This window comes from Lysobacter sp. cf310 (assembly GCF_900114355.1).
In the GTDB taxonomy this organism is placed as follows: Bacteria; Pseudomonadota; Gammaproteobacteria; order Xanthomonadales; family Xanthomonadaceae; genus Lysobacter.
Genome location: NZ_FOSS01000001.1, coordinates 554,116 through 608,939, shown reverse-complemented (window position 1 = coordinate 608,939; position 54,824 = coordinate 554,116). Strand labels below are relative to the sequence as shown.

The 54,824-nt window shown below is 70.2% G+C and carries 52 protein-coding genes, 1 pseudogene and 1 riboswitch (2 of these 54 only partly in view); of the genes and pseudogenes, 20 read left to right on the top strand and 33 right to left on the bottom strand.

What is annotated here, in order from left to right; all coding sequences use genetic code 11:
• Positions 1-425, bottom strand: the 5' portion of a protein-coding gene (locus tag BMZ45_RS02680) for an arsenate reductase ArsC (RefSeq protein ID WP_091633986.1). It extends 76 nt beyond the left edge of the window; the window shows 425 of its 501 coding nt (coding positions 1-425); the start codon lies at positions 423-425; its stop codon lies off the left edge, out of view.
• A 115-nt stretch (positions 426-540) separates the two neighbouring features.
• On the opposite strand from BMZ45_RS02680, the gene BMZ45_RS02675 reads away from it, so the two are divergent.
• Positions 541-1,581 carry a glycosyltransferase family 2 protein gene (locus BMZ45_RS02675; protein ID WP_091632122.1) on the top strand — a complete coding sequence of 347 codons (1,041 nt, stop codon included), beginning with the start codon at positions 541-543 and terminating at the stop codon, positions 1,579-1,581.
• The gene (locus tag BMZ45_RS02670; RefSeq protein ID WP_091632119.1) at positions 1,541-1,969 is read left to right on the top strand and encodes a CBS domain-containing protein; all 429 of its coding nucleotides are present in this window, start codon (positions 1,541-1,543) and stop codon (positions 1,967-1,969) included. The genes BMZ45_RS02675 and BMZ45_RS02670 overlap by 41 nt, the downstream gene beginning before the upstream one ends.
• Before the next feature lie 105 nt (positions 1,970-2,074).
• On the opposite strand, the gene BMZ45_RS02665 is transcribed toward BMZ45_RS02670, so the two are convergent.
• A complete protein-coding gene (locus BMZ45_RS02665; protein WP_091632116.1) occupies positions 2,075-4,084 on the bottom strand; it encodes an AsmA family protein in 2,010 nt (669 codons plus the stop codon).
• A 167-nt stretch (positions 4,085-4,251) separates the two neighbouring features.
• Positions 4,252-4,944 (bottom strand): PAQR family membrane homeostasis protein TrhA, encoded by a 693-nt coding sequence (locus BMZ45_RS02660; RefSeq protein WP_091632114.1) that lies wholly within the window; start codon positions 4,942-4,944, stop codon positions 4,252-4,254.
• Between the two features lie 130 nt (positions 4,945-5,074).
• Here BMZ45_RS02660 and BMZ45_RS02655 point away from each other — a divergent pair, with 130 nt between their 5' ends.
• Positions 5,075-5,698: a sulfotransferase family 2 domain-containing protein gene (locus tag BMZ45_RS02655; protein ID WP_091632111.1), complete on the top strand. Its 624-nt coding sequence runs from the start codon at positions 5,075-5,077 to the stop codon at positions 5,696-5,698.
• A gap of 29 nt (positions 5,699-5,727) precedes the next feature.
• Positions 5,728-6,330: an aspartyl/asparaginyl beta-hydroxylase domain-containing protein gene (locus BMZ45_RS02650; RefSeq protein ID WP_056183183.1), complete on the top strand. Its 603-nt coding sequence runs from the start codon at positions 5,728-5,730 to the stop codon at positions 6,328-6,330.
• Between the two features lie 38 nt (positions 6,331-6,368).
• Here BMZ45_RS02650 and BMZ45_RS02645 read toward each other — a convergent pair whose 3' ends face one another.
• The 5 genes from BMZ45_RS02645 to BMZ45_RS02625 form a co-directional block, all read right to left on the bottom strand.
• Positions 6,369-6,614, bottom strand: coding sequence for a hypothetical protein (locus BMZ45_RS02645; protein WP_056182651.1), 246 nt, complete (start codon positions 6,612-6,614; stop codon positions 6,369-6,371).
• Positions 6,615-6,727: 113 nt separating this feature from the next.
• Positions 6,728-7,216 (bottom strand): hypothetical protein, encoded by a 489-nt coding sequence (locus tag BMZ45_RS02640; RefSeq protein ID WP_091632108.1) that lies wholly within the window; start codon positions 7,214-7,216, stop codon positions 6,728-6,730.
• Positions 7,216-8,820 (bottom strand): peptide chain release factor 3, encoded by a 1,605-nt coding sequence (locus BMZ45_RS02635; RefSeq protein ID WP_091633983.1) that lies wholly within the window; start codon positions 8,818-8,820, stop codon positions 7,216-7,218. Before BMZ45_RS02635 ends, BMZ45_RS02640 begins: the two co-directional genes overlap by 1 nt.
• Before the next feature lie 325 nt (positions 8,821-9,145).
• Positions 9,146-10,066, bottom strand: coding sequence for a M23 family metallopeptidase (locus BMZ45_RS02630; protein ID WP_091632105.1), 921 nt, complete (start codon positions 10,064-10,066; stop codon positions 9,146-9,148).
• A gap of 8 nt (positions 10,067-10,074) precedes the next feature.
• The gene (locus BMZ45_RS02625) at positions 10,075-11,163 is read right to left on the bottom strand and encodes a hypothetical protein (protein WP_091632101.1); all 1,089 of its coding nucleotides are present in this window, start codon (positions 11,161-11,163) and stop codon (positions 10,075-10,077) included.
• 118 nt (positions 11,164-11,281) lie between these two features.
• A riboswitch (SAM riboswitch) is annotated at positions 11,282-11,400 on the top strand.
• Here BMZ45_RS02625 and BMZ45_RS02620 point away from each other — a divergent pair.
• The 3 genes from BMZ45_RS02620 to BMZ45_RS02610 all read left to right on the top strand — a co-directional run bounded on the left by BMZ45_RS02620 (position 11,394) and on the right by BMZ45_RS02610 (position 14,859).
• On the top strand, positions 11,394-12,524 hold the full coding sequence (locus BMZ45_RS02620; protein WP_343124198.1) for a homoserine O-succinyltransferase MetX: 1,131 nt from the start codon (positions 11,394-11,396) through the stop codon (positions 12,522-12,524). It overlaps the preceding riboswitch by 7 nt.
• Positions 12,521-13,750 carry an O-succinylhomoserine (thiol)-lyase gene (locus BMZ45_RS02615; protein WP_091632095.1) on the top strand — a complete coding sequence of 410 codons (1,230 nt, stop codon included), beginning with the start codon at positions 12,521-12,523 and terminating at the stop codon, positions 13,748-13,750. Before BMZ45_RS02620 ends, BMZ45_RS02615 begins: the two co-directional genes overlap by 4 nt.
• Positions 13,747-14,859: a homoserine dehydrogenase gene (locus BMZ45_RS02610; protein ID WP_091632094.1), complete on the top strand. Its 1,113-nt coding sequence runs from the start codon at positions 13,747-13,749 to the stop codon at positions 14,857-14,859. The genes BMZ45_RS02615 and BMZ45_RS02610 overlap by 4 nt, the downstream gene beginning before the upstream one ends.
• Before the next feature lie 465 nt (positions 14,860-15,324).
• Here the strand turns inward: BMZ45_RS02610 and BMZ45_RS22190 are convergent, their stop codons facing one another.
• The 10 genes from BMZ45_RS22190 to BMZ45_RS02560 all read right to left on the bottom strand — a co-directional run bounded on the left by BMZ45_RS22190 (position 15,325) and on the right by BMZ45_RS02560 (position 27,391).
• Entirely contained in the window at positions 15,325-17,379 is a 2,055-nt protein-coding gene (locus BMZ45_RS22190; protein ID WP_091632091.1) for a glycosyl hydrolase family 18 protein, read from the bottom strand.
• Between the two features lie 673 nt (positions 17,380-18,052).
• Positions 18,053-19,321, bottom strand: coding sequence for a c-type cytochrome (locus BMZ45_RS02600; RefSeq protein WP_091632090.1), 1,269 nt, complete (start codon positions 19,319-19,321; stop codon positions 18,053-18,055).
• Positions 19,318-19,875 (bottom strand): (2Fe-2S)-binding protein, encoded by a 558-nt coding sequence (locus BMZ45_RS02595; protein WP_091632087.1) that lies wholly within the window; start codon positions 19,873-19,875, stop codon positions 19,318-19,320. Before BMZ45_RS02595 ends, BMZ45_RS02600 begins: the two co-directional genes overlap by 4 nt.
• Positions 19,872-22,727: a xanthine dehydrogenase family protein molybdopterin-binding subunit gene (locus tag BMZ45_RS02590; RefSeq protein WP_091632084.1), complete on the bottom strand. Its 2,856-nt coding sequence runs from the start codon at positions 22,725-22,727 to the stop codon at positions 19,872-19,874. Before BMZ45_RS02590 ends, BMZ45_RS02595 begins: the two co-directional genes overlap by 4 nt.
• 179 nt (positions 22,728-22,906) lie before the next feature.
• Positions 22,907-23,812: a DUF6708 domain-containing protein gene (locus BMZ45_RS02585; protein WP_139215366.1), complete on the bottom strand. Its 906-nt coding sequence runs from the start codon at positions 23,810-23,812 to the stop codon at positions 22,907-22,909.
• A 151-nt stretch (positions 23,813-23,963) separates the two neighbouring features.
• Positions 23,964-24,659 (bottom strand): alpha/beta fold hydrolase, encoded by a 696-nt coding sequence (locus BMZ45_RS02580; protein WP_091632080.1) that lies wholly within the window; start codon positions 24,657-24,659, stop codon positions 23,964-23,966.
• A gap of 2 nt (positions 24,660-24,661) precedes the next feature.
• Positions 24,662-25,069 (bottom strand): hypothetical protein, encoded by a 408-nt coding sequence (locus BMZ45_RS21895; RefSeq protein WP_254776510.1) that lies wholly within the window; start codon positions 25,067-25,069, stop codon positions 24,662-24,664.
• A 266-nt stretch (positions 25,070-25,335) separates the two neighbouring features.
• Positions 25,336-25,563 carry a hypothetical protein gene (locus BMZ45_RS02570; RefSeq protein WP_091632075.1) on the bottom strand — a complete coding sequence of 76 codons (228 nt, stop codon included), beginning with the start codon at positions 25,561-25,563 and terminating at the stop codon, positions 25,336-25,338.
• 22 nt (positions 25,564-25,585) lie between these two features.
• Positions 25,586-26,968 (bottom strand): L-serine ammonia-lyase, encoded by a 1,383-nt coding sequence (locus tag BMZ45_RS02565; RefSeq protein ID WP_091632072.1) that lies wholly within the window; start codon positions 26,966-26,968, stop codon positions 25,586-25,588.
• Positions 26,969-27,007: 39 nt separating this feature from the next.
• Complete coding sequence (locus tag BMZ45_RS02560) at positions 27,008-27,391, bottom strand: hypothetical protein (RefSeq protein WP_091632070.1); 384 nt, start codon at positions 27,389-27,391, stop codon at positions 27,008-27,010.
• 69 nt (positions 27,392-27,460) lie between these two features.
• Here BMZ45_RS02560 and BMZ45_RS02555 point away from each other — a divergent pair, with 69 nt between their 5' ends.
• A complete protein-coding gene (locus BMZ45_RS02555) occupies positions 27,461-27,688 on the top strand; it encodes a glutaredoxin family protein (RefSeq protein ID WP_091632067.1) in 228 nt (75 codons plus the stop codon).
• Positions 27,689-27,783: 95 nt separating this feature from the next.
• Here BMZ45_RS02555 and BMZ45_RS02550 read toward each other — a convergent pair whose 3' ends face one another.
• From BMZ45_RS02550 to BMZ45_RS02540, 3 genes and pseudogenes are all read right to left on the bottom strand, one after another.
• A complete protein-coding gene (locus BMZ45_RS02550) occupies positions 27,784-28,332 on the bottom strand; it encodes a YceI family protein (protein ID WP_091632065.1) in 549 nt (182 codons plus the stop codon).
• An 82-nt stretch (positions 28,333-28,414) separates the two neighbouring features.
• Positions 28,415-28,951 (bottom strand): annotated as a pseudogene (locus tag BMZ45_RS02545) (cytochrome b); the annotation flags it as partial.
• A complete protein-coding gene (locus BMZ45_RS02540; protein ID WP_254776553.1) occupies positions 28,948-29,619 on the bottom strand; it encodes a YceI family protein in 672 nt (223 codons plus the stop codon). The pseudogene BMZ45_RS02545 and the gene BMZ45_RS02540, both read right to left, overlap by 4 nt.
• Before the next feature lie 236 nt (positions 29,620-29,855).
• Between BMZ45_RS02540 and BMZ45_RS02535 the strand changes: the two genes are divergently transcribed.
• Positions 29,856-33,428 carry a sensor histidine kinase gene (locus tag BMZ45_RS02535; RefSeq protein ID WP_091632059.1) on the top strand — a complete coding sequence of 1,191 codons (3,573 nt, stop codon included), beginning with the start codon at positions 29,856-29,858 and terminating at the stop codon, positions 33,426-33,428.
• 159 nt (positions 33,429-33,587) lie between these two features.
• On the top strand, positions 33,588-34,553 hold the full coding sequence (locus tag BMZ45_RS02530; protein WP_139215365.1) for a hypothetical protein: 966 nt from the start codon (positions 33,588-33,590) through the stop codon (positions 34,551-34,553).
• A 73-nt stretch (positions 34,554-34,626) separates the two neighbouring features.
• Here BMZ45_RS02530 and hemE read toward each other — a convergent pair whose 3' ends face one another.
• The 3 genes from hemE to BMZ45_RS02515 all read right to left on the bottom strand — a co-directional run bounded on the left by hemE (position 34,627) and on the right by BMZ45_RS02515 (position 37,132).
• Entirely contained in the window at positions 34,627-35,709 is a 1,083-nt protein-coding gene (gene hemE, locus BMZ45_RS02525) for a uroporphyrinogen decarboxylase (RefSeq protein WP_091632053.1), read from the bottom strand.
• Positions 35,710-35,884: 175 nt separating this feature from the next.
• Positions 35,885-36,142: a WGR domain-containing protein gene (locus BMZ45_RS02520; protein WP_091632051.1), complete on the bottom strand. Its 258-nt coding sequence runs from the start codon at positions 36,140-36,142 to the stop codon at positions 35,885-35,887.
• Between the two features lie 36 nt (positions 36,143-36,178).
• A complete protein-coding gene (locus tag BMZ45_RS02515; protein WP_091632048.1) occupies positions 36,179-37,132 on the bottom strand; it encodes a GlxA family transcriptional regulator in 954 nt (317 codons plus the stop codon).
• A 103-nt stretch (positions 37,133-37,235) separates the two neighbouring features.
• On the opposite strand from BMZ45_RS02515, the gene BMZ45_RS02510 reads away from it, so the two are divergent.
• A complete protein-coding gene (locus BMZ45_RS02510) occupies positions 37,236-37,868 on the top strand; it encodes a cysteine hydrolase family protein (RefSeq protein WP_091632045.1) in 633 nt (210 codons plus the stop codon).
• A 146-nt stretch (positions 37,869-38,014) separates the two neighbouring features.
• On the opposite strand, the gene BMZ45_RS02505 is transcribed toward BMZ45_RS02510, so the two are convergent.
• From BMZ45_RS02505 to BMZ45_RS02495, 3 genes are all read right to left on the bottom strand, one after another.
• Positions 38,015-38,464, bottom strand: a complete 450-nt coding sequence (locus BMZ45_RS02505) for a hypothetical protein (RefSeq protein ID WP_091632043.1) — start codon at positions 38,462-38,464, stop codon at positions 38,015-38,017.
• Between the two features lie 114 nt (positions 38,465-38,578).
• The gene (aroB, locus tag BMZ45_RS02500) at positions 38,579-39,700 is read right to left on the bottom strand and encodes a 3-dehydroquinate synthase (protein ID WP_091632040.1); all 1,122 of its coding nucleotides are present in this window, start codon (positions 39,698-39,700) and stop codon (positions 38,579-38,581) included.
• Entirely contained in the window at positions 39,697-40,251 is a 555-nt protein-coding gene (locus BMZ45_RS02495) for a shikimate kinase (protein ID WP_091632038.1), read from the bottom strand. The genes aroB and BMZ45_RS02495 overlap by 4 nt, the downstream gene beginning before the upstream one ends.
• Positions 40,252-40,377: 126 nt before the next feature.
• Between BMZ45_RS02495 and BMZ45_RS02490 the strand changes: the two genes are divergently transcribed.
• Positions 40,378-40,581 (top strand): dodecin family protein, encoded by a 204-nt coding sequence (locus BMZ45_RS02490; protein WP_056182730.1) that lies wholly within the window; start codon positions 40,378-40,380, stop codon positions 40,579-40,581.
• A gap of 28 nt (positions 40,582-40,609) precedes the next feature.
• On the opposite strand, the gene BMZ45_RS02485 is transcribed toward BMZ45_RS02490, so the two are convergent.
• The gene (locus BMZ45_RS02485; RefSeq protein ID WP_091632036.1) at positions 40,610-41,422 is read right to left on the bottom strand and encodes a kinase; all 813 of its coding nucleotides are present in this window, start codon (positions 41,420-41,422) and stop codon (positions 40,610-40,612) included.
• A gap of 17 nt (positions 41,423-41,439) precedes the next feature.
• Between BMZ45_RS02485 and pdxH the strand changes: the two genes are divergently transcribed.
• Positions 41,440-42,042, top strand: a complete 603-nt coding sequence (gene pdxH / locus BMZ45_RS02480; protein WP_091632033.1) for a pyridoxamine 5'-phosphate oxidase — start codon at positions 41,440-41,442, stop codon at positions 42,040-42,042.
• Entirely contained in the window at positions 42,039-42,506 is a 468-nt protein-coding gene (gene aac(6') / locus BMZ45_RS02475) for an aminoglycoside 6'-N-acetyltransferase (protein ID WP_254776509.1), read from the top strand. Before pdxH ends, aac(6') begins: the two co-directional genes overlap by 4 nt.
• Positions 42,507-42,635: 129 nt before the next feature.
• On the opposite strand, the gene BMZ45_RS02470 is transcribed toward aac(6'), so the two are convergent.
• On the bottom strand, positions 42,636-43,049 hold the full coding sequence (locus BMZ45_RS02470; protein ID WP_091632028.1) for a GNAT family N-acetyltransferase: 414 nt from the start codon (positions 43,047-43,049) through the stop codon (positions 42,636-42,638).
• A 72-nt stretch (positions 43,050-43,121) separates the two neighbouring features.
• Between BMZ45_RS02470 and BMZ45_RS02465 the strand changes: the two genes are divergently transcribed.
• From BMZ45_RS02465 to BMZ45_RS02455, 3 genes are all read left to right on the top strand, one after another.
• The gene (locus tag BMZ45_RS02465) at positions 43,122-43,916 is read left to right on the top strand and encodes a cobalamin-binding protein (RefSeq protein WP_091632025.1); all 795 of its coding nucleotides are present in this window, start codon (positions 43,122-43,124) and stop codon (positions 43,914-43,916) included.
• 161 nt (positions 43,917-44,077) lie between these two features.
• Entirely contained in the window at positions 44,078-45,037 is a 960-nt protein-coding gene (locus tag BMZ45_RS02460; RefSeq protein ID WP_091632022.1) for a lipase family alpha/beta hydrolase, read from the top strand.
• 1 nt (position 45,038) lies between these two features.
• Complete coding sequence (locus BMZ45_RS02455) at positions 45,039-46,010, top strand: lipase secretion chaperone (RefSeq protein WP_091632021.1); 972 nt, start codon at positions 45,039-45,041, stop codon at positions 46,008-46,010.
• A 15-nt stretch (positions 46,011-46,025) separates the two neighbouring features.
• Here BMZ45_RS02455 and BMZ45_RS02450 read toward each other — a convergent pair whose 3' ends face one another.
• Genes BMZ45_RS02450 through BMZ45_RS02435 form a run of 4 tightly spaced genes read right to left on the bottom strand, consistent with a single transcriptional unit; the run spans position 46,026 to position 48,691 of the window.
• Complete coding sequence (locus tag BMZ45_RS02450) at positions 46,026-46,520, bottom strand: DUF4426 domain-containing protein (protein WP_091632018.1); 495 nt, start codon at positions 46,518-46,520, stop codon at positions 46,026-46,028.
• A gap of 23 nt (positions 46,521-46,543) precedes the next feature.
• Positions 46,544-47,389, bottom strand: a complete 846-nt coding sequence (proC, locus tag BMZ45_RS02445; RefSeq protein ID WP_091632015.1) for a pyrroline-5-carboxylate reductase — start codon at positions 47,387-47,389, stop codon at positions 46,544-46,546.
• A gap of 58 nt (positions 47,390-47,447) precedes the next feature.
• Complete coding sequence (locus BMZ45_RS02440) at positions 47,448-48,044, bottom strand: hypothetical protein (protein ID WP_091632013.1); 597 nt, start codon at positions 48,042-48,044, stop codon at positions 47,448-47,450.
• Complete coding sequence (locus BMZ45_RS02435; protein ID WP_091633978.1) at positions 48,041-48,691, bottom strand: YggS family pyridoxal phosphate-dependent enzyme; 651 nt, start codon at positions 48,689-48,691, stop codon at positions 48,041-48,043. The genes BMZ45_RS02440 and BMZ45_RS02435 overlap by 4 nt, the downstream gene beginning before the upstream one ends.
• A gap of 231 nt (positions 48,692-48,922) precedes the next feature.
• On the opposite strand from BMZ45_RS02435, the gene BMZ45_RS02430 reads away from it, so the two are divergent.
• From BMZ45_RS02430 to BMZ45_RS02420, 3 genes are all read left to right on the top strand, one after another.
• The gene (locus BMZ45_RS02430) at positions 48,923-49,960 is read left to right on the top strand and encodes a type IV pilus twitching motility protein PilT (protein WP_055903397.1); all 1,038 of its coding nucleotides are present in this window, start codon (positions 48,923-48,925) and stop codon (positions 49,958-49,960) included.
• A gap of 119 nt (positions 49,961-50,079) precedes the next feature.
• Entirely contained in the window at positions 50,080-51,210 is a 1,131-nt protein-coding gene (locus BMZ45_RS02425; RefSeq protein ID WP_091632010.1) for a PilT/PilU family type 4a pilus ATPase, read from the top strand.
• Between the two features lie 152 nt (positions 51,211-51,362).
• Positions 51,363-54,824, top strand: partial view of a hypothetical protein gene (locus BMZ45_RS02420; protein ID WP_091632006.1) — the 5' portion only. 432 nt of this gene lie beyond the right edge of the window; the window shows 3,462 of its 3,894 coding nt (coding positions 1-3,462); its start codon is at positions 51,363-51,365; its stop codon lies beyond the right edge, outside the window.

The window sequence follows — 54,824 nt, the reverse complement described above, 5'->3', positions numbered from 1 at the left end:
AGCAGTTCGACGCGCCGGCGCAGCAGCGCGAACGCGGCCACATAGGCCTGGCGGCGCGCGTCCTCGTCGCCGACCGCGGCGGCCGGATCCGCCACGCCCCAATGCGCGGTCGCGGCCTCGCCCAGGCGCACCGGGCATGACTCGCCGGCGGCGGCGTCGCAGACGGTGATCACCATGTCCATGCGCGGCGCGTCGGCGCCGGCGAACTCGTCCCAGTGCTTGCTGCGCAGGCGCGCCGGGTCGTAGCCCAGCTTGGCCGCGAGCTCGGCGGCCATGGGCTGGATGAAGCCGGCCGGACGGCTGCCCGCGCTCCAGGCGCGGAAGCGGTCGCCGCCCAGGGTGTTGAGCAGGGCCTCGGCCATCGCGCTGCGCGCGGAATTGCCGGTGCACAGGAACAGCACGTGGTAGCGGGCATCGGTGGGCATGATCGGCTCCATGACGGTGGCGGGTCGGCACCGCTCAGGGTGGCGCGGCCAGTTTTCAGCGACGTTGCGATGGCGTCGAAAACCGCCACCCGCGCCGCCGGCTATGATTGAAGGCATGAATCGCGATCTGCTGACCGTCGTCGTCGCCGCCTATAACGAGGCCGAGAGCCTGCCGCTGCTGCAGCCGCGCATCGCCGCGGCCCTGGATGCGATCGCCGCCGACGGCGTCGAGGGGCGCGTGCTGTACGTGGACGACGGCAGCCGCGACGCGACCTGGCGCGTGCTGGAAGGCCTGGCCGCGGCCGATCCGCGCATCGCCCTGCTGCGCCTGTCGCGCAATTTCGGCAAGGAACTGGCGCTGACCGCCGGCCTGGACCGGGTCGAGCGCGGCGCCGCCCTGATCCTGGACGCCGACGGCCAGGACCCGCCGGAGCTGATCGCCGCCTTCGTCGCCAAGTGGCGCGAGGGTTACGACGACGTCTACGGCACCCGCATCGAACGCGAGGGCGAAAGCTGGCTCAAGCGCAGCACCGCGCACGCCTTCTATCGGGTGATCGGGCGCCTGTCGAAGACCCCGATTCCGGCCGACACCGGCGATTTCCGCCTGCTGTCCGAGCGCGCCCTGACCGGGCTACGCCAGCTGCGCGAGCGCCACCGCTTCATGAAGGGCCTGTTCGGCTGGGTCGGCTACAACCGGGTCGCCTTGCCTTACCACCGCGAGGCGCGCGTGGCCGGCGCCAGCAAGTTCAATTTCTGGCGGCTGTGGAACCTGGCCCTGGAAGGCATCACCAGTTTCTCGACCGCGCCGCTGCGGCTGGCGACCTATATGGGCCTGGCGACCGCGCTGTTCGCGTTCGGCTTCGGCGTGTGGGTGGTGGCCAAGGCCCTGCTCTGGGGCGACCCGGTTGCGGGCTGGCCGACCATGATGGCGGTGATCCTGTTCCTGGGCGGCGTGCAGCTGATCGCGCTGGGCCTGATCGGCGAATACCTGGGCCGGCTGTACGAGGAATCCAAGCAGCGGCCGCTGTACCTCGTCGACACCTGGCAGCCGGCGGCAGGAGTATCCTCGGGCCAGGGCTCGCTGCCCCCCTCCCAGATCGCCGAAGGAGAAGGCCATGCGCACCGTGCGGCAACTGCTAGAAGCGAAAGCATCTGAAGTCTTCGCGATCGGCCCGGACGCGCCGGTGATCGACGCGATCCGGCTGATGGCGGAAAAACGCATAGGCGCGGTGCTGGTGATGGAAGGCCCGCGTCTGACCGGGATCCTGTCCGAGCGCGACTACGCGCGCAAAGTCGTACTCCAAGGGCGCTCCTCGGCCGACACCCCGGTGCGCGACATCATGACCGCCGAGGTGGTCAGCGTCGGCCTGGACGACAGCGCCGAGCGTTGCATGCAGATCGTCACCGACCGCCGCATCCGCCATCTGCCGGTGCTGCAGAGCGGGCAAGTGCTGGGCGTGGTGTCGATCGGCGATCTGGTCAAGGCGGTGATCGAGGACCAGCAGCTCGAGTTGGATCAGCTGCAGCGCTACATCGCGAGCTGAGCGGCCGCTCCCGTAGGATGCGGTGAGCGCCAGCGAACCGCATCGTCGTCTCGCCCGGACTCGCGCGCTGCTGCGGTCGTCACCGCGCCCGCAGGCCCGCACCGCTCAACGCGCGTACTTGCCGCCACACGCGGCATCCTTGCCCGGCCCCAGTTCTATCGTCGCCAGCAGCGCCGCCGGCGGCGCGATCGTGCCCAACGCCAGCGCGGCCGCGCCGCGCAGGCCCAGGCGCGCGTAGTCGGGCTTGGCCTTGGGGTGCTTGAACGTGCCCGAGACCTTCAGCGGCGAGCGCAGCGTAAACAGGCTGCGGTCCTTGGGGCGTGCGCGCAGGATCAGGTCCAGGGTTTCGTCGCCGAGGTCGATCTTGCCGTCGCCGACCAGCAAGGTATCGCTGGTGTCGAAGGCCAGCGCGCGGGTGCGCATCACGCCCTCGCGCACCTCGAAATCGCCGAACGCGCAGCGGATCGGAATCTGGCGGTCGTGACCGAGCTTGAACTTGATGATCTCGGCGATATCGATACCGGTGAACTCCATCAGCAGATTGCTGATCCGGCCCGGCCCCATGCCCAGCGCGATATCGCCGTCGCTGCTGCCGAGCATGTCGGCGATGGAATTGCCGCGTCCGTCCAGGGCTATCTGTCCGCCGACCTTGCCGACCGCGTCGCGCGCCAGCTCCACGCCCGGCAGCAGCTTGGCCAGGGTCAGCCCGCGCGCGTCGATCTGCGCATGGGTGGCGATGGTGGCTTGGCGCGCGTCCATGCGCACGGTCGAGCGGATGCGGCCGTCGGCGACGCCGAAGTCCAGCGGCTGCAGGCGCAGCACGCCGCCTTCCAGCAGCAGATGCGCGTCCATGTCGTCGATCGGCCAGCCCGGCGCGTTGATGCGCTGCGCCTTCCAGCGCACGTCGGCGTCCATCGCGCGCAGCTTGTCCAGGCGGTAGGGCGTATCCGGCAGCACCCGCATGCTCGCGCGTTCGCGCGCGGCCAGGGCGGCCAGTTCGGGATTGCTGGATTCGCCGCGCCCGGTTTGCGGCGCGGCGCCGACGAAGCCGCCGAGGTCGTCGAAGTCGAGCCGGCGCGAGCGCAGGTCGGCGCGCAGATAGGGGCGCGCGCCGCCGGTCTCGACGCTGGCGCGTCCGCTCAGGTCGCTGTCGCCGACCTTGCCGGTGAAATCGTCGTAGTGCCAGGTGGTGCGTGCGCCGGCGATGTCGCGGGTGAGACGTCCGTCCAGCGCGTAAGGCGGCGTCGGCGGCGTGGCCACGCCGATCAGCGGATACAGGTCGGCCAGATCCTGGCCCGACAGCGCCAGGCGCAGATCGAAGTCGCGCAATCGCAGCGGATCGACCAGGCTGCCACGCGCGTGCGCGCGGGTGGCGCCGGCGGTGGCGCGCAGATCCAGACGGTACGGGCGTTCGCGATCGCGCAGTTCCAGCGGCGACTCGGCGCGGCCCTGCAAGCTGAAGCGATTGCCCTTCCAGCGTCCGCCGCCGCGCGCGGCGATAGGCGCGGCGGCGTCGTTCGCGCCCGGCGCCAGGCTGGCGATCTCGAAACGCATGTCGCTGCGGCTGACCGGATCCACGAAGCTCAGCTCGCCCTGGTCGATCCAGACGCGATCGAAGCGCGGACCGGCGCCGCCGGTTTCGCCGAACACCCAGTTGCCGCCGCGCTTGGCGTCGTTTTCCAGGTGCAGACGCGGGCGTTGCAGGCGCAGATCGGGGATGCGCACTTCGCCGCGCAGCAGCGGCCAGATCTCGATATCGAACTGCAGACGGTCGGCGATCGCCATGTCTCGGCGTCGCGACCAAGCGGCGTCGCCGAAGCGCACGGCGTCGGCGCGCACGCGCGTGGTGCGGCCCAGCGCGATGTCCAGATCGCCGCCGATGTCGAAATCGCGGCCGGTGCGCGCCTGCACCTGGCGCTCGATCGGCCCGCGTAGCCAGTTCCAATCCCATAACGCGATCAGCGCCAGCAGCGCGATCGCCAGCAGCGCCGCGGCGCTGCGCCAGGGGTGGAGTCGCAGCGCCCGCGCGGCGCGCGCCGCCCCGTACGCGGGCTGGGCGTCGCCGCTGGGGCGGGTGGTCGGATCCGGGCTGGGGTGGGGCTCGCTCTCGCGCATACCGATCGGCGGGCTCCGGGCCGCCCGATCGGGCCGCACCCGGAAGGCGCACATCTAAGGCGCGCCAGCACCGCTGTCCTTCGTTAGGAGTGGCCTCACCATCCCCACACGTCGGTCAAGCGCAGGTGAACGCGTTGTGCGCCGTTCAGGCCGACGCCCGTGCGCGTTCAGCGCGCGGGGATCACCTGCGCCATCACCGAGATGTAATGGCAGACGCTGCCGGCGATCACGAACATATGCCAGATCGCATGCGAATACGGCAGCTTGGGCCGGTGGTAGAACACCGTGCCCAAGGTGTAGCAGAGCCCGCCGGCGAGCAGCCAGCCCAGGGTCCAGGTGTCCAGTGCGCCCAGCAACGGCTTGATCGCCACGATCACCAGCCAGCCCATCGCGATGTAGATGCCGGTCGACAGCAGCTTGAAGCGGCCGGTGTAGAACAGCTTGAACACGATGCCGGCGAAGGCCAGCGCCCAGATCGCCGCGAACAGGCCCCAGCCCCAGGGGCCGCGCAGGCCGATCAGGGTGAACGGGGTGTAGGTGCCGGCGATCAGCAGATAGATCGCGCAATGGTCGAAGACCTTGAGGCGCGCCTTGGCGATCGGGTGCTGGATCGCGTGATAAAGCGTGGAGGCCACGTAGAGCAGCAGCAGGCTGATCCCGAACACGATCGCGCCCACCAGTTGCCAACCGTCGCCGTACAGCGCGGCAAGGGTGATCAGGACCGCGCCGCCGGCCAGCGCGGCGGTCGCGCCCAGGCCGTGGGTGAGCGCGTTGGCGATCTCCTCGCGCACCGACACCACGTGCGGGTTGAGCGCGGTCGCGCGGTCGGGCCGTTCGCTGCCAGGGCGTGCGCTGTCCATCGATGCAGCATCCTCGGGGGAGGTGGAGCAAATGCTCGGAATCGGAGCGGCGTGGCCGGCGCGGCGCGCCTGGACGCTGCCCGGCGCGCCCGGAGCTGGCTTAGGATAGGCCGATTCCAGGGCTAGACGCATGATCATCTCCCATCAGCACCGTTTCGTTTTTGCCGCGATCCCCAAAACCGGCACCCATTCGGTCCGCCAGGCCCTGCGCGAGCACATGAGCGCCGACGACATCGAGCAGGTCGGTTTGTTCGTGAACAAGCGCTTCCCGTTCGAGGAACTGGCCGCGATCAAGCACGGCCACCTCAGCCTGCAGCAGGTGCGTCCGTTCCTGGGCGAGGAAGCCTTCGCGAGCTATTTCAAGTTCGCGTTCGTGCGCAATCCCTACGATCGCTTCATTTCCTATTGCGCGTTCATGACCCGCGCCGACGGCGCCTTCCTGCAGCGCCCGCAGGCGGTCATGCGGCATATCCTGTTCGAGGCGAGGCCGATGCAGCACGTGCTGTTCCAGCCGCAGCACGGCCTGATCACCGGCGCCGACGGCGAACTGCTGGCCGACTACGTGGGCCGGGTCGAGGAGATGCAGAGCTCCTACGACGGCATCTGCGCGCGCATCGGCATCCCCAGCGCCCCGTTGGGCCAGGTCAACAGTTCCCGCCGCGGCGGTTATCGGGACTACTATGACCAGCCCTTGATCGACGCGGTGGGCGAGCTCTACCAGCGCGATCTGGAGCTGTTCGGTTATTCGTTCTGACCCGGTCCAATGCCATGAACGCGACGCCCATGAATGCCAGCCCGATCCAGCCCAACCCGCGCAAGACCACCTCGATACGCCGGCTCGGGCCGGTCGACATCGCGGCGCTGCGCGCGGCGGTGCTGGAGATCCCCGAAGCGGTGTGGGACGCCGAGAACGCCGACAAGCCCAACCGCTTCGAGGCCTTGGACAAGACCCGCCACGTGGTCTTCCGCTTCGTCAGCAACTTCCAGGACTGGCGCGATTCCTACGATCGCCCGTTGTGGGCGCAGTGGCGCGAGCTGCTGGAGCCGGTGCTGGCGCAGGCGGTGCGACCCTACGGCTACGCCAACGCCGCCTTCCCGCGGGTGATGCTGGCGCGGATGGCGCCGGGCGGCGTGATCAAGCCGCATCGCGACGCCAACCCGGCCGCGAAATGGCCGCACAAGGTGCACGTGCCGCTGATCACCAACGAGCGCGTGACCTTCTTCGTCGACGGCGTCGGCTACCACTTCGTCGAAGGCGAGGCGGTGGAGGTCAGCAACATGGCGGTGCACGCGGTGGAGAACGCCGGCGACAGCGACCGCATCCACCTGATCTTCGAGTATTACGACCGCGACCAGCCCGAACCCGACTGGCTGCCGCGGCGTTGAAACAGGCCCGGCGCGACGCGCGCGCCGGGCCAGCGCCTTCAGGCCGCCGGCTGGGCGGTGGCGGCGATCTCGGACATGGACGGCATGCCCATGATGGTCAGCACGGTGCCGACCACGCAGATCAGCAGCGGGATCTTGTTCTCGGAAAAGTTCATGATCGCGAAGACCAGCGCGACCAACGGGATCAGCAGCGATCCCAGTCCCCAAAGCACGCTTTCGCGAAACGCGTTGACGATGATCCACAAGCCGCCGATCACGCTCAGCGCCAAACCCAGTAGGTACATTGCATTCCCCTTGCAGTAGGTTGCCGCGGTCCCCGCCGCGGTGGATCGATGCTAGCCGATCCCGGGGAAAAGTGTGATGGGGTGCGTGGTTTGGCCCGGCGCCGGGCGCACCCTCATTCCAGGGTGTTGAGCCGGCGCACCCGCCGCAGCCTGCGCTGGATCTTGCGCGGGTGCGCGAAGCGGTACTCCTCGACCTCGACCAGCAGCGCGCAGTCCTCGCCGAAGGCCTCGCGCATCGCGTACAAACGGCCGTTGCCCTCGAACGCCAGCCAGCGCTCGCCGTCGCGCACGACCTTGATCTGCGACACCGAGGGAATGATCTCGGTCAGGGCGGCCAGATCGAGCCGGCCGTGGGCCAGCAACTGCTCGCGGCGCGCGGCCAGCGCCTGGGCGCGCGCCTGCGTGGCCTGGCGGGCGGACTCGCGGTCGATGCGGTGGATCGGCTGCAGCGCGTGCAGCGGCAACATCGCCTGCGCCTTGTCGCCGCGCAGGCGGTGGATGTCCATGATCACCTTGGCCATGTAGGCGTCCTTGTAGTCCAGCGCGGCGACTTCGCTACGCTTGCTCAACAAGTACAGCCACCACTGCCGCAGCCGCGACATCAGTCGACGGCCACCGCGTGCGCGTGTTCGCGCGTGGCCAGGAATTGCACGCCCGGGGCGCGTTCCTGGGCCAGCTGCAGGTTGACCCGGGTGGGCGCCAGGTAGACCAGCTCGCCGGCCGCGTCCAGGGCCAGGTTCATCGCGTTCTTGTCGCGGAACTCCTCCAGCTTCTTGGCGTCGGCGCAGCGGATCCAGCGCGCGGTGGCCACGCTGACCTGCTCGAAGCTGGCGTCCACGCCGTATTCGTCCTTGAGCCGGTAGGCGACCACGTCGAACTGCAGCACGCCGACCGCGCCCAGGATCAGGTCGTTGCTCATCAACGGACGGAAGAACTGAGTCGCGCCTTCCTCGGACAACTGGGCCAGGCCCTTCTGCAACTGCTTGAGCTTGAGCGGATCGCGCAGGCGCGCGCGCCGGAACAGTTCCGGGGCGAAGTTGGGGATGCCGGTGAACGACAGCGCCTCGCCCTCGGTGAAGCTGTCGCCGATCGAGATCGTGCCGTGGTTGTGGATGCCGATGACGTCGCCGGAGTAGGCGGTCTCGGCGATCTCGCGGTCGGAGGCCATGAAGGTCAGCGCGTTGGCCAGCTTCACTTCCTTGCCGGTACGCACCTGGAAGGCCTTCATGCCGGCGCTGAACTTGCCCGAGCAGATGCGCATGAACGCGACCCGGTCGCGGTGCTGCGGGTCCATGTTGGCCTGGATCTTGAACACGAAGCCGGTGAGCTTGTTCTCGGTGGCCGCGACTTCGCGGCCGGTGGTCTCGCGCGGCTTGGGCGGCGGCGCGTGTTCGACGAAGAAGTCCAGCAGCAGCTGCACGCCGAAGTTGTTGACCGCCGAGCCGAACGACACCGGGGTCTGCTTGCCTTCGAGATAGGCCTGCTTGTCGAACGGGTGCGAGGCGCCCTGCACCAGTTCCAGTTCCTCGCGCACTTCGCGCAAGGCCTCCGCGCCGATGCGCGCCTCCAGCGCCGGGTCGTCGATCGAGGCGAAGATGGTCGAATCCTGACGGGTGAAGTTGCGGCCCTGTTCGAACAGATGCACTTCGCCGGTGAGCAGGTGGACCACGCCCTTGAGGCGCTGGCCCATGCCGATCGGCCAGGTGATCGGCGCGCACTGGATGCCCAGCACCGATTCCACTTCGTCCAGCAGATCGATTGGGTTCTTGCCCTCGCGATCGAGCTTGTTGATGAAGGTCATGATCGGCGTGTCGCGCAGACGGCACACCTCCATCAGCTTGATCGTGCGTTCCTCGACGCCCTTGGCGACGTCGATCACCATCAGCGCCGAGTCGACCGCGGTCAGCACGCGGTAGGTGTCCTCGCCGAAGTCGGCGTGGCCGGGCGTGTCGAGCAGGTTGACGATGCGGCCCTCGTAGGGGAACTGCATCACCGAGGAGGTCACCGAGATGCCGCGCTCCTTTTCCAGCGCCATCCAGTCCGAGGTCGCGTGGCGCGCGGCCTTGCGGCCCTTGACCGAGCCGGCCATCTGGATCGCGCCGCCGAACAGCAGCAGCTTCTCGGTGAGGGTGGTCTTGCCGGCGTCGGGATGCGAAATGATCGCAAAGGTGCGGCGGCGGAGGGCTTCTAGGGAAACGTCGGACATGGCGACGGCGCGCACCGGGCGCGCCGGAAGGTAAGGAGTAGGGGCGCGATTATAGCCCGTAGCGGGGCGGGGGCCTGGAGGGGCCTGGACGGGCGGAAAGCAAAGCCCCCTCAATCCGGCCGGCCAGCGGACACAGCCCGCCGGCGTTCAGGCGCGCACGAACCCGCAGTTCGTAGACGCGCGCCTTCACCCTTTTCCAAAGGGAGAGGCAAAGCTGGGCGACATGCGGGAAAGGTGGGCGACGCGCCGGCTAGCGTGCTCTAGCCCCCTTTGAAAAAGGGGGCGGGCGCCCGCGCAGCGGGCGACGGGGGATTTGCTTTTGCTCTTAAAGCCCGCCCGAAATCCGCAGCGGCCCCGCCGGCCCGGTCATCCGGAACGGAATCGACTCCAGGCGCATGCCGCGGTTGACCTGGATCGCGAAGTGCAGGTGCGGCCCGGTGGTGAAGCCGGTATTGCCGGACAGGCCGATCTGCTGGCCCGCGCGCACGCGCTGGCCTACCCGGACCAGGGCGCCGTCGGCCTTGAGGTGGGCGTACAGGGCCATGCTGCCGTCGTCGTGGACGATGCGCACGAAGTTGGCGCGGCCGCCGTACTTTTCGCGGTTGAGCCCGGCCTTCTCGAAGTCCGACTCGACCTGCATCACCACGCCCTCGCGCGCGGCCAGCACCGGCGTGCCGATCTCGGCCGCGAAGTCGACCGCGTAGCGGTTCTCCGGGTCGCTGTGGCTGAACTGGCCGCCGTAGCCCTGGTCGATGCGGAAGTTGTTCTGGCGCAGCGGCAATACGTAGTCGACGTTGCGCGGTTGCGCGCTGGGGTCGCCGGGCAGGCTTTCCATCTGCAGCTCGATGCCGCGCCCGGAATCCTCCGGGCTCAGCACCGCCACCAGCGCGCTCGCGCGCGCGGCCACGGTGGCGCGCGCGGGCAGGGTCGAGGTGCCGCCGCTGCCGCCGTAGCTCTGGCTGTAATCGACCTTGACCTCGATCGGACCGGACAGGTTGTTGTCGGCCCAGGCCAGGTAGCGGTTGCCGTCGGATTCGATGCGCAGGCGCGCGATCGCGCCGGGTTCGCTGTGGACCGGGATCACCTGGACCTCGGACGGCGGCGCGGCCTCGGGCACGTGATCGCCGTAGTGGGTGATGCCGCTGCGATCGGTCCAACGGTAGATCTTGCCGGCGTGCGCCTGCGGCGCGGCGGCCAGAGCCGCCACGCACAGCGATACGGCCAAGGCGCGCGGCCCCCAAACCATGCGAGTTCCTACTCGGTGCAGCCCGGCTTCAAGTTTAGCGCGTGGGCCACGTCGGCGAGGTCGAACGCGGTCACGGCTTTGTCGTCGTGCACGGCGAACAGCGCGCCGCTGGGGAAGGCCGCGGTGGAGGCGGCATGCAGGGCGACGCCGTCGGTGTGCGCGGTGACCTTGCCCTCGAAGCTGCCGACCGGCGCCAGAGTGACGCGATCGAACAGGTGGAACACGGTCAGCGGCGCGAGCTGGTCGACCGCGATCCAGTAGCCGCCGCCGTCCGGACAGGTCCACAGCGCCACGCCCTCGGCCTCGGCGCCGAAGCTGCGGTCGGGCAGGCTGCGACCGGTGTACTTGCCGCCGAAGGTGTACTCGCGCAGCGTGGATTCGTGGCGACGGTCCTCGTCGGCGATCAGCAGGCGGTCGTTGGCCGGGTCGCCGGCGATCGACTCGACCATGCGCAGCGCCGCGGCCTCGCTGGTGTCGCCGAACGCGCCGCCGTAGTTGGCGCGCAGGCGGCCGTCCTGGTCGAACTGGACCCGGTAGCGGCGCACGCGCTGGTCGAGCTCGGCCCACGGCGGCACCTGGTCGAACTTCTTGCCGTACATGAAGCTGTCGGTGACGTAGACCTCGAGCTCGCCCGGCTCGGTCTCGGTCAGCCAGATGCCGTAAGGGCTGCGCAGTTCCTGTTCGCCGAAGCTGCCCAGCGGGGTGAAGTCGGGCAGGGCGAACACCTGCACGCGGTGGTTGTCGCGCTCGACCACGAACACGTGGTCGGCGTACACCGCGATGCCGTTGGGGCGGTCGAACTGGCCGATCGCCTTGCCTTCGCCGCCGACCGTGCGCAGCGCGGCGCCGGTGTCGGCGTCGTACACGTCCAGGCGGTGGGTCGACTTGGCGGTCGCGATCAGCCAGGTCTTGCCGTCTTCGGTCGGCCAGGTGGCGAGCGAATCCAGCTCCTCCTTCGGCGTGTCCGCCGAGACGTAGCGCTCGGCGATCGAGGTGATGCCGGGCGTGCCGGCGACCGGCGCGGTAGCGGGCTGCGTGGTCGCGCAGGCGGCGAGCAGGGCGGCGATCGTCGCCGCGACAAGGAGGCGTGGGGTCATGGGCGCAAAGTGTATGCGGCGGGCGTGGGTTTTTGTGATGCCGGTCGCGAGCTTATGATTAATCGCTATATGCGGATGAAGCGATTGACACGCCTCCGTGGCGCGGGCAGACTGGCCGCATCCATCGAGACCGGCTGAGGGACAGGCCCTTAGAAGCCGGGGCAACCCAACGCGACGCAAGTCGCGTGAAGGTGCCAATTCCTGCGGCCCGCCTAGGCGTTGGTCGGAAGATGGTTGCGACGTGCGCTGCCGCGCACGAGCGACTTGCAAGCTCGATGGCCCCGTCACTTCGGATGCCCGCCATGAGCTTCGCCCCCGCTACCGCCTACGCAGAATCCTCCCTATCGCAGGCTCCGGCCCTGTTCGAGCGCAGCGACGCCTACCTCGCCGCGAGCGCCGAGCGCGACGCCGTGCGCGGCGAACTGCGCCTCGAACTCGACCTGCGCCACGCCGGCCGCCGCAGCGTGGTGCTGCGCTACGAAATCCAGGGCGAGGCCTCGCTGCCGGTGCTGTTCGTGGCCGGCGGGATCTCCGCCCACCGCCACCTCGCCCCCAGCCGCGCCTATCCCGAAGGCGGCTGGTGGGAGACCCAGGTCGGCCGCGGCCGCGCCCTCGATCCCAGTCGTCATCGCCTGCTCGCGTTCGATTGGCTGGGCGCCGATGGCGCGCTCGACGCGGCCCTGGATCCGGCCGACCAGGCCGACGCGATCGCGGCGCTGCTGGACGCGCTGCGGATCGAGCGCCTGGAGGCCTTCGTCGGCTATTCCTACGGCGCCATGGTCGGCCTGCAGTTCGCCGCGCGCCATCCGCAGCGCGTCGGCGCGCTGGTCTCGATCAGCGGCACCCACCGCGCCCATCCCTATGCCGCCGCCTGGCGCGCGCTGCAGCGCCGCGCGGTCGCGCTGGGCGCGCTGCAATGCGACGAGAGCCAGGGCCTGGCGCTGGCGCGCGAGCTGGCGGTGCTGAGCTACCGCACGCCGGAGGAGTTCGCCGAACGTTTCGGCGCCGCCCAGGTGCGCGACGGCCGCGTGCGCGTGGACGCCGAGGACTACCTCGACCATTGCGGCGCCAAGTACGTGGCGCGCACCCCGACCACCGCCTTCCTGCGCCTGTCCGAATCGATCGACCTGCAGCAGGTCGATCCCAGCCTGATCCGCGTGCCCGTCACCGTGGTCGCGGTCAGCGAGGACCGCCTGATTCCGCTGTCCGAATCCTACGACCTGGTCGAGCGCCTGCGCGGCGAAACCCGCCTGCGCGTGCTGCGCTCGATCTACGGACACGACGCCTGCCTCAAGGAGGCCGGCGACATCGACACCATCCTGCGCGAAGCGCTGGCCGACTGTACCCAGGCGGCGGCATGAGCACCCATAACGAAGGAACGACCGCCGTGACCCAGATCCGCACCCGCAACGCCTGCACCGCCGCCGTCCGTGCCGGCATCGACCGCGACGCGGCCTACGGCGCGGTCACGCCGCCGATCGTGCTGTCGTCCAACTTCAGCTTCGCCGGCTACAACGACAAGCGTCAGTACGACTACACCCGCAGCGGCAATCCGACGCGCGATCTGCTCGGCGAGGCGATCGCCGAGCTGGAGGGCGGCGCCGGCGGCGTCATCACCAGCACAGGCATGGCCGCGATCACCCTGGTGCTGCACGCCTTCCTCAAGCCCGGCGATCGCATCGTGGTGCCGCACGACGGCTACGGCGGCAGCTGGCGTCTGTTCAACGCGCTGGCCGCCAAGGGCGCGTTCGAGCTGATCACCGCCGACCTCACCGATCCGCGTTCGCTGACCGAGGCGCTGCAGACCAAGCCGGCCGTGGTCTGGATCGAAACCCCGTCCAACCCGCTGCTGCGCATCACCGATCTGCGTTTCGTGATCGAGGCCGCGCACGCCCAGGGCGCGCTGACCGTGGTCGACAACACCTTCCTGTCGCCGGCCCTGCAGCGCCCGATCGCGTTCGGCGCCGACCTGGTCGTGCACTCGACCACCAAGTACATCAACGGCCACAGCGACGTGGTCGGCGGCGCGGTGGTGGCCAAGAACGCCGAGCACCACCAGCAGCTGACCTGGTGGGCGAACGCGCTGGGCCTGACCGGCTCGCCGTTCGACGCCTTCCTGACCCTGCGCGGCCTGCGCACCCTGGACGCGCGCCTGCGCGTGCATCAGGAGAACACCCGGGCCATCGCCGCGCTGCTGGACGCGCACCCGGCGGTGCGCGTGGTGCATTACCCGGGCCTGGAATCGCACCCGGGCCACGCGCTCGCGGGGCGCCAGCAGCTCGGCTTCGGCGCCATGCTCAGCGTCGAAATCGAAGGCGGCGAAGCGGCGGTGCGCGCCTTCGTCGAGGGCCTGGAATGCTTCACCCTGGCCGAGTCGTTGGGCGGCGTGGAGAGCCTGATCGCGCATCCGGCCACCATGACCCACGCGGCGATGTCGCCCGAAGCGCGCGCCGCGGCCGGTATCGGCGACGGTCTGCTGCGCCTGTCGGTGGGCATCGAGCACGTCGACGACCTGATCGCCGACCTCGAGGCCGCGCTGGAACGCGCCGCCGACGCGGTGGCCACGGCGGCGCGCGCGAAACGATGAGCGCCGCGGCCGACGTCCTGCAGACGCAGGCGCAGCAGGCGCTCGCGCCGCATCCCTATCGCAACGCGGCGTCCGCGCGGGTGGCCCTGCTCGGCACCGGCACGGTCGGCAGCGCGGTGCTCGCGCGCCTGCAGGGCTGGCAGGGCTTGCCGCTGGGCGAGCGCCTGAGGCTGGTGCACGTGGCCAATTCGCGGCGCGCGTTGGCCGACGCCGACGGCCTCGCGCCGGAACGCGCGGCCGTGGCGCTGGCCGAGGCCCATCAGGCCAGCTCGCTCGATAGCGTCGCCGCCGCCTTGGGCGAGGGCGGCGCGCGCGTGGTGATCGACGCCACCGCCAGCGCGGCGGTCGCCGAGCGTCATGCGCAATGGCTGGCGCAGGGCATCCACGTGGTCACCGCGTGCAAGATCGGCCAGGGCACCTCGCTCGCGCGCTGGCGCGCGATCCGCGGCGCCTGCGCGGTCGGCGGCAGCGGCTACGGCGACAGCGCCACGGTCGGTGCGGGCCTGCCGTTGCTGCGTTCGCTGCGCGAGCTGCAGGCCGGTGGCGACCGCATCCGCGCGATCGCCGGCGTGCTGTCGGGTTCGCTGGCCTGGCTGTTCAATCACTACGACGGCATGCGCCCGTTCTCGTCGCTGGTGCGGCAGGCGCGCGACGCCGGCTACACCGAGCCCGACCCGCGCGACGATCTGTCCGGCGAGGACGTGCGCCGCAAGCTGCTGATTCTGGCGCGCGCCTCGGGCGTGGCGCTGGAGGCCGGCGAGGTCGAGGTGGCCTCGCTGGTGCCGCCGGAGCTGGCGATCCTGTCGCGCGAGAGCGTCGACGCCGCGCTGCCGGCGCTGGACGTGCCGCTGCGCGAACGCTATGCGGCCGCCTACAAGAACGGCGAGCGCCTGCGCTTCATCGCGCGCCTGCAGGACGGCGCAGCGCGGGTCGGCCTGGAATCGCTGCCGGCCGATCATCCGCTGGCCGGCGGCGCCGGCACCGACAACAAGGTCGCGATCTGGTCCGACCGCTATCGCGAGCAGCCGCTGGTGATCCAGGGCCCGGGCGCGGGCGCCGAAGTCACCGCCGCCGGTTTGCTCGACGATGTGCTGCGTCTGGTGAGCTGAGCGCAGAGGTCGCCGTCGCTCTGCCACGGCCTAGGTGTAGGAGCGGCGCAAGCCGCGACCAAGAAGCTTCGGCCACGACCCGCCTTGCGCCGCTACTGCCCCCGGCGGAGCCGAGCTGCGGGGATGCCGCCGTTCGCTCTCCGTGGGAGCGGCGTGAGCCGCGATCGCGCTACCGCGGATTCCGGCGAACGCCCCGATGGCGAAAGCAAGTCCTCCGCCGTCGCGATGTCATCGGCGTATCTGGATCCGCGGCCGTGCGTGTTGCCGCGATCGCGGCTCACGCCGCTCCCACAGAGAGCTAGTGCTTCGGCAAATGTGTCGCAAACAAAACGGCCGCATGCGCGCATGCGGCCGTTCGCGTTCAACTGATTCGATACGTTGGGATAAATCCGGGGCGCCGGCCCGAGGGGAGGCCGGCGCCCCGAGGCAAGCGCCGGACCGCGAACGGTCCGGCGCTGCGCAAGCTCACTGCAGGCCGTCGCGGATCGCGGTGGCCAGGCTGCCCTGCGGGTCGTCGCCGCTGAACTCCCAGAAGAACGCGCCGCCGAGGTTCTGCGCCTTCACGTAGCCCATCTTCTCGATGATCATGGCCGGCGTGTCGTAGCTCCAGAACGTGCTGCCGTCGTACTTCCAGGTCGCGCGCGCATTGGCGTCGGTGTAGATCGTGCCGGGCCGGTTCTTGAGCACCTTGTAGTCCTCGTTGCCGGCCTCGTAGGTGCCGGGCGCGGCGGTGCCGTTCTGGTACAGGCCGTTGTTGACGTTGGCCACGCCGGTCCAGCCGCGACCGTAGAAGCCGATGCCCAGGTTGAGCTTGGCCGCCGGCACGCCGCGCGACAGGAAGGCCTCGAGCGCGTCGTTGGTGTTGTAGAACTTCTGATCGCCGGTAGACGGATCGTTGGGCGAATCGAACAGCGCCGAGTGATGGTTGGTCTTCGCATCCCACGTGCCGTGGAAGTCGTAGGTCATCACGTTGATGTAGTCCAGGTACTGGTGATACGCGGCCGGGTTGGTGACGCGCACCTTGTCCACGCCCGCGCCGGCGGCGATGGTCAGCAGCAGGCCCGGACGCACCGCGTTGAGCTGGCTGCGGAATTCGGCCAGCAGGGCGGTGAAGTTGGCGCTTTCCTCCGGCGTGCCGCAGGTCAGGCCGCACGCGGCGGGGTATTCCCAGTCCAGATCGATGCCGTCGAACACGCCGGCCGCCGCGCCCACGCCGCCGGCGCCGTCGGTCACCGGCAGGTTGCCGCGGATGTAGGCGTCGATGCACGAGGCGACGAAGGCCTGGCGGTTCTCCGGACGCGCCGCGCTGGCGAAACCGCGCGACCAGGTCCAGCCGCCCAGCGAGATCAGCACCTTCAGGCCCGGGTACTTGGCCTTGAGCTGCTTGAGCTGGTTCCAGTTGCCGCGCAGCGGCTGATCCCAGGTGTCGGCTGCGCCGCTCACGCTTTCGCCGGCGCCGAAGGACTTGCTGTAGTCGGCGAAGGCGTCGCCGCCGGCACCGGTGTTGGGATCGGAGGGCTGGATCACGCCGACTTCGCAGCGGTTGTTGCGCACGTTGCCGAAGGCGTAGTTGATGTGGGTCAGCTTGGAGGCCGAACCGCTGGTGTCGATGTTCTTGACCCGGTAGTTGCGGCCGTAGATGCCCCACTGGGTGAAGTAGCCGATCACGCGCTTGTTGCCGCCACCGCCGCCCTGGGTGGTGCTGGCGCTGATCTGCGCGCTTTGCGCGGACGCATTGCCGGCGTTGTCGCGGGCGCGCACGCGGAAGGCGTAGGCGGTGTTGGCGGTCAGGCCGGTGGCGGTGTAGCTGGTCGCGGTCGGCGAGCCGACCAGGCTGCCGTCGCGATAGACGTCGTAGCCGGCCACGCCGCTGCCGCCGCTGTTGTCGGTGGACGCGTTCCAGGTCAGCGAGATGCTGCTGGAGGTCTGCGAAGGCGAGCTCAGGCCGCCCGGCACGCTGGGCGGCGTGGTGTCGGTGGACGGCGCGGTCACGGTGATGGTCGAGGTCGACGAGGTCGTGCTGGCGCCCTGGTTGTCGGTGGCGACCGCCTTGAAGGCATGGCTGCCGGCGCTGGCGTTGCTCCAGGTCACGCCGTAGGGCGAACTGGTGTCCACGCCCAGCGACACGGTGCCGCGGAAGAATTCGACCTGGGCGACGCTGCCGTCGCTGTCGGAGGCGTTGGCGCTCACCGCGATGTTGGCGCCGGTGCTGTAGCTGCCGCCGTTGGCCGGCGAGGTCAGGCTGACGCTGGGGGGCTGGTTGCCGCCCGCGCCGCAGGCGCCGAGGTCCTGATACCAGCCGCAGCTGGGGCAGTGGGTCGGCGGCGCGTTCCAGATCTGGATGTTGGCCTGGTAGAGGCGGTTCTGATAGACCAGCTTGTCGCCGGGGTTGTAGATGGTCGCCGCGTTCCAGGCCGGAATATTGGCGCAGCTCGCGCTTTGCGCCAGCGCGTTGGAGCCCCAGGACGCTGCCAGCAGGCAGGTCCATAGCGCCAGTGTGGTCGATCTTGCGTGCTTCATGAGCGTCCTCTCCCTTGCGAAGTCCGTTGCGAGATCCCGGGCCGTCGCCGGCCGGTGCTGTCCCTCTGTGTCTGGAAAGGAGGCGCGTGGCCTCGGTGCTGCGCGGGAGGTTCGAACCTCCTCGTAGGTCGCCATGCAACGGCGCGAAACGGTGCGGGCCTGGCCCGTGCGTACCTGGTGGTTCCCTCCCCGGAGCCGGTATGGCGGCGCGCGGGGCTGTTTCAGCGCTCCGCTCGCCTGTGTCGAGGGCCGAGGCTGTTTTTTGCTGACAACGTTGTCAATCGTGTGGGTATGGGTTTGCGGTGCAGTTCACAGAATTGCATGACAACGTCGGTCAGTAGAGGCCCTGTTTGTTGCGTTGCAACGAGATGCAAATGACCGAGAGACAATCGCGGCGTGCCTTGCGACGGCACGTGGCGGTTGCGGGAGGGCGCGGCTCGAAGGGTAGGAGCGGCGCGAGCCGCGATCGGGATCTCTCGAGCCACCGCTCCGCCACGGCCACGCGCAGAGCTTTAGTAGCGCGCCAGCTTTCTGTAGGAGCGGCGCAAGCCGCGACCGCGGCACTCATTCGCGACGACAACACCGCAGAGCGCCGCAGGCACTCCAGGCCCGAACATCTTCGCTGCCGCCTTCACGGTCGCGGCTTGCGCCGCTCCTACCCAAAGCGAAGGGCTCAGTGTGCTGACTTGCCCTTGCGTAACTTGGCGACGGTGCCGTCGTCCACGGGCGCGGCGCGGGGTGCGCGCAGCCAGCTCGCGAGCCTGGCGACCTCGGTGTCGTCGAGATCCTGGGCGAAGCCCGGCATGGCCTGCATGCGCTCGAGCCCGGGGAGATCGTGCTCGGGAAGGCCATCCAGGATGGCGACTATCAAGTTGTGCGGATCGCTGTCGCGAACGCTGCTGTTGTCGAGTAGCCCCGGCGCGACGTGGGGGACGCCTTCGCGATCGCTGCCGTGACAGCCGGCGCAGAGATTGGCGTAGTTACGATGGGCGGCCCCGGAGAGTCCTGCGTTCGATATGTGTACGACCGACGCCGCTTTCGGCGGCTTGTCGCCGAGCAAGTAGGTGGTCATCGCGTCCAGGTCAGCTTCGGTCAGCCGGCTGGTCGACAGCCGCACCACCGTCAGCATTTCGTCCGAGGCCACCGCACGCGAGGTGAGCCCGGTGGCGAGATAGCCGCGCAGCTGCGCCGCGTCCCAACCGCGCGCGGCCAGGCCTTGCGGGGTGATGTCGGGCGCGGCGAAACGCCCGAGTTCGTTGTTGCCGGCCAAGGGCTGGGCGCGCTTGAGCTGCCCGGCCCAACCGCGCGGGCTGTGGCATTCGCCGCAATGGCCGAGGGTATCGACCAGGTAGCGGCCGCGTCGCCAGGCCGGCGACGCGCCTTGCGAGGCCGGCGTCGCATCCGCGCCTGCCCCGGCGAAGGCCAGATTCCACAGCGCGATGCCGCTGCGGATATTGAAGGGGAAGCTCACGCCGTTCTTGCGATTGGGCTGCGCGACCGCGGGTTGGTTCATCAGGTAGGCGTAGATCGCGTCCGAGTCCTCGCGCGCGATCGTGCGGTACGACACGTAGGGCATGGCCGGATACAACTGGTGCCCGTCGCGCGCTTCGCCGCGGCTCAGGGCGTGGTGGAAATCGTCGGCGGTGTAGCGGCCGATGCCGTGTTCGGGATCGGGCGTGATGTTGGTGCCGTGGATGGTGCCGAACGGCGAGGCCAGCGCCACCCCGCCCGCGAACGGCGCGCCGCCCGGCGCGGTGTGGCAGGCGGCGCAGTCGGCGGCATCGGTGAGGTAGCGGCCGCGCGCGAGTTGCTGGGCGCTGGCGTCGACCTTCTGCACCGGGCCGCGTCCGGCCCACCATTGCAGCAGCCAGCTCGCGATCAGCCAGATCGCGAGCAGCAGTACCGCCCAGGCCAGGACGCGCCGCCAGCCGACCCGGGTCATGGCGTGCGCTCCCGCACCAGGCCCGGCGTGGCCAGCACCAACGCTTTCACCGCCTGGTAGTAGCGCACGTAGCCGGTGCAGCGGCACAGGTGCGGATCCAAGGCTTCGGTGATGGTGGCTTCGACATCGGCTGCCGCCACCGGGCTTTTCTTCAGCCGCTCCATCAGCACCGTGGCCGCGTTGACGAAGCCCGGCGTGCAATAGCCGCACTGGAAACTGAAATGGTCGAGGAAGGCCTGCTGCACCGGCGAGAGTTCGACGATCGCGCCGGCCGCGTCGCGCCGCGCGTGGCCTTCGACGGTGCGGATGCGCTTGCCGGCGAAGTAGTGCGCGCCGGTGATGCAACTGCGCACCTCGCGCGGTCCGTGCTCGTCGTCTACGATCACCGTGCACGCGCGGCACACCCCTTGGCCGCAGCCGAAGCGGGTGCCGGTGAGGCCGAGGTACTCGTGCAGCACGTCGACCAGCATCATGTCCTCGGGCACGTCGATCGGGCCGTGCGCGCGGCCGTTGACGTGCAGGGCCAGCGGTCGCTTGACGATGGGCGCGCTCATGCGGCGTTCTCCGGGGTGGCGCGTTGCGGGGCGCCGGCCAGCGCGGCCAGCACCTTCTCCGGCGTGATCGGCAGTTCGCGCAGGCGCCGTCCGGTGGCGTGCGCGACCGCGTTGGCGATCGCCGGCACCACCGCGATCATCACCACCTCGGCCATGCCCTTGGGCGGGTCGGTATCGGACAGCGGCGCCAGCACTTCGCCGCTCTGCCGCCACACCGCCACGTCGCGCGCGCGCGGCAGGCTGTAGCGATTGAAGTTCCAGGTGCCGTTGCCCGGTCCGTCTTCGTACAGCGGCAGAAATTCGTGCAGGGCGTGGCCGATGCCCATCGCCAGCCCGCCCTGGAGCTGGCCGGAGACCAGCTCGGGCACGATCTGGTTGCCGCATTCCAGGATGGAGTGGTGGTTGAGCAGTTCGACCGCGCCGGTGGCGGTGTCGACCGCGACCTCGGCCAGGGTGCCGATCGCGCTGTAGTAGACGACGCCGGCGTTGTTGCGCTGGGTCGGCGGATAGTGGACGCGCGTGCGCTCGATCATGCGGTAGCCGTTCGCGGTCGGCGTGCCGACGCCTGCGCCGCTGCCGTCGCCCCAGCGCAGCGCCACGCCGTCCAGCGGCAGGCGTGCGTCGTCGCCCGACAGCGGGAACTCGGCTTCGGCCCATTGCCAGCGGTTGAAGGTGTGCACGATCGCGCCGGTCGCCAGGCCCAGTTCGTGCGCCTTCGCCGCCAGCTGCGCCAGGGTCAACGGCACCAGGCCGGCCGCGGTGAGCTTGCCTTCGATCCAGCGCGCGTCCTCGCGCCGCACCACCAGCGGCGCCAGCTGGCCGCCGCCGTAGCCCTGGCCCCACAGCGCGCGCGCGGCCGGCCACAGGCCCTGGGTGAACAACAACCGCGCCGCCTCGCGCGTGGCGTGGCCGAAGAAATACGCCGAGTTGCTGGCGCTGCTGGGGATCACCCGGTTCGGCGTCCAGCGCGGATCGCCCTGATGGCGGTCCTGATCGGCCTGCGACATCAGCCAGGGATCGCCGGTCGCGACCATCGGCAGCTCCGGCCATTCGATCTCGCCGGTGCGCACCTCGTCGGCAGGCCGGCCCAGCCATTGCGCGCAGATCGCGGCCTGGCTGGTGGTCATGCCGGTGCCCATCTCGATCGCGACCTGGCGCAGCAGGATGTGGCCGTCCTTGGACAGCGCGACTTCGGCGAAACCGGATTCGGCGCCGGTGCCGAAATCCTTCTGCACGCAGCCGAAGCCCACGCCGTAGCGCTTGCCCGGATGCGCGGCCTCGTATTCGCGCTTGCGCCGCGCGCGTTCGCGCCACAGCGGATGCGCCTTGGCCTTGGCCAGCACCTCGTCGGCGCGCTGCGCGCCGCCCGGGATCGCGCCCTGGGTGTTCTTCATGCCGGACTTGAACACATTGCGCTCGCGCAGTTCGATCGGGTCCAGCCCGAGTTCGGCCGCGACTTCGTCGACCAGCATCTCGGTCGCGCCCATGCTCTGCAGGGTGCCGTAGCCGCGCGCCGAGCCGGCGTCGAGCGCGCGCGAAGCGATCACGGTGCTGGCCAGGTCGCTGCGCGGGAAGTAGTAGATCGACTGCGCCGCGGTTGCCGCGACCAGGCACACCGAGGGCGAGAAGTTGCGCCGGCCGCCGCCGTCGCCGGTCATCTCGCCTTGCAGGATCTCGAAGCGGCCGCTCTTGCGGTCCACCGCGATCCGATAGCGCATGCGGAAGCTATGGCGCTTGAGGCTGGCCTGGAACTGCTCGTAGCGGTCGTTGGCCAGGCGCACCGCGCGACCGTCGCCGTACAGCCCCGCGACCAGCGCATAGAACGGGAACGGATTGTGATCCTTGGAGCCGTAGCCGACGGTGTAGCAGGGGTGCAGCACCAGCCGCTTCACGCCCAGCGCGCTCGCCGCCAGCATGCGCGCGCCGTCCTCGGCGATTTCCTGCGGCGACTGGGTCGCGGCGACCAAGTGCAGCGTGGCGTTGTCGCGGTCGTACCAGCCGTTGCCGTTGTCGGGTTCCAATGCCGCGGTGTCGATGGACTGCGAGAAGTATTCGCGCTGCAGCACCAGGCGGCCGTCGGCGGGCGCGTCCAGGCTGGCCGCCATCGCCGCCGCATGCGCCGCGCCCTGGGCGTCGACCGCGCCGCCGGCGTTCGCGGGCGGCCACTGCGGCTGGTTCTTGCGATAGCCGGACGGAAACAGCGGCGTGTCCTTGAGGCTGGAATAGGCGTCGTCGTCGTAGGCGGTGGCGCCGCCCACGCGCACGTAGCGGAAGCTCGCCCAGGGATCGCGCTGCAGCGGGCCGGTCTCGGCGCCCCAGCGGATCAGGTCGTCGCGGAATTTCAGCCGGGTCTTGGCGGCGCGGAAGCGGTCGAAGTCGTGCCAGATCAGCAGCGCCACCGCATGCCCCAGGTAGGCCGGCGTCTGGCCTTCGGGCAGCAGCATGTGCTCGCCATAGAAAGGCGGGAAGCCGACTTTGTCGCGCGCGAGATCGGCGGCGGTGACGATGCGATCGGGCTGCAGGCCGTCGCCCAGCACGGACAGGTCGTAGCCGGCATAAGCGCGGTCGGCGCGGGTCACCCGCAGCAGCATCGCGTGCGCCTGCTGCCGCGGCCAGCCGGGCAGGTCGCGCGCGCGCATGTCGAAGCTGAAGAGTTTTTCGCCGCTGACCTTGGCGGTGGCGTCGGTGCGGTAACGGATCTTGCCGGTGGCCGCGTCCCAGGGCATCGGCCGCAGTCGTTCGCGTTCGAACAGGGCGGCCAGCGCGGCGCTGCCCGGCGCGGCGACGTAGACCGAGATCCCTGCCACCACGCTGCATTTGAGGAAATCGCGACGGCTGAGGCGGGCTGGCATGGACGCGGTCCTAGCTGGCTTTGACGAATAGTAACCACAAGTTCCACGGGAAAAATCGCCCGGGCGCCGCATTGCCGGTGTGCGGTGCACTTTCTCCGTGGTAGATGTGTAAGCCCCGTGAGGACGCTGTCAGGTTTGTGGGCGCGGCGCCGTGCGGCTCAGGTCGCAGTGGCGTCCGCTCAGGCGGCTCGTTGCTTCGAGGCCTCGTCCACGCCGGCTGGCCACGTCGCGTCTGGGGCCAAACGCATCACGATGACGTTGCCCAGGCCGAACAGCAGCCAAAGCGGGAACAGCAGCGACATCAGCACCATCATCAGCGCACCGAGAAAACCGCGCATGCGTTCGCGCACGCGCCTGCCCGTTGGAGTCGGGGCGAACCACGGCATGGCGAACAGCAGGCAGTCGATGAAGCCCGGGGTCTGATCGCGCAGGTTCTGCGGCGGCAGGCCTTCCGGTCCGTCGTTCATGTAGCGGCGCAGCAGCTCCCACTGTTCTTCGTATTGCAGGGTCGTTTGAGCGCCGTGCTGCAGCCGGAACCGGTCGACCTCCTCGAAGGTGCCCGGCTTGCAGGCCACGAGCTCAAGCGCATAGCGCTCCGTCACCACTTCGTCGCTGGCGCCGATCTGCCGGGTGATCTCGGCCTGCAGCGTGGACCAGTCGAACACCTTCGCTCCGCCGCCCCATCGGCCGAAGGGATTGTGGTTCCAGGTGTAGTGGTTGGCGTAGACCTTGCCCTGGCTGCGATTGAAGCGCACCGGCCGGTCTTTGGGCAGGCGCAGATCGAAGCGCAGGAAGAAGTAGGCAAGACAGAATATTAAGAGCGACGGGACGATCAAGATGCCATCCATCCAGATGTCGAAGCCGCGTGCTGGCCAGGTGATGGACATCAGGTAGCCGGGGAACAAGCCCGTCGCCAGGCAAATGATGCCGCACCAAAATATCGGCCCTCTGGGAATATCCGAGGCCATCGAGAACTCCAGATAGGTCTCGTCCAGATGGTTCAACTCGTCCCAGCTGTCGGCTTTGCCCGCGGGTGGCGCGTCGCGCAATGCCAGGTCCTGAGCCCATTGCGGGTGGGCGGGCACGATGCGCGGCGTGTAATGAGGTTCCGTCTCGATGGTCGTGGCCGTCCTGTGGGTCGACGCATAGTAACCACTGGACCGCCGCAGACACCCGCGCCGCGCTGACCGCGCGAGCCAGCGCGAACCGGGCCGGCCGTCCGTAGACGTGGCGCGCCTAGGCCGCGAACGCGCGCTTGATCGCGTTGGCGGCTTGTTCTGCTTTCGCCTGCAGCAGGAAGTGCGGGCCATCCAGTTCCACGCAATCGGCCCGCGGCAGGGTCGCGCGTATGTGCTCCCAGCTGCGCCGCGACACCAGCCGGTCGTGGCGGCCGCGCAGGTACAGTAGCGGACACGCGACCCGAGTCAGAGCTGCGGTTTCGTCGGCCGTGCTGCCCGCGCGCATGCGCGCCCGGATCACCGCAGGGTCCAGCGTGGCCAGCGCCTCGCGCGTGCGCGCGAGCCATGCTTCGTTGGCCCAGGGGCCCAGCATCGCCGCAGCGGTCAGCCGCGCCGGGAAGCGATCGATCGGCAGGACGGTGCCGATCCGGCCCAGCCATGCAGCAGGCAGTACCCAGCCTGGCGGACTGGGCGCACGCGCGAAGCTCGCGCACAGCACCAGGCCGCGCAGACCTTCGGGCTGCGAGGCGGCGATGCGGATCGCGATCGGGCCGGAGAAGGATTCGCCCAGCAGCAGAAACGCTTCGTCGCGCGGCAGGCGTGCGCGCACGTAGTCGGTGAGCTCGTCGTAGCCCCAGTCCGCATCGCGCGGATACGCGACGATCTCGGCGCGGAACTGCGGCGCGAGCGCGCGTGCGAAATCGCTCAGCAGCGCGCCGGTGCCGTCCATGCCGGGGAGCAGCAGGCAGCGCATGGCTAGGCCCCGTCGGTCGGCGTCAGACGGGTCTCCAACCGATCCAGCATGCGCAGTACGTACTGGCGATTGCGTGCGAGCTTGATCCAGGTCGGCAGGCGCGAAATCATCGAGCGCCCGTACAAGCCTCGACGTTCGCGCTGCTGCGCACCGACATAGCCGCGCAGTTCTTCCAGGTGGGTGCGGTTGTAGACCCATAGCGGGCCGGCGCGGGTCGCTTCGATCAATCGCAACGGTAGGCCGAAGTGCGGATCGTGACCGTCGGCGTTGTGCAGGCGATGCGCGGACACCTCCACCATGCTGCTGTGCGCGCAGATCGGGCATGTTCTGGCGATGCTGCCGAACCCGGCGGTCAGCCGCAGGTCGGGGACGGTGGACGAGCCGCGCTCGAAATCGCGTTGTTCGCACACCTGTAGCCACTGGTGGCCGCAGTATCCGCAAGGTCGGCGGCCCCTAAGCAGGATTCGGCCCAGCCAGTCGTCGCGCTCGCTGCGCGCATCGAGGCCGCAATGCGCGCATACGTAGCGGGCGGTCCAGCGCCGTTCCGCCCAGGAGGCATGCACGACGCCAGGGCGGTCGCAGCGCGCGCAACGTACTTCCACGCGCTCGGCGAAAGACCATAGCGATAATCCGGCGTTGCGATGGCGCTCAGGTCCGGCGATGTTCTCGGCCCGACTCATTTGATCCGCGTCAGCCCGCGATACCCGTCGTCGGCGGTTTCGACGTGTATGCCCAGCGGTTCGGCGCCGGCGGTGATCTTGAGCCGCGCGCCGGGCGCCAGCTCCGATTCGATCACCGTCTGCGCCGGCGTGGTGATCTTCACCCGCATGCCGACGCTGCCGCCGTTGTCGATGTTGAGCACGTCGCCGGGCTTGAGGTCCTGGGTGCGGGTGTCGCTGCTCATGTCGCGATCCGTGGCGCGCGCCTCAGCACTCGATGACGTTGACCGCCAGACCGCCGCGCGAGGTTTCCTTGTACTTGTCCTGCATGTCGCGGCCGGTGTCGCGCATGGTCTTGATGACCTTGTCCAGGCTGACCTTGTGCTTGCCGTCGCCGCGCATGGCCATGCGGTAGGCGTTGATCGCCTTGACCGCGCCCATCGCGTTGCGCTCGATGCAGGGGATCTGGACCAGGCCGCCGATCGGGTCGCAGGTCAGGCCCAGGTTGTGTTCCATGCCGATCTCGGCGGCGTTCTCGATCTGGCTGGCGGTGCCGCCCAGCGCCGCGACCAGGCCGGCGGCGGCCATCGAACAGGCCACGCCGACCTCGCCCTGGCAGCCGACTTCGGCGCCGCTGATCGAGGCGTTTTCCTTGTACAGGATGCCGACCGCGGCCGCGGTGAGCAGGAAGTCGCGCACGCCCTGGATGTTCGCGCCCGGGCAGAAACGGTCGTAGTAGTGCAACACGGACGGGATGATGCCGGCCGCGCCGTTGGTGGGCGCGGTGACCACGCGGCCGCCGGCGGCGTTCTCTTCGTTGACCGCGAGTGCGTACAGGTTGACCCAGTCCAGCACGGTCAGCGGATCGCGCATCGCCGCTTCGGGCTTGCTCGACAGTTCGCCGAACAGCGCCGGCGCGCGCCGCGACACGTGCAGGCCGCCGGGCAGGGTGCCGGTCTGGCGGATGCCGCGCTCGACGCAGGCCTGCATCGCCTTCCAGATCTCGTCCAGGCCGCTGTCGATCTGCTCCGGCGTGCGCCAGGCCTGCTCGTTGGCGAACATCAGCGCGGCGATGCTGAGCCCGCTGCGTTGCGCCTGCGCCAGCAGCTCGTCGCCGGAATGGAAGGGATAGGGCAGGTCGGTGGTGTCGGCGACGATGCGGTCTTCGGCCGCTTCGTCCTGGTTGACCACGAAGCCGCCGCCGACCGAGTAGTAGTCGCGCGTGGCGATCACTTCGCCATCGCCGTCGTAGGCGGTGAAGCGCATGCCGTTGGTGTGGAACGGCAGCTTCTGGCGCTTGTTCATGATCAGATCGTGCTTCTCGTCGAAGCCGATCTCGCGCTGACCGAACAAGCGGATGCGCTTGCTGCTGCGAATGCGCTCCAGCGCCTCGGGGATGATGTCGGGATCGATCTGGTTCGGCCAATGGCCTTCCAGCCCCATCAGCACGGCCTTGTCGGTGCCGTGGCCGCGGCCGGTGAGCGCGAGCGAGCCGAACACTTCGGCGCGCAGGCGCGCGCAGCGTTCGAGGTCGCCGTTCTCCACCAGCCAGCGCTCGACGAAGCGCGCCGCGGCGCGCATCGGGCCGACGGTATGCGAGGAACTCGGCCCGATGCCGATTTTGAACAGATCGAAGGTGCTGACGGCCATGGGGCGGGGGATGCTCGGCTGGAGGGCGATGGGACGCGGTCAGCGTCCGTTGGCGATCTTGCGGTAGCGCTCGCTGTTGCGTTCCTTGGATTCGCGCAGCAGCAGGGTGTTCGAATCGTTCATGCGCACCGTGTAGTCCCAGCGCAGCTCGTTGCCGGGGTGCTCGATGCGCAGGCGACAGGTCTTGGGGTCGAAGCTCCAACGGCCGCCGTAGATGTCCGGGCGCTCGTGCAGCCAGGAATCGAAGCCGCGTCGGCCGTCCTGCAGGCTGAGCGCGAACTGTTCGAACTGACCGTCGCCGACGCTCTCCCAGGCCGCGATCAACTGCGCCTCTTTCAACGTGCAGGCCGGACCCGCCCACGCGACGGCCGGCGCCAGCAGCAGCGCGCCCAGGGTCGCAGCGTGGATCGAGCGGAAGGCCATGAGCCGTCCCAAGATGGACTCTAGGTATTCTAGACGCTCGCGAACCCCGTCACCTCAGTACGCAAGCGCATGCACCTGACCCTGTACCAACGCGACGACTGCCATCTCTGCGACCTGGCCCTGGAGGTGCTGGCGCAGGCGCGCGCGCCCGAGTTCGACAGCGTCTTCATCGACGAGGACGAGGCGCTGGAGCGGCGCTACGGCACGCGCGTGCCGGTGTTGCGCGACGAGGCGCGCGGGCAGGAGCTGGAGTGGCCGTTCGACGCGGCGCGGCTGCGGGCGTTTCTGGGCGGCTGAACCGGCGCGCCCGCGAGCGGGCGATGGTGCGGTGCGCCTTCGGCTTACCGCACCCTACGCGAGGCGTGGGGTGCGGGGCGATCGCGCTTTCGGGCTTACTTCGCCGGCACCAGGTTGAGCTTGGTGCTGACCGCGACTTCGTTGGGGATGACCGAGGTGTCGGCCCAGTCGCCGCCGCCGACGCCGAAGTCCAGGCGCTTGACCGTGGCCTTGCCGCTGAGCACCGGCTTGGGGCCCGGGGTCCAGGTGAACGTCAGGGTGACCGGCTTGCTCACGCCGCGCAGGCTCAGGCTGCCGTCGGCGGCGTAGTTGTTGCCGCCCAGGCTGCGCACCTTGGTGGCCGCGAAGCGCGCGGTCGGGAATTTGGCGATGCTGAAGAAATCGGCGCCCTTGAGGGTGTCGTCGCGCTCGGCGTTCTTGGTGTCGGCGCCGGCCAAGGGGATGATCACATCGAACCTCGAGGTGTCCAGCCGGACCGGATCGAAGCTGATCTTGCTGGTGAAGCCGGGCAGGCGGCCGCTGAACACCTCGCCCTGGTACTTGGTGGCGAAGGTCAGGCTGGAGCCGGGCGCCTGCACGTAGTCGGCGGCGTAGACCGGTGCGGCGGCGAACAGCAGGGCGACGGCGAGCGGCTTAAGGGACATCGGGGTTCTCCGGAGTGGGGGCGGGGGCGACCACGGCGACGGGCACGGCTTGCGCGGCGGCCGGCGTCTGGCGCAGGCGCATCGGCAGCATGCGCCGCAGGGTGTCGTCGTTCTGGAACAGGTGGTGATAGAAGGCGGCGCCCGCATGCGCGAGCACCAGCAGCAGGAGCAGCCAGAAGCCGTTCTCGTGCAGCCATTCGCTCAGATCGGCCAGGCCGGGGTTCACCGCGGCGATCTTGGGCAGGTTGAACAGGCCGAAGTACTGCAGCGGATAGCCGGAGCTGGAATTGAACAGCCAACCGGTGATCGGCATCGCGAACATCAGCAGGTACAGCGCCCAATGGGTAAGCGAGGCGATGCGCTCCTGCCAATGCGGCGTGCCCGCGACCGGCTTGGGCGCGCCGGCGTAGAAGCGCCACAGCAGGCGCAGGACCACCAGCGCCAGCAGGGTCAGGCCCAGCGATTTGTGCAGGGCGTAGATCTTGATCTTGGGCAGGCCGTTGGCCATCTCGGTCATGGTCAGGCCGATGATCGCGATCGCCGTGATCAGCAGCACGATCGCCCAATGCAGCAGCTGGCTGATCGCGCCCCAGCGGAGTTCGGTGTTCTTGATCGTCATGCGTGCGGTACCGGGGCGGGTTCGTAGGGGTCGTTGTCGGGCTTGCTCGGCGGCGCGGACGGCGCGACTTCGGGTTCGGCGGCCGGTGGCTGCTCGTCGGCTTCGCCGGCCTGGCGATCGCGCACGGCCTCGGCCTCGATGCGCAACTCGACGCTGTCGCCGATCACCGATTTCCAGGCGTCGATACCGAACGCGGCGCGGCTCAGGGTGGCGCTGGCGGAAAAGCCGGCGGTGCGGCGGAACGGCGGCAGCGGATGGCGCTTGAGCGCATTGAGGGTCACGTCCATGCACAAGGGCGCGCTGCGGCCGTGCAGGCTGAGCTGGCCGCAGACCTTGGCGCGATCGGCGTCGACCGGCTCGATGCGATCGGAGACGAAGCGCGCCTCGGGGTAGCGCTCGCCGTCGAGCAGGTTGCCCGCCAGCGCGGCCGCGTTCCACTTGGCATCGCCCAGGTCCAGCCGGGTCAGCGGCACGCGCACGTCCAGGCGCGCGCTGCGCCAGTCCTGGCGATCGAAGCTCAAGGTGCCGGTGCTGCCCGATACCGTGCCCAGGGCCTTGGAGAAGCCGGCATGCGAGATCGCGAACATCACCCGCGTGTGTACCGGATCCAGCGCGTAGGTGTCCGGCCCGGCCGCGTGCGCCTGCGGCGCCAGCGCGCACAGCGCCAGCGCGCACCACAGCGGACGGTAGGACGGATTCGGCACGCGGCGCTCCTAAGGCAGGTCCGACCTGCATCGTCCGGGGATTCTATGGACCGCACGATGAACCCGTAGACGCGTGTCCGCAACGGTCCGTTGCGGCTCGGTCGCGGAACGCGGGGGCGGGGTGCGCGGTCGCGGGCCTTGCTTCGCCGGGCCCGGATCGGGGAGCCTAGCGGCCGTACAGCGAGGAATCGGACCCGAGGATGCTCAGGCCAGCGGTCGTGCATGGATGCCCGGGATGGGCGCGTTGGCTGTGCTGGCTGCTGCTCGCGGCGCTGGCGCTGCCGGTGCGCGCGGCCTTGCCGGAGACGCCGCAGTTCCGCTACTACGGCGTCGCCGAGGGCATGCCCTCCAGCACCGTGGCCGCGCTCGCGCAGGACGCCGAGGGCTACATCTGGCTGGCCACCCACGACGGCCTGGCGCGTTACGACGGCATCAGCTTCCGGGTCTGGCGCCACGTGCCCGGCGATCCGGGCTCGCTGCCCAGCAACATGGTCCAGGCCTTGCACGTGGATGCGCGCAATCGGGTCTGGGTCGGGCTCAGCGGCGGCGGCTTGCACATGCTCGACCGCGAACGCCAGAACTTCGTCCACTACAGTCGCGAGACCCATCCCGACATCGGCAGCGACGAGATCTACACGATCACGTCCACGCCCGACGGCGCGATCTGGTTCGGCACCGACGGCGCCGGCGTGCATCGCCTCGACGCCGAAGGCCGCATCACCCGCTACATGCCGGACAAAGCCGTCGCCAAGGGCGCGGCGCGCGACGGCCTGCCCGGCGAATACATCTGGACCATGAAGACCGACAGCGCCGGGCGGCTGTGGGTGGGCACGACCACCGGCCTGGCCTACTGGGACGGCACGCGCTTCCGCACGGTCGCGCACGCCGGCATCAGCGGCGCCTGGGTGACCGCGTTGACGCCGGCCGCCGACGGCTCGCTGTGGATCGGCGCCGGCCTGCGCGCGTTCCGGCGCACGCCCGACGGCCGCATCGCGCAGATGCCGTGGTTCCAGCCCGCCGACAAGATCGGCGTGTACGGCGTGGTCGGCGACGGCCCCGGCAACTACTGGGTCGCGACCCATCGCGGACTGCGGCGCGTGCTCAATGGGCGCCTGATGCCGCCGGCCGGCGATGTCGCGATCGCGGAGATCAACACCCTCGACTTGCTGCAGGACCACGAGGGCGGCTGGTGGTTCGCGACCGAGGAAGAGGGCGTCGCCTATCTGGCGCCGAACTGGCGACAGTTCACCGTGCTCCGGCCCGGCACCGGTCGGCCCGGCGCGGCGCGCGTGGGCTACATGCGCGACCTCGCGACCAGCCGCGACGGCAACGTGTGGATGGTCGGCGAACGCGGCGTGATCGATCACTTGAATCTGGCCGACGGCCGCTCGACCCAGCGCCAGGTGCCGGCGGTCGCCGACGCCGCGCTGTACTCGATGCTGGAGGCGCGCGACGGCGCGCTGTGGTTCGGCGACAACCACGGCCTGTCGCGGGTGGCGCCCGACGGCAGCGTGCGCAACTGGAGCGCGACCTCGCCGCAGGACGCGGCGTTGGGCGACGACGGCATCACCGACCAACTGGTGCAGACGCCCGACGGCAACGTCTGGATCGCCTACATGCCGCCGGCGCTGCAGATGCGCGACAGCGAGGGGCGGGTGCTGCTGTCGGTGAAGCCGGAGGACGACCGCGGCGTCGACAGCCTGTACATCGAGCAGATCGACGTCGGCCCCGACGGCGCGCTGTGGATGGCCGGGCCCTCCGGCCTGTCGCGCTGGAACGCGGCCGCGCGCCGCTTCGACGCTTTGCCGGGCGGGCCGGCCGGGCGCGTGTTCGGCTTCGCGATGGTCGGCCAGGACCGGCTGTGGCTGCACCGCCTGGAAGCCTTGGAGCAATACGCCTGGGACGGCCGCGAGCTGCGCCTGCTGGCGCGCGTGAGCGGCGACGAAGGTCTGCCCGCGACCGAGTCCGGCGGCGTGCTGGCCTGGGGCGACAACGTCTGGCTGACCACGCGCCGCGGCCTGATCTGCTGGAACCAGACCCGGCAGCGCCTGCGCATCTACGGCATGCGCGACGGTCTGCCCAGTCAGGAGTTCACCGAACGCAATCCGCTGCTCACGCCCTCCGGCGTGGCCGCGGCGGTGACCATGGACGGCGTGGTCCTGTTCGACGCGGGGCGCGCGCCGGAAGCGGCCAAGTCGCCGCGCCTGGTGATCGAAACCTTGAGCTACCGCCGCGACGAGGACGAGTTCAAGCTGGATCCCGAACGCCCCGTGGTGCTGGGCCCGCAGGACCGCGACCTGCGCGTGTCGGCGCGTCTGCTGTCCTTCGTCGATCTGCAATCGCATCGCTATCGCTTCCGTCTGCACGGCTACGACCCGGATTGGGTGATCCAGTCCGGCAACGGCGAGCGCGTGTTCTCGAAGCTGGAACCCGGCACCTACCGCATGGAAGTGCAGGCGGCCAACGCCGACGGCATCTGGTCGCAGTCGCGCCAGTTCTCGCTGACCGTGCAGCCGCCGTGGTGGCGCACGCCGCCGGCGCTGGCGGCGCTGGTCGGCATCGCGATCCTGGGCGCGTGGTGGGCGGCCGATCGCTACCGCAGGCGCCTCAAGCGCCGCCTCGACTGGCAGGCCGCCGAGCACGAGCGCGAGATCGCCAAGGAAGCCTCGCTGGCCAAGACCCGGTTCCTGGCCACGCTGGGCCACGAAGTGCGCACGCCCATGACCGGCGTGCTCGGCATGAGCGAGTTGCTGCTGGACACGCCGCTGGATACGCAGCAGCGCGGCTACACCGAATCGATCCAGCGCGCCGGCAAGCATCTGCTGCGTCTGGTCAACGACGCGCTGGACCTGGCCCGGATCGAATCGGGCAAGCTGGAGCTGGCCGACGAGGCCTTCGACGTGCGCGCACTGGTCGAGGACGCGAGCGCGCTGATGGCGCCGCTGGCGCGCAAGCGCGGCCTGGCGTTCCAGCTGGAGATCGCGCAGGACGCGCCGCGCGGCTTGCGCGGCGATCCGCACCGCGTGCGGCAGATCCTGCTCAATCTGCTCGGCAACGCGATCAAGTTCACCGAACGCGGCAGCGTCTCGCTGCGGGTGTCGGCGATGACGCCGCAGGGCGTGCGCTTCGAAGTCGCCGACACTGGCCCGGGTTTGAACGAAGAGCAGCAGTCGCGCCTGTTCCGTCGCTTCGAGCAGGCCGAAGGCGCGCGCACCGCCGCGCGCTACGGCGGCAGCGGCCTGGGCCTGGCGATCTGCCAGGAGCTGGCGGCGGCGATGAACGGATTGCTGTCGGTGGACAGCCGGCCCGGCGAAGGCGCGCGCTTCTGCTTCGAGCTGCCGTTGCCGGCGGCGATCGTCGGCAGCGACGCCAGCGCGCCCGACCGGGTCGGCGCATCGCGGCGCGCGCCGTTGGCGCTGCTGCTGGTCGAGGACGACACCACCGTGGCCGAGGTCATCGCCGGTCTGCTGCGCGCGCAGGGGCATCGCGTGACCCATGTCGGCAACGGCCTGGGCGCGCTCACCGAAGTCGCGACCGCGCATTACGACGCCGCCTTGCTCGATCTGGACCTGCCCGGCCTCAACGGCCTGGACCTGGCCCGCCAACTGCGCGCCCAGGGCTATGCGCGCCCGCTGATCGCGGTCACCGCGCGCGCCGACGCCGACGCCGAACCGCAGGCGATCGCGGCCGGTTTCGACCGTTTCCTGCGTAAGCCGGTGACCGGCGCGATGCTGGCCGCGGTGCTGGACGAGGCGTTGCCGCCGGCAGGGTGAAGGGCGGCTGTCCCGACCGCGCCGGACCGGCTGGCAGGCGCCGTCGAAGCGGCGCATGATCCGGCGGAAGCGGGGCCGCGCAAGCGCGCCCCGCAGCAGGCGCAGTCGGGAGCGGCGATGATCGGTAAAGCAGTGCGCGCAGCTGGCTGCGCAGGGGCGATGGCTTGGGCCTTGGCCTGGTCGATCGCGTGGACGCCGGCCGTCGCGCTCGGCGCCGACGCCGCCGATGCGGTCGCCAGCGCCGATACCGCGCAGGCCCGGACCGTGCCCCTGTTGGGCGGCTATCTGCGCGAGACCCGCGTGGTCTATCCGCTGCGCGTGGGCAAGTGGCAGGCGGTGGACGAACACCGCTACGACCGCCAGGAATTCGGCGTATCGGTGCGCTATGCGCTGAGCGCCCGCAGCGATCGCTGGATCGACGTGTACTTCTATCCGGCCGGGGTGCTGTCGCCGGACGAGTTCGAGCGCGTCGCCGGCGAAGAACGCGAGGCCCTGGCCGAGGTCGGCCGTCAGCCCGGCGGCTATGAGGACATGGACATGGGCGAACTGCGCAGCTTCGCCTCCGCGCGCCGCAAGGACGGCGCGGTCAGCGGCCGCTCGCTGGACCTGGCCTACACCAGCCAGGGCGAGCGCAAGAGTTCGGCGATGACCCTGCAGTTGGATCGCATGTACCTGGTCAAGGGCCGCTACAGCGTGCCGGCCAAGGCGGCCACGCGCGCGCAGGCGCGCGCCGCGCTGGAGGATTTCGTGTCCGATCTGTCCGGGCGCCTGACCGTGGCCAGCACCGGCCGCTGCTGGGATCCGCTGCCGATCGAAAAGCTCGAGGCCGGCGCGCCCACGCCCAGCGGCGCGGTGTCGACGGTGTCCAAGAACGGCGTCGACAGCGCCTACCTGATGCGCGACCGGGTGCTGGCGCGCGAGCCGCAATCGGACGAGGCGCAGGCGCTGATGATGATCGGCATGGGCCTGGGCAAGCGCCTGCAGGCGGGCTGCGAACCGCCCGAGGAGATCGAGCAGGTGGTGCCCAAGGACATGCGCGAGATCCGGCTCGAATACGGCGCGCCCAGCGATGCGCCGGCGGATCCGTCGCGGCTGCTGCGCAGCAACAAGATCGACGTGGGCTGAGTTCGCGACGCCATCGATCGATACGAAAAAGCCGGCGCGAGCGCCGGCTTTTTCATTGGCTGCGGCTGCGCGCTCAGCGCGCGCTGAGTTCGTGCACCGCGCTCACCATCGCCGCCACGTGATCCGGGCTCATGTCCGGCGACAGGCCGTGGCCGAGGTTGAACACGTGGCCTTCGCGCGAACCGCCGTTGCCGTCGCGGTAGTCGTCCAGCGCGCGGCCGACCTGGTCGCGGATCGCCGCGGGTGTGGCGTACAGGGTGACCGGATCGAGATTGCCCTGGATCGCGACGCGGCCGCCGATGCGGCGCGCGGTGTCGCCCAGGCCGATGGTCCAGTCCACGCCCACCGCCTCGGCGCCGCTGGCGGCCAGCGCTTCCAGGTAGGGATCGTTGCCCTTGCCGAACAGGATCAGCGGCGCGCGCTGCGCGCCCGCGCCGCGCGGCAGCTCGGCCGCGATGCGTTGCAGGTAACGCAGCGAAAACTCGCGGTACATCGCCGGCGACAGCACGCCGCCCCAGGTGTCGAACACCTGCAGCGCCTGCGCGCCGGCGGCGTGCTGGGCCTGCAGGTAGGCGATCACCGCGTCGGTGACCACGCCCAGCAGCTTGTGCATCGCGGCCGGGTCGTTGAGCGCGAGCGCCTTGACCTTGGAATAGTTGTCGCTGCCACCGCCTTCGACCATGTAGCAGGCGATGGTCCAGGGGCTGCCGGAGAAACCGATCAGCGGCACCGAGCCGTTCAACTCGCGGCGGATGGTGCGCACCGCGTCCATCACGTAGCGCAGCTCGCCTTCCATGTCCGGCACCGCCAGGCGGTCGATGTCGGCGGCGCTGCGGATCGGGCGTTCGAACTTCGGGCCCTCGCCGTCGGCGAAATACAGGCCCAGGCCCATCGCGTCGGGCACGGTGAGGATGTCGGAGAACAGGATCGCGGCGTCCAGCGGGAACCGGCGCAGCGGCTGCAGGGTGACCTCGCAGGCCAGTTCGGGGTTCTTGGCCAGGTTGAGGAAGCTGCCGGCCTGGGCGCGGGTGGCGCGGTACTCGGGCAGGTAGCGGCCGGCCTGGCGCATCAGCCACACCGGCGTGCGGTCGACCGGCTCGCGGCGCAGGGCGCGCAGGAAGCGGTCGTTGGCGGGTGCGGCGTCGGTAAGGGACATGCTGGATTCCTGGTGCGCGGGGGCGTCGGCTGGGCGCGCATTATCGCGGTGCGGCGGGGCCGAAGCGAGCCGCGCAGGCGTGCGTGGCTGCGTTGCTGTGTTCCGCCGCGCCGCGGTCAAGCCCGCGTGCGGCTGCCGCAAAGCCCGGGCCGGTGGGCGCCCGGGCGACGCGCGCTCACTCGCTGGGCGCTTCCGCGCCCTGGGCGAACATCAGCTGGAAACCGCGCTTGAGCTGCTGGTCGCGCGCGTGTTCCAGCGCGGCGAAGGCGCTGTCGCGGTCCATGAACTGCTCGCGACGCACGCTGCTGCGGCCGCCGATCTGGCCGGTTTCGCGCACCAGGGTCCAGCCGCCCAGCAGATCGGGCTGCAGCATCAGCTGCACGAAGCGCGGGGCTTCGCGGCCGTCGGGGCGTTGTTGTAGGAGTAGGCGCACGCCTGGATTGTAGCGGCAGGCGGCGCCGCAACGGGCTCAGCCGCCGCGGAACTCGCGCCGGTAGGCCGAGGGCGAGGTCTTGAGCGCGGCCGCGAAGTGCTGGCGCAGCGACACCGCCGAGCCGAAGCCGGTGTCGGCGGCGATCGCCTCGATCGGCTGGTCGGTGCTCTCCAGCAGGCGCTGCGCGCGCGCCAGGCGCTGATTGGTCAGCCATTGCGCGACCGTGGTGCCGGTGCTCTGGCGGAAGCGGCGGGTGAAGCTGCGCCGGCTCATCAGCGCGCGTTCGGCCAGCGCGTCCAGGCTGTGCGGCTGCTCCAGATGGGCCAGGGCCCAGCTCAGCACCCCCGACAAGCGCTCGTCCTGGGGCGAGGCCGGCACCGGCCGCTCGATGTACTGGGCCTGGCCGCCCTGGCGGTGCGGGGCCACCACCAGCCGCCGCGCGACCCGGCTGGCGAGCTCGGCGCCGCAGCGCCGGCGCAGCAGGTGCAGGCAGCAGTCCAGCGCGGCCGCGGTGCCGGCCGAGGTGGTCAGTTCGTCGTCGTCGACATAGAGCACGTCCCATTGCAGGCGCACCTGCGGATAGCGGCGGGCGAAGTGCTCGCTCCAATGCCAATGGGTGGTGGCGCGGCGGCCGTCTAGCAGGCCGGCCTCGGCCAGCACGTAGGCGCCCAGGCACAGCCCGACGATCCGGGCGCCGCGCGCATGGGCGCGGCGCAGGGCCTGCAGCAGGGCCTCGGGCGGGCGTTCGTCGGCGTCGCGCCAGGACGGCACGATCACCACGCCGGCCTCGTCCAGACCCTCCAGGCCGTGCTCGACCGCGATGCTGAAACCGGCCTGGGTGCGCAGCGGGCCGGGTTCGGCCGCGCACACCCGCAGAGCGAAGCGCGCCTGCGCGTCGAAGCCGCGGTCCTCGAACACGATGCAGGGCACCGAGAGATGGAAGGGGCTGATGCGGTCGAAGGCGACCACGGCGATGGTGTCGGCGTTCATGGCCCGATTCTATCGAATATTGGCATTCGGGCCACTGTCGGCGATTCCGCCGCGAGCGGAGCATGTACGGCGTCCGATCCCTTTCCTACTTTGGAGTTCCGCCATGACCCGCAAGCGCGCCCTGATCGTCGTCGACGTCCAGAACGAGTACTTCAGTGGCGGCCTGCTCATCGAGCACCCGCCGGTGAGCCAGACCCTGCCCAACATCGGCCGCGCCATGGACGCCGCGCGCGCCGCCGGCGTGCCGGTGGTGGTGGTGCAGAACACCGCGCCGCCGGAAGCGCCGGTGTTCGTCAAAGGCACGCCGGGCTGGCAGCTCAACGAGGTCGTCGGCGGCCGTCCGCGCGACCATTACATCGAAAAGAACTTCCCCAGCGTGTTCACCGGCACCGACCTCAAGGACTGGATCGCGGCCAACGGCGTCGACACCCTCAGCGTGGTCGGTTACATGACCCACAACTGCGACGCCTCGACCATCTTCGAGGCCGCGCACCTGCAGTTGAACGTCGAGTTCCTCGACGACGCCAGCGGTTCGCTGTCGTACGAGAACAGCGCCGGCCGGGCCAGCGCCGAGGAGATCCATCGGGTGTTCTCGGTGGTGTTCCAGAGCCGCTTCGCCGCGGTGTTGAGCACCGACCAGTGGATCGAGGCGGTCCGGACCGATGCGCTGCCTTATCTCGACAATCCGTACGCGTCGAACCAGCGCGCGCTGGCGCGGGTGAAGGCGGCGGCGTAAGCGCGCAGCCGGCGCGCTGGCGCTTGCCGGCCTTGCGTGCGCCGCAACGAAAGCCCGGTCGCTTCGCGGCCGGGCTCGGTGGTGAGCGGGATGAGGGCAGGCGCGGCGATCGCGAATCCCGACCGTGCTGCGTCCGCCGCGGGAAACTAGGCCTGCGGCAGTTCCACCGGCCCGACCAGCGTGCCGGACAGGTGCTCGAAGTGCACGATCTCGCCCAGCTGCGGCGGATGGCCGACCGCGCTGGCCTTCAGCTGGATCGTGCCGTCGCGATATTCGTTGACCCGATAGGCCGTGCCGCTGCCCTGCGAATAACGGCCGGCGCTGACGAAACGCATGCCGGTGAGCACGATGCGCCATTGCTTGGCGTTGACGTCCAGCACGGCCGTGCCCGCGCGCGATCCCGCGCTGCGATCCGAATAGGCGCGCACGACTTGGGCGATGGCTTCGGTCCACTCGTTCCAGTCGATGGCGTAGACCACCACCGCGGTGCGCGCGCGCGGAAACGGACCGTGGCGCTCGAACACGACTTGCGCCGCGACCTGGCTCTGATCGGTCGCGCAGTAGTGTTTGTCGAGAAACTCGAACTGCGAACTCATGCGGTGCCCCTGTGCGCCTGCAACGGATGGAACCGCTCGTTGCGGCAGCGGGCCGGTGGCGCACTGTGCGGCTCCGGCGTCGGCGAGGCAAGGCCCGGCCGTCACCGCGACCGCTTAGCCGCTGGCGAGCATGCTGAGCACCGCTTCGTCGGCCACCCCCGACACGATCCGGGCCAGGCCGGCGCGATCCCACAGAATGAAGCGCAGCCCGCTGGCGTCGGCCTTCTTGTCCAGGCGCATGCGCGCGAGCAGGGCGTCGGGCGACAGACCGGCCGGGATCGTGGTCGGCAAACCAAGGCGTTCCAGCAGGCTGCGCAGGCGTTGGGTGTCGGCGGCGTCGGCCATGCCCAGCTCGGCCGACAGCCGCGCCGCCAGCACCATGCCCACCGCGACCGCTTCGCCGTGGTTGAGGCCGTCGCCGGTCGCGCCGGCATAGCCCTGTTCGGTTTCGATGGCGTGGCCGAAGGTGTGGCCGAAGTTGAGCAGGGCGCGGTCGCCGCGCTCATAGGGATCGCGCGCGACCACGTCGGCCTTGTAGCCGCAGCTGCGTGCGATCGCCTGCGCCAGGGTCGCGTCGTCGCCGCCCAACAGGTCGGCGGCGTGCGCCTCCAGCCAGGACAGGAAGCTTTCGTCGAAGATCGCGCCGTACTTCACCACTTCGGCCAGACCGGCGCGCAGTTCGCGCGCGGGCAGGCTGCGCAGGGTGGCGGTGTCGGCGATCACCGCGCGCGGCGGATGGAAGGCGCCGACCAGGTTCTTGCCGCTGGGCAGATCGACCGCAGTCTTGCCGCCTACCGAGGAATCGACCATCGCCAGCAGGGTGGTCGGCAGTTGCACCACGTCGACGCCGCGCATCCAGCAGGCGGCGGCGAAACCGGCGAGGTCGCCGACCACGCCGCCGCCCAGGGCCAGCACGGTGGCGTCGCGGGTCGCGCCGAGGCGGGCCAGCGCGTCCAGGCATTCGCCGAAGCGCGCCAGGGTCTTCTCGTGTTCGCCCGGCGGCAGCACATAGCGCGCCAGTGACAGGGTGGGGCGGGCCGCGCGCAGCGTGCGTTCCAGCGCGTCGGCGTACAGCGGCGCGACGTGGCCGTCGCTGACGATCAGGGCGTGGCGGCCGCGCAGGTGCACGGCGACGTGCTCGGCGTCGGCGAGCAGGCCGGGGCCGATGTCGATCGTGTAGGCGGCGTCGCCCGACACCTTCACGCGGTGCAGGGGCTGGGAGGCGGTGGCGGTCATGCGGAGGCTCCGTGCGCGTGCGCGGGACGGCGCCAGCAAAGGTCGAGTTCGTCGGCGAGCTTGGCCGCGGCGTCGGCCGCGGTCATGCGTTCGGTATCGAAGCGCAGGTCGGCCACTTCGGCGTACAGCGGCGCGCGTTGCGCCGACAGCGTGCGCAGCACCTCCTCGCGGTCGTCGCGCGCCAGCAGCGGGCGGGTGCGGTCGCGCGCGAGGCGCTCCAGCTGCGCCTCCACGCTGACCTGCAGGTGCACCACATAGCCGCGCTCGCGCAGCAGGGCGCGGTTGTCCGGGTCCAGCACCGCGCCGCCGCCGGTGGCCAGCAACAGGCCGTCCTCGGCCAGCAGCTCGGCCAGGGTCGCGCGCTCGCGCGCGCGGAAGCCGGCTTCGCCCTCGCATTCGAAGATGGTGGCGACGGTGGCGCCGGTGCGCTGTTCGATCTCGCGGTCGGCGTCGGCCAGGCGCAGGCCGTAGCGCTCGGCCAGGCGGCGGCCGATGCAGCTCTTGCCGGCCCCCATCGGGCCCACCAGGATCAGATTGCTCGCGGGATTCATGCCGCGATTGTAGCCAGCCGCGGCCCCGCGCTGGCGCCCGTCGGCTGTTGCGTGGCCTTAACGCCGGCCGGCCTAGGCTCGCCATTCCGGCCGCAACCCGCGCGCCGGCCAGACCGGAGCACGCCCATGGCGATCGCCAAGATCATCGAACTCAACGCCTCCTCCAAGACCAGCATGGAGGACGCGGTCAAATCGGGACTGAAGAAGTGCGGCGAATCGGTGAAGAACATCAAGGGCGCGTGGGTCAACGAGATCAAGGTCGTGACCGAGGACGACGGCACCGTCACCGAGTGGCGGGTCAACCTGCGGGTGAGCTTCATCGTCGAGTGACGGCGCCGTCGCGCGCCTGCGCGCGGCTCTAGGCGAGCACGCGCCGGCGCGCGTCCACCGGCACCGTCCAGTCGGCGATCTCCGGCAGCCGCGCCAGCGCCTGCCGGCTCACCCGTTCGAACAGGCGCACGAAGCGTTCGATCTGGGCGCGGTCCATGCCCGCGCGCCCGGGGCTGGCGGCCTGCAGCGCACGCTCCTGTTGCCAGCGCCACTCCGGTACGTGTTCGAAACCCGGCGGCTGCAGGAACAGCAGCCGGTCCAGGCGCGCCCACAGCGCCGGGTAGTCCTGCGCCAAGGCCTGGTTGCAGTAGCCGCGCCAGACGCCGTCGCGGTCCTCGTCGCGCTCCAGGGCGTTGATCGGCTCGATCAGCTCCGCCGCCGTCTGTGCCGGGGTCTTGAGGAACCAGCCCTCGAACAGGGTCAGGTCGACCGCGCGCAGGCGCGGCCAGCGCGACGGCGGCAGGCGGCGGTCGCCGAGTTTGTCGAAGCGCGGCAGGCGCGCGGCGCCGCCGGCGCGCAAAGCGTCCAGGGTGGCGCAGGCCAGTGCCACTTCGTGGGTGCCCGGCGGGCCGCGCGTGGCCAGCAGCGGATGCACCCGGCGGCCCAGCTGCGCGCGTTCGCGCCGGCCCAGATAGCAATCGTCGATCGACAGCACCGCCACCCGCAGGCCGCGTTCGCCGGCGCGCGCGGCGACCTGCGCGGCCAGGGTCGACTTGCCGCTGCCCTGCAGGCCGGCGATCGCATAGACGCGGGCGCCGTGATTCAAGGCGTCGGCCAGCACGCGCTCGACGAAATCCGCGGCGTAGGCGCTGGCGGCGGAGGGATGCGTAGCGGGCGGCATCGCGCGACAATAACCCAATGAACCCACATCCCTTGTTAGCCGAAGCCATCGCTGGATTTTCCGGTCTGTTCGACGAGGCGCGCGTCGCCGGCGAGCCCGATCCCACCGCGATGACCATCGCCACCGCCGGTCTGGACGCGCGTCCGTCGGCGCGCACCGTGCTGTTGAAGGCGCACGACGCACGCGGTTTCGTGTTCTACACCCATCTGGACGGGCGCAAGGGCCGCGAGCTGCAGGCCAATCCGCACGCGGCGCTGCTGTTCCATTGGCCGCGCGTGCGCAACGGCGTGCAGGTACGGGTGGAAGGCGCGGTCGAGATCGTCTCCGATGCCGAGGCCGACGCCTACTTCGCCTCGCGCCCGCGCGTGAGCCAACTCGGCGCCTGGGCCTCGCTGCAATCGGAGACCCTGGCGTCGCGCGAGACCTTCGAACAGCGCCTGGCCCAGGTCGAGCAGCGCTTCGACGGCCGTGAGGTGCCGCGTCCGCCGCGTTGGACCGGTCTACGCGTGCGGCCGGAGAAGATCGAGTTCTGGTACGGCGCCGACTTCCGCCTGCACGAGCGCTGGCTGTACGAATGCGACCGCGCCGGCGACTGGTCGAAGCGGATGCTGTATCCGTGAGCGCCGCGGGCCGGGTGCGGCCGGCGACCGAAGCCGATCTGGCCGACTGGGCGCGCTTGCGCGGCGCGCTGTGGCCGGACGAGGAGGGCGAGGAACCCAACGATCACGAAGGCGAGATGCGCGAGGCGCTGGCGCGTCCGGAGCGCGATCTGTGCGTGCTGGCGTTCGACGCGCAGGGCCGGGCTTGCGGCTTCGCCGAAGCCAGCCTGCGCACGGACTACGTCAACGGCACCGACAGCTCGCCGGTCGGGTTTCTCGAAGGCTGGTACGTGGCGCCGGAACAGCGCGGCCGCGGCATCGGCCGGGCCCTGATCGCTGCGGTCGAACACTGGACGCGGGAGCGCGGTTGCGAGGAATTGGCTTCCGATTCCCTGCTGGACAACCACGACGCCCACCACGCGCACGCGGCCTGCGGTTTCGAGGAAACCGAGCGCGTGGTGTATTTCCGCAAGCGCCTTGGGTAACGCGATGGTGCGGTTAACACCGCAGCCTACGGCCGTCGTAGCCTTGCGTAGGATGCGGTGAGCGCAGCGAACCGCATCGTCGCGTCGCTCGGGCAACGACGCCGGCCCCGATATCGCCGCGCGGCCGCTTCAATACTCGCGCTTGTACCAGAACGTGTGCTGCATCGGCGCCATGCCCGCGCGTTCGTAGAAGCCGACCGCGTCCGGCACCGAGGCCAGGATCAGACTCACCGTCGGCCCGAGCTGGCGCCGCGTCTCGTCCAGCAAACCCTGGCCGATGCCCAGGCCCTGCGCCGCTTTCGACACCGCCAGCTCCGACAGATAGCAGCACCAGGCGAAATCGGTGACGCAACGCGCGATGCCGACCAGTTCGCCGTCGGGCCGTCGCGCGCTCACGATCAGATCGGCCGCGTCCAGCATCTGCCGCAGGCGCGGCGCGTCGTCGACCGGGCGGATCGCGCCCAGGCCGGAGTCGACCAGGACCTGGCGAAAGTCGGCGACGGCGACGGTCGCCTCGCGGGCGTAGACGATGCTGGATTCCATGCGGCGAAGATCGCATCGCCCGGCGCGCCTGGCAATCGCCGCCGGCCGCACCGGTAATGCGACAATCGCGGCATGGGCCCCCAACGCATCGTCTGCCTCACCGAAGAACCCACCGAGACCCTGTACGCGCTCGGTGAACAACACCGCATCGTCGGCATCAGCGGCTTCACCGTGCGCCCGCCGATCGCGCGCAAGGAAAAGCCCAAGGTCAGCGCCTTCACCAGCGCCAAGATCGACGAGATCCTCAAGCTCGAGCCCGACTTCGTGATCGGCTTCTCCGACATCCAGTCCGAGATCGCCGCCGCGCTGATCAAGCAGGGCGTCGAGGTCTGGATCAGCAACCACCGCAGCGTCGAGGGCATCCTCGACTACATCGCGCGCCTGGGCGCCCTGGTCGGCGCGGCCGACCGCGCCGTGGCCTACGCCGACGAACTGCGGCGCGGGCTGGACGCGATCGAGCGCGAGGCGCGGGCCTATCCGCGCCGGCCCAAGGTCTATTTCGAGGAGTGGGACGAGCCGCTGATCACCGGCATCCGCTGGGTCGCCGAGTTGGTGCGGATCGCCGGCGGCGACGACGTGTTCCCGCAGCACGCGGCGCAGTCGCTGGCCAAGCACCGCATCCTGGCCGACGCCGCCGAGGTGATCCCGCTGGCGCCGGACATCGTGTTCGGTTCCTGGTGCGGCAAGAAATTCCGTCCCGAGCGGGTGGCCGCGCGCCCGGGCTGGGAGGCGATCCCGGCGGTGCGCGACGGCGAGCTGCACGAGATCAAATCGCCGCTGATCCTGCAGCCCGGTCCGGCCGCGCTCAGCGACGGCGTGGCCGAGATCGCCGCGCATATCCGCGCCTGGGTGCAGCGCAACAATTAAGCCGGCTCAGGCGCTTGGCGGGCCAAGTCCGCCGCGATAGGCATCACAGTTCGCTCCCGTATGGTGCACTGCGGCGTGCAGCTCCCATACGCATTCGTACAGTCGACCGGGCCGGCGCCGCCGGCCTCGCCAGCGGTACGACACGGTTTCTGGGAGGGAACATGTCGCGATCGATCCTGCGTACGGGCGCGTTGCGCGCCGGAGTCTGGGCCCGGCTGTTCGCGGTCCTGTTGTTGCTGGCGGCGGCTCTGCCGGCCAGCGCCGACGACTACACCAAGACCAAGCACCCGGTCGTGCTGGTGCATGGCCTGTTCGGCTTCGACGAACTCGGCGGCCTCTACGATTACTGGTACGACATCCCGGGGCAGCTGCGTGCGGGCGGCGCCAAGGTCTATGTCGCCAACGTGTCCTCGGCCAACTCCAGCGAACTGCGCGGCGAGCAGCTGATCGATTACCTGGAAACCCTGCAGGCCACCTACGGCTACAGCCGTTTCAACCTGATCGGCCACAGCCACGGCGGACCGACCGCGCGCTACGTCGCCTCGGTACGCCCGGACCTGGTCGCCTCGATCACCTCGATGGGCAGCCCGCACACCGGCAGCAAGGTTGCCGACGGCATCGGCACCGCGTTCCCGCCCGGTTCGCCGGGCCGCGGCCTGGTCGCCGGCCTCGCCGACGCGCTGGGTTCGTTCCTGGAATTCCTATCCGGCGACGACGATCCGCAGGACGCGCTGGCCGCCCTGGCTTCGCTCGACAGCGCCGGCGCGGCGGCGTTCAACGCGCGCTATCCGCAAGGCCTGCCCAGCAGCGCCTGCGGCCAGGGCGCGGCCAGCGTGCGCGGCGTGCGCTACTACTCGATGGGCGGCACCTCGCCGCTGAGCAACGTGTTCGACCCCAGCGATCTGCTGATGGGCGCGGGTGCGCTGTTCTTCGGCTTCGAGGCCAACGACGGCCTGGTCGGGCGCTGCTCCTCGCACCTGGGCAGCGTGATCCGCGACGACTACGCCTGGAACCACCTCGACGAGGTCAACCAGGTCGCCGGCCTGCGCGGCCTGTTCGCGTCCAATCCGCCCAGCGTCTACCGCGCGCATCTGAACCGGCTGAAGAACGCCGGACTGTAGGGTGCTGCGTTTCGCGCTAGCGCTGGCATTGGCGGCGGGTGTGGCCCTGGTGCTGGGGCTGTCGGGCTGGCATCGCGAGGCGACGTCGGTGCCGGCTTCGGTGCGGACGACGGCGCCCTCCCGCGGCGTCGCCGATGCGCGTGGGGAGCCGCGTGCGCGCGCCGCCGCGACCGCGGCAGACTCCCTGCGCGGCACCGAGGTCGACGGCGGGGTGACCCTGGACGCGGCCGGCAAGCCGGCGATCGACCGCGGCCTGCGCCGGCTGTTCGATTACTTCCTCACCCGCCTGGGCGAACGCGAGCCCGCGGCGATACGCGACGACCTGCGCCGCTATCTGCAGCCGCGCCTGGGGGCGCCCGCGCTGGCCCAGGTATTGGCCTGGTTCGACGCCTATGTCGCGCTGGAGCGCGAAAGCGCGGCCCTGGGCGCGGGCGGCGATCTGCGCGCCGATCTCGAGCGCCGGCGCGAACTGCGCCGGCGCCGGCTGGGCGAGGTCGTCGCCCAGGCCTGGTATGGCGAGGACGAGCGCCGCCTCGAGCATGCGATCGCGCGGCAGGCGCTGCTGCGCGACCGCGGCCTCACCCCTGCGCAACGCGCCGAGCGCTTGCGCGAACTCGACGCCGCGCAGGGCCTGAGCGCCGACCCCACACGCAGCGAAAGCGAGGCCGTCGCGTTGGCGATGCGGCAGAGCGCCCAGTACGAAGCCGAGGGCGTCGCGCCCGAGCGTCGTTACGCCGAGCGCGAGGCCGCGTTCGGAGCGCCGGCGGCGCAACGTCTGGGCGAGCTCGACCGGCGCCGCGCGCAGTGGAATCAGCGCTTGAGCGCGTATCGCGCGCAACGCGATCGAATCTTGGCCGACCCCAGCCTGAGCGCGGCGCAACGTCAGGCCCGCTTGAGCGCGCTGCTGGCGCCGTTCGACGCGCGCGAACGGCTGCGCGTGGAAGCGCTGACGCGCGAGGATGCGCGCCGATAGCGCGATCGATGTCGCCTAGCGCGGATAGAACTCGCGGCTGAACTGCAGGGTCGTGCTGGCGCCGCCTTCCGGCGTCACGCTGACGTCGAAGCGCACGGTGTCCGGCAGGGCGATCTCGACGGTGCCGATGTAATCCAGCAACTGCGCGCTGCCGGGATCGCCGGTGCGCAGCTCGCGCAGTTCCAGTTCGCGGCGCTGGCCGCGCAGGTCGGTGGCGCTGGCGCTGACCCGCGCCGGAATCGCCACGTCCTGGCCGTCCGGACCGCGTCGCACCGCGACCAGCAGCATCACCGTGGCGTCGTCGCGCACGATCCCGTACTGCTGCGCGACCGCCGGCGACAGCGCCGAGGTCTGCAGCGCGCTCGCGCGCACGCTGACGTCGCCGCTGCGCGCGATGGCCTCCTGCGGCGCGGCGCCGGCGCTGCCGGACGCGGTGGGCAGCGCCGCCTCGCGGCCGCAGCCGCTCAGCAGCGCGAGAGTCAGCAGGCAGACGGCGAGAGCGGTGCGCATGGCGGAGGTTCCGGTAGGTGGGGTCAGTCGTTGGCGGCCGAGAGCTCGCGGCCGCGTCGGGTGGCGGCCGCGATCGCGGCTTCGACCAGGGCGTGGAAACCGCCGGTTTCGAAGGTTTCGATGGCCGCCTGGGTGGTGCCGCCGGGCGAGGTCACGCGCGCGCGCAGCACCTCGGCGGGTTCGTCGGAATGGGTGAGCATGGTGGCCGCGCCCAGCAAGGTCTGATTGACCAGGGCGCGCGCGGCTTCGGGCGTGAGGCCCTGGGCCACGCCCGCGGCCTGCATGGCCTGCGCGAGCAGGAACACGTAGGCCGGGCCGCTGCCGGAGACCGCGGTGACCGCGTCCATCTGCGCCTCTTCGGCGATCCACACCGTCGGACCGACCGCGTCCAGCAGCGCCGCCGCGCGTGCGCGCTGCGGCTCGGCGGTGGCGGCGTTGGCGTACAGGCCGGTGATGCCGGCGCCGAGCAGGGCCGGCGTGTTCGGCATCGCCCGCACCACCGCCTGATCGCCGCCCAGCCACAGGTCGAGCTGGCGGGCGGTGATGCCGGCCGCGATCGAGATCACCAGCGGGCGCTGCGACTGCGCCAGCGGCGCCAGCGCCGCGCACACGCTGCGCATCACCTGCGGTTTGACCGCGAGCAGCCACACGCTGGCGCCGGTCGCGGCCTCGGCCGCGTTGGCGTAGCAGGGCACGCCGAAGTCGCGCTGCAGGGCCTCGCGCAGCACTTCCACCGGCTCGGCCACGCGGATCGCCTCGGCGTCGCCGCCGCGCGCGACCAGGCCGCCGATCAGGCTGCGCGCCATGTTGCCGCCGCCGATGAAGGCGACCGGGCTGAGCGGGGACAGGGCGGTATCGGATGCGGGCATGGCGTTCGGGGCGTGCGGGACTGGAGCGCCAGCATACCGAGGCGGCCGCGCTCCCGCGCTAGGAACCGCCGCGTCGGGACGCGTCAGGCAGCGGCGGGCAGGCCCTGTCGTGGAGGCGCGCCTCGAAGCGGTAGCGCGGTACGTAGTCGCCGGCGTAGCTCAAGGCGATCCGGCCCGACCACAGCAGATCGTAGCGGTCGCTGTCGCCGCGGCGCTGGAAGCGGATACGGTGATCGACCGCGCTGTCGTGACCCAGCAGGTACAGCCCGAACGCCGGATCTTCGTCGGCGTCGGGCAGCTCCCCGTCGCCGTCGAACGGATCGGCCACGAATTCGGCGCCGTCCAGCGCCGCCAGCGAGAACTGCGCCAGCGGCCCGATCCGGATGCCGCCGCTCTCGCCCCAATAGACCGAGGACAGGATGCAGTTGTGGTAGTTGCCCCACACGATCGGCGAGGCCCAGTCCGAAGCCGCGCCGTCCCCGTCGTCGGCGATCTCGCGTTCGGCGTAGTACTTCGCGCCGACCAGGTGCAGATCGAACCACACATCCTCGCCTTCGACCCGCGCGCTCCACTCGAATTCGGCGATGGCATGGCCTTCCGGCCAGGGGTTGCCGGGGAACACGATGCGGTCCTGCGGGTGCGCCGCGGCGCTCATGCGGCGGGCTTGGGCGGACGCGCGCCGAACAGGGCGGTGCCGATGCGGACCAGGGTCGCGCCTTCCTCGATCGCGATCGCGTAGTCGTCGCTCATGCCCATCGACAGGGTGTCGAGGCCGGGATGGTCGGCGCGCAGCGACTCGAACAAGGCATGAGCGCGGCGGAACGCGGGGCGGCGACGCTCGGGGTCCGCGTGCGGGGTCGGGATCACCATCAGCCCGCGCAGACGCAGGCGCGGTTCGGCCGCGATCGCGGCGGCCAGCGCCGGCGCCTCCTCGGGCCGGCAGCCGTGCTTGCTGGCCTCGTCGTCGATGTTGACCTGGATCAGCACCTGCAGCGGCGCGCGCGCCGGGTCGCGGTGGCGGGCCAGGGCCGCGACCAGCTTGGGCCGGTCCACGGTCTGCACCCAGTCGAACAGCTGCGCGGCCTGCTCGGCCTTGTTCGACTGCAGGTGGCCGATCAAATGCCACTCCAGTCTCAGTTCGGCCAGGACCGCGCTTTTGGCCGCGGCTTCCTGAACATAGTTCTCGCCGAACGCGCGTTGCCCGGCCGCCGCCAGTTCCGCGACGGCGGTCGCATCCTGGGTCTTGCTGACCGCGAGCAACTGCGGTACTGGCCGCTGCGCAAGGCGCGCGGCGTTATCCAACTGGTGCAAGATGCCGAGCAGGGCGTGCGCGCGCACGTAGGGAAATCCTGTGAAAGAGGGCTGGTTCGGCAATGCGGGTACGGGGCTATACTGCCTCGCAGGGGACGCTTCCCGCTACTTGCGGCTGGCCACTATTGTCGCTCGTTTGCGTTTAGGCGTTTTCGCTGTAGCTTCGTTCCGTGTGGTCTGAAGTTTCCATCTGAAGTTCTGTTGCAGTGCGGGGGAGCACGCATGGATATCGCCGAACTGTTGGCGTTTTCGGTCAAGAACAAGGCATCCGACTTGCATCTGTCGGCCGGCCTGCCGCCGATGATTCGCGTCGATGGCGACGTGCGGCGCATCAATATTCCGGCGCTGGACCATAAGCAGGTCCACTCGCTGGTGTACGACATCATGTCGGACAAGCAGCGCCGCGATTACGAAGAATTCCTCGAGGTCGACTTCTCGTTCGAGATTCCCGGCCTGGCCCGCTTCCGCGTCAACGCGTTCAACCAGAACCGCGGCGCCGGCGCGGTGTTCCGTACCATTCCCTCGGAAGTGCTGTCGCTCGAAGACCTGGGCTGCCCGCGCATCTTCAAGGAACTGATCGAGCAGCCGCAGGGCCTGATCCTGGTCACCGGACCGACCGGTTCGGGCAAGTCGACCACGCTGGCGGCGATGATCGACCACATCAACAAGAACGAGTACGCGCACATCCTGTCGGTCGAAGACCCGATCGAGTTCGTGCACACCTCGCAGAAGTGCCTGATCAACCAGCGCGAAGTCCACCGCGACACCCACGGCTTCAACGAGGCCCTGCGTTCGGCGCTGCGCGAAGACCCCGACTACATCCTGGTCGGCGAGTTGCGAGATCTGGAAACCATCCGCCTGGCGCTGACCGCGGCCGAAACCGGCCACTTGGTGTTCGGCACCCTGCATACCTCGTCCGCGGCCAAGACGGTCGACCGCATCATCGACGTGTTCCCGGCCGGCGAAAAGCCGATGGTGCGCTCGATGCTGTCCGAGTCGCTGCGCGCGGTGATCTCGCAGGCGCTGCTGAAGAAGGTCGGCGGCGGCCGTACCGCGGCCTGGGAAATCATGGTCGGCATCCCGGCGGTGCGTAACCTGATCCGCGAGGACAAGGTCGCGCAGATGTATTCGGCGATCCAGACCGGCCAGAACCACGGCATGATGACCCTCGACCAGCACCTGCAGGACCTGGTGAAGCGCGGCATGATCCTGCGCCCGCAGGCCCGCGAGTACGCCAAGGACAAGCGCCTGTTCGACTAAGTGAAGCAGGTCCCGGTTGCCCGGGGCCGTTGCTGGCACAGTGCCGGCGCCGGTCCCTCGGCAGCCACAGCATCACGGCACCGTCTTTTTTTTGTTTGACCTCCCGAGGAGGCAGCCCCATGAGCACCATCGACTTCACCTCGTTCCTCAAGCTGATGGCGCACCAGAAGGCGTCGGACTTGTTCATCACCGCCGGCATGCCGCCGTCGATGAAGGTCCACGGCAAGATCTCGCCGATCACCCAGAACCCGCTGACTCCGCAGCAGAGCCGCGACCTCGTGCTCAACGTGATGAACCCTCAGCAGCGCGAGGAGTTCGAAAAGACCCACGAGTGCAACTTCGCGATCGGCGTGACCGGCGTCGGCCGCTTCCGCGTGAGCTGCTTCTACCAGCGCAACCAGGTCGGCATGGTCCTGCGCCGCATCGAGACCAAGATCCCGACCGTCGAAGAGCTCAACCTGCCGCCGATCATCAAGACGCTGGCGATGACCAAGCGCGGCATCATCATCTTCGTCGGCGCCACCGGTACCGGTAAGTCGACCTCGCTGGCGGCGATGATCGGCTACCGCAACATGAACTCCAGCGGCCACATCATCACGATCGAGGACCCGATCGAATTCGTGCACAAGCACGAGGGCTGCATCATCACCCAGCGCGAAGTCGGCATCGACACCGACAGCTGGGACGCCGCGCTCAAGAACACCCTGCGCCAGGCGCCGGACGTGATCATGATCGGCGAGGTGCGCACCCGCGAGGGCATGGACCACGCCATCGCCTTCGCCGAAACCGGTCACCTGGTGCTGTGCACCCTGCACGCCAACAACGCCAACCAGGCGATGGACCGCATCATCAACTTCTTCCCCGAGGATCGCCGCGGCCAGTTGCTGATGGACTTGTCGCTGAACCTCAAGGGCGTGGTCGCGCAGCAGCTGATCCCGACGCCGGACGGCAAGGCGCGCCGGGTCGCGATGGAAATCCTGCTGGGCACGCCGCTGGTCCAGGACTACATCCGCGACGGCGAGATCCACAAGCTCAAGGAAGTGATGAAGGAGTCCACTCAGCTGGGCATGAAGACCTTCGATCAGGCCCTGTTCGAGCTCTACCAGGCCGGCGAGATCAGCTACGAGGACGCCCTGCGTTACGCCGACTCGCAGAACGAAGTGCGCCTGCGCATCAAGCTCGCCCAGGGCGGCGACGCGCGCACCCTGGCCCAGGGCCTGGACGGCGTCGAGGTCGCGGAAGTGCGCTGACGCGCCCACCGCGACCGAACGACGGAAAGAAGCCCGGCCGGTCCGGGCTTCTTCTTTTTGGGGCGCGCCGACGGCCGGCGTGGTGTCCTGTCGTGCGCGTGGGTATCGTTAGCCGCTAGCAGGGATGTAGCTGACGACACGGAGCATGTCGCATGGCCGATACCGACCAGGGACCCGTCGTGCCCGGTCCGGAGCCCGCACGGGCGCCGGCCGACCCGCCCGCCGGCGCCGCCGCGCCGCCGCCCGACGATGCCGAGACCGCGGCCATCGACGCCGCCGAACGCGCCGCGATCGAGCAGCGTCGCCGCGAGGCCGGCATCGCCGCCGCCGAGGGTGCGACGCTCAGCAGCGTGGGCCTGGCCCTGTCCGGCGGCGGCGTACGCAGCGCGACCTTCTGCCTGGGGCTGATCCGCGGCCTGGCCCAGAACGGCCTACTGCCGCGTTTCGACTATCTGTCCACGGTGTCCGGCGGCGGCTATGCGGGCGCGGCCCTGGGCCGGTTGATCGCGGCGCTGGGCATCGCCGACGCGCAACGCCTGCTCAGCCGCGGCGACACCCTGTTGCTGGCCTGGCTGCGCCGCTACGGCCGCTACCTGGCGCCGCGCGGCGCGCGCGACTACGGCATCGCCATCGCCACCTACCTGCGCGCCGGCCTGGCCGTGCACCTGGAGTTCGCCCTGCTCGCGATCGCGATCGGCACCCTGGTGGTGCTGCCGCATCTGCTGCAGAGCCTGACGTCCTTGCTGGCGCCGCAGGACTGGAGCGGCTGGCGCACCGCCTGGTGGCCGCTGGCGGCGCTGAGCTGGCTGCTGTTGGCGCCCGGCAATCTGATGGCGTACTGGGCGCTGCGCGATGTCGCGCCCAAGGACGCGGCTGCGCTGAACGCGCCGCCGCGCTACTCGCGCTGGGATATCGCCATGATCCTGGTGGCCGGCGCGGTCACCGTGCTGCTGGCCTCGCGCCTGTCCGACGCCGGCCCGCCGCTGCCCGCGTACTCGGCCAAGTTCCTCGCCGTGCTGGTGCTGGCCAGCGTCTCCGGCTACGGCCTGTGGCTGTGGACGCGCGTGCGCGGCGCCAGCGACGACCGCGACACCTTCAACACCCGCGAGCGCGATCTGCTGACCGCGCATCTGCGCAAGATCAACCTGATCGCGCTGGTGCTGGCCGCGCTGGGCGCGGTCGATCTGTTGAGCTGGAAGCTGCTGCAGAACCTGGAGGCCGGCGCGCCCTGGGTCTACGGCAGCCTCGGCCTGGGCAGCCTGCTGGTGGTGGTGGTGCGCGCGTTCGGCGAGCCGATCCAGCGCCTGCTTTCGACCGAAGAGGGCCCGCGCCCGGGCCTGATGCCCTTGCTGATCAACGTGCTTGGCCTGGGCGCTGCGCTGGTGCTGCTGGTGCTGTGGGTGACGGTGGTGCAGTGGTGGGTGTTCGGCCGCCACGGCACCGATCCGCACCTGATCCTGAGCGGACTGTGCGAGCGTCTGGCGCTGCCGGCCTGGGACCTGTCGGGTCTGCTGCCGCGTTGGCGATGGCTGCAATGGATGCTGCAGCAACCGACCCTGCTGCGCCTGCTGTGGCTGCTGCTGGGCCTGTTGATCTGGTTCCTCGGCACCGGCATGCACACCGAGACCGTCAACGCCACGTCCCTGCACGGTTTCTACCGTTCGCGCCTGACCCGCACCTACCTGGCCGTGGGCAACCTGATCCGTTTCCCCGGCCAGGCCGTGCTCGGCGCGCGCGAGGTCAGCCCCGAGGAGTTCTCCAACGTGGTCGCGACCGTGCGCGCGGACGACGTCGCGCTCACCGACTATCGCCCGCACGAGCGCGGCGGCCCCGTGCATCTGATCAACGTCTGCCTCAACCAGACCCGCGGCGCCAGCAGCAAGCTCTACAACGCCGACCGCAAGGGCGCGCCGCTGGTGGCCAGCACCTTCGGCCTGGAGGTCGGACGCGACGGCGAGCGCGCGGCGGTGGAACCCCAGCGCCTGGACAAACTGGGGCGCTGGATCGCGATCTCGGGCGCGGCGGCCTCGCCGGGCGCGGGCTCCAACACCACCGCCGGCTGGGCCATGCTGCTGTTCCTGGTCGGCGCGCGTCTGGGCTATTGGTTCGACACCGGACGCACGGCCGCGCAGCTGGAGCGGCCGATGGCCGGCGTCGGCCCGGTCGGCACCACCGCCACCCAGGCGCTCGGTCTGGCGCTGTGGCGGCGCTATCGCAATTCCAAGTTCGGGCGTCTGATCGCCGAGGCCACCGCCTCGTTCGACGGCGAAAGCGCGCGCGCCTGGTACCTGTCCGATGGCGGCCATTTCGACAACACCGGCCTGCATTCGCTGCTGCGGCGCCAGCTCGACTTCATCGTCCTGGCCGATTGTGGCGCCGATCCGGCCTACGAGTTCGCCGACCTGGAGAACCTGATCCGCAAGGCGCGCATCGACTTCGGCGCCGAGATCGAGTTCTACACCGAGGACAGCGCCTGCCATCTGCCGCTGATGCAGGACGAGCACATCTGCGTGCTGCCGCCGGAGAAGCTGCGCGACAACTACACCGCGCGCGGGGTGATGCTGGCGCGCATCCGCTACCGCCCCGATGCCCAGGGCCGCTGCAAGCAAGGCACGTTGCTGGTGGTGAAGCCGAACCTGCACTTCGCCCTCGACAGCGACGTGCTCGCGTACGCGCGGCGCAATCCGCAATTCCCGCAGCAGCCCACCTCGGACCAGTTCTTCGACGAAGCGCAGTGGGAGAGCTACCACCGCCTGGGCGAGGATTTCGGCCGCGCCCTGCGGCCGGGCTGGCTGGAGCAACTGCCGGGCTGGAGCGTGCCGGTCGCGCCGCAGGACGCGCTGCCCTCGCTGCGCCGCCTGCGTCCGATCGCGGCGCGGGCCGACGAGGCCGGCAAGCCGTTCTGGCGTCCGGAGACCAAGGCCGCCGCACTCAGCGCCGGCCTGGGCGCGGGCCTGATCGCGACCCTGGCGCTGCCGGCCTGGCAGGTCTACGACAAGCTCGCCGCGCAGCGCGAACAAGACCGGCTCGAAACCAGGAAACGCCTGGACGAACTGCGCGCGAAGCTGCCGGTATGGGCGCGCAAGGGCGAAGCGGCGCCCGCGGGCGCCGAAGCGGTGGATATCGACGAGGACGCGCAGGCGCTGCTCGACGGCCTGTACCAACAGGTGCGGCGCGAACGCGGCACGCTCAGCGACGGTGGTCGCGTGGTCGCGCGCGTGCAGGCCAGTTGCGGGCTGCCGGTGTCGAAAGCGCTGGCCCAGGCCTGCCCGCCGGTGCAGAGCGCGCACCGCAAACTCTGCGAGGCGGTCTGCGACCCGCCGACCCGCGATCCGTATTGGGAGCGCAGCGACCAGGCCGCGGCGCTGGCGATCGCGCCGGTCGCGGAATCGGTGGAATCCAGCGCCGACGCCTCCGCCGTGCTCAGTACCGATGCGGGCGTGTACGGCCAGGAAGATCCGGATGCGGTCCTGCCGCAGGACATCGCCTTGCCCGAGCGCCAGATTCAGAAGAAGCAGATGGCGCCGTTGGCCGCGACCTCCGAATCGCCCGGCCAGCGCGTGCAGCGGCTCTGCCATCGCCAGGTGGTCTATGTGCAGGTCTACGACGAGGCC

Coding starts and splice junctions, on each gene's coding strand:
- BMZ45_RS02595 (WP_091632087.1), bottom strand. CDS start 19,875: ATGAGCGCGCCCATCGTCAAGCGACCGCTGGCCCTGCACGTCAACGGC.
- BMZ45_RS02530 (WP_139215365.1), top strand. CDS start 33,588: ATGGCTTGGGCCTTGGCCTGGTCGATCGCGTGGACGCCGGCCGTCGCG.
- BMZ45_RS02515 (WP_091632048.1), bottom strand. CDS start 37,132: ATGAACGCCGACACCATCGCCGTGGTCGCCTTCGACCGCATCAGCCCC.
- BMZ45_RS02600 (WP_091632090.1), bottom strand. CDS start 19,321: ATGACCCGGGTCGGCTGGCGGCGCGTCCTGGCCTGGGCGGTACTGCTG.
- BMZ45_RS02635 (WP_091633983.1), bottom strand. CDS start 8,820: ATGTCCGACGTTTCCCTAGAAGCCCTCCGCCGCCGCACCTTTGCGATC.
- BMZ45_RS02560 (WP_091632070.1), bottom strand. CDS start 27,391: ATGGCCTTCCGCTCGATCCACGCTGCGACCCTGGGCGCGCTGCTGCTG.
- BMZ45_RS02645 (WP_056182651.1), bottom strand. CDS start 6,614: ATGTACCTACTGGGTTTGGCGCTGAGCGTGATCGGCGGCTTGTGGATC.
- BMZ45_RS02665 (WP_091632116.1), bottom strand. CDS start 4,084: ATGCGCGAGAGCGAGCCCCACCCCAGCCCGGATCCGACCACCCGCCCC.
- BMZ45_RS02470 (WP_091632028.1), bottom strand. CDS start 43,049: ATGGAATCCAGCATCGTCTACGCCCGCGAGGCGACCGTCGCCGTCGCC.
- BMZ45_RS02610 (WP_091632094.1), top strand. CDS start 13,747: ATGAGCGCCGCGGCCGACGTCCTGCAGACGCAGGCGCAGCAGGCGCTC.
- BMZ45_RS02615 (WP_091632095.1), top strand. CDS start 12,521: ATGAGCACCCATAACGAAGGAACGACCGCCGTGACCCAGATCCGCACC.
- BMZ45_RS02465 (WP_091632025.1), top strand. CDS start 43,122: ATGGGCCCCCAACGCATCGTCTGCCTCACCGAAGAACCCACCGAGACC.
- proC (WP_091632015.1), bottom strand. CDS start 47,389: ATGCCCGCATCCGATACCGCCCTGTCCCCGCTCAGCCCGGTCGCCTTC.
- BMZ45_RS02460 (WP_091632022.1), top strand. CDS start 44,078: ATGTCGCGATCGATCCTGCGTACGGGCGCGTTGCGCGCCGGAGTCTGG.
- hemE (WP_091632053.1), bottom strand. CDS start 35,709: ATGTCCCTTACCGACGCCGCACCCGCCAACGACCGCTTCCTGCGCGCC.
- BMZ45_RS02565 (WP_091632072.1), bottom strand. CDS start 26,968: ATGGCCGTCAGCACCTTCGATCTGTTCAAAATCGGCATCGGGCCGAGT.
- BMZ45_RS02670 (WP_091632119.1), top strand. CDS start 1,541: ATGCGCACCGTGCGGCAACTGCTAGAAGCGAAAGCATCTGAAGTCTTC.
- BMZ45_RS02570 (WP_091632075.1), bottom strand. CDS start 25,563: ATGAGCAGCGACACCCGCACCCAGGACCTCAAGCCCGGCGACGTGCTC.
- BMZ45_RS02590 (WP_091632084.1), bottom strand. CDS start 22,727: ATGCCAGCCCGCCTCAGCCGTCGCGATTTCCTCAAATGCAGCGTGGTG.
- BMZ45_RS02555 (WP_091632067.1), top strand. CDS start 27,461: ATGCACCTGACCCTGTACCAACGCGACGACTGCCATCTCTGCGACCTG.
- BMZ45_RS02630 (WP_091632105.1), bottom strand. CDS start 10,066: ATGGTTTGGGGGCCGCGCGCCTTGGCCGTATCGCTGTGCGTGGCGGCT.
- BMZ45_RS22190 (WP_091632091.1), bottom strand. CDS start 17,379: ATGAAGCACGCAAGATCGACCACACTGGCGCTATGGACCTGCCTGCTG.
- BMZ45_RS02495 (WP_091632038.1), bottom strand. CDS start 40,251: ATGAATCCCGCGAGCAATCTGATCCTGGTGGGCCCGATGGGGGCCGGC.
- BMZ45_RS02490 (WP_056182730.1), top strand. CDS start 40,378: ATGGCGATCGCCAAGATCATCGAACTCAACGCCTCCTCCAAGACCAGC.
- BMZ45_RS02485 (WP_091632036.1), bottom strand. CDS start 41,422: ATGCCGCCCGCTACGCATCCCTCCGCCGCCAGCGCCTACGCCGCGGAT.
- BMZ45_RS02535 (WP_091632059.1), top strand. CDS start 29,856: ATGCTCAGGCCAGCGGTCGTGCATGGATGCCCGGGATGGGCGCGTTGG.
- BMZ45_RS02640 (WP_091632108.1), bottom strand. CDS start 7,216: ATGTCGCGGCTGCGGCAGTGGTGGCTGTACTTGTTGAGCAAGCGTAGC.
- BMZ45_RS02580 (WP_091632080.1), bottom strand. CDS start 24,659: ATGCGCTGCCTGCTGCTCCCCGGCATGGACGGCACCGGCGCGCTGCTG.
- pdxH (WP_091632033.1), top strand. CDS start 41,440: ATGAACCCACATCCCTTGTTAGCCGAAGCCATCGCTGGATTTTCCGGT.
- BMZ45_RS02550 (WP_091632065.1), bottom strand. CDS start 28,332: ATGTCCCTTAAGCCGCTCGCCGTCGCCCTGCTGTTCGCCGCCGCACCG.
- BMZ45_RS02655 (WP_091632111.1), top strand. CDS start 5,075: ATGATCATCTCCCATCAGCACCGTTTCGTTTTTGCCGCGATCCCCAAA.
- BMZ45_RS02505 (WP_091632043.1), bottom strand. CDS start 38,464: ATGAGTTCGCAGTTCGAGTTTCTCGACAAACACTACTGCGCGACCGAT.
- BMZ45_RS02675 (WP_091632122.1), top strand. CDS start 541: ATGAATCGCGATCTGCTGACCGTCGTCGTCGCCGCCTATAACGAGGCC.
- BMZ45_RS02510 (WP_091632045.1), top strand. CDS start 37,236: ATGACCCGCAAGCGCGCCCTGATCGTCGTCGACGTCCAGAACGAGTAC.
- BMZ45_RS02625 (WP_091632101.1), bottom strand. CDS start 11,163: ATGACCCCACGCCTCCTTGTCGCGGCGACGATCGCCGCCCTGCTCGCC.
- aroB (WP_091632040.1), bottom strand. CDS start 39,700: ATGACCGCCACCGCCTCCCAGCCCCTGCACCGCGTGAAGGTGTCGGGC.
- BMZ45_RS02620 (WP_343124198.1), top strand. CDS start 11,394: ATGGTTGCGACGTGCGCTGCCGCGCACGAGCGACTTGCAAGCTCGATG.
- BMZ45_RS02430 (WP_055903397.1), top strand. CDS start 48,923: ATGGATATCGCCGAACTGTTGGCGTTTTCGGTCAAGAACAAGGCATCC.
- BMZ45_RS02650 (WP_056183183.1), top strand. CDS start 5,728: ATGAATGCCAGCCCGATCCAGCCCAACCCGCGCAAGACCACCTCGATA.
- BMZ45_RS02425 (WP_091632010.1), top strand. CDS start 50,080: ATGAGCACCATCGACTTCACCTCGTTCCTCAAGCTGATGGCGCACCAG.
- BMZ45_RS02450 (WP_091632018.1), bottom strand. CDS start 46,520: ATGCGCACCGCTCTCGCCGTCTGCCTGCTGACTCTCGCGCTGCTGAGC.
- BMZ45_RS02440 (WP_091632013.1), bottom strand. CDS start 48,044: ATGAGCGCCGCGGCGCACCCGCAGGACCGCATCGTGTTCCCCGGCAAC.
- BMZ45_RS02660 (WP_091632114.1), bottom strand. CDS start 4,944: ATGGACAGCGCACGCCCTGGCAGCGAACGGCCCGACCGCGCGACCGCG.